We start from the raw sequence: 41608 nt of genomic DNA, 5'->3' as shown, positions 1-41608 counted from the left end.
CAATTACCCCCTCAAAAAAACAGAAAATCGCCAGCTAATACCAATTTTAAAAAAGAATGCAACAGTGTTCTTGTCCCCCCCCTTTACAAGGGGGGGCTAGGGGGGGTCGAAGAGTGTTGCACGATTTTAGAAAAATGGTATAACAATCATTTTTTCGGCCGTTAGATGGGTTCCCAGACTCTTCGACAGTAACCGGTTACAACCTTTCAAATAAAACAATGGTAAGGTGCAGGTTGCACACCCTACAGATCGAGTTTGCGTGTCTGGGAGTATCCTTTTTATTTTCAAGCAGCAAACGACACGAATAGAGATGCAATACCGATCGCGATCGCACCAATCCCCATCACAAAAGACCAGAAACGGTGATAACTGCTAACCGTCGTACCGCTATCGCTTTCAACCCGAATCAAATCCATCCAAGGTGCGACACCCCGGCGGAACCAACCCAAAGCGCTAACATCCATACCAATCAAACTTTTAACCCGTTTCATCCCAAACAAAAAATTACCAATCGGCCCAAAACGAGAAGCATAGCGCAGATAAATCATTCCCGTTTTGTCTTGCAATTTTAGATCGGAACCAAACGCATAACCCGCGTCGCCGCGACCAATTAATTCGCCTTGCAGTTTCGCAGGTTGACCGCGCAAAGGACTTGCATAGGGGTCAGACATTAAGGTTAAAACATCTAATTGTTCTGCTTGTGCGTAATTGGGGAACATTACCAAAGCTTTAAGCAAAATTCCCGCACCCAAACCGATCAAAGGACAAGCAACTATCATCATCGGATTCGCAGCAGACAGCGAAATGCCGATCGCAAAACCCACCGCCAATCCCAGAGTTTCCGCACTGTACAGCAGCAAATCGAACACAAAATTGCCGTACAATTTCCGCTTGCTCAAATTGCGGCCTTCCCCAACAATTTTGCCCATATCAAACTCAATATTCAAGCCCAATTGTTCTGCGTAGGTACTCAAAGCGCGAACTCGCTTACCAGTTAGCGGGTGAGTTGAATTCAACTCCATCCACCAACCCCACGGATTGAACATATCCCACAGAAACACTCGCCCAATTTTTTCGGGTTCCGAAGAAATCCGGTAAGCAGTGCCGGTAGAAGTAGCAGCTTTCGCATCGTAAATGCCTAAAGCGCGAGTTCCTTCTAACAAGCGGCTGGGTTCCGTTCCTCTTTGTCCTTCTTCCAAAATACCGTAAGCAATTTTTACCAAAGCGCGGGATAAAGCGTTGGGATTTCCAGTAGTTTCGGCGGCAAAATGGTCGGCAAAATATTCTCGCGTCCGCGACAAATACAGCAACAAATAAGTGCCGGCGATGTAAAATAAATAAGCAACTGCAGCTACAGTACCCGCCGCATCTTTAGCTTTGTCGCCACCCTTACGACCTAGCCTTTGAGCTGTTGTGTAAATTAAGTAAGTAATTTGTACCAAAGTCGAAGCTAAAGTCATTACTGCAAAGTCCCAGTGGACGATGTGACCGAGTTCGTGGGCGTAAACAGTGGCAATTTCTTCGTCGTCTAAATAAGTAAAAAGACCTTGACTGACGACTAAGCGAGCGCTGTTAGGAAAGGAACCGTAGGTAAAAGCAGTGGGGTTTTGGTCGTCGATAATTCCTAACCGCGGCTGAGTCAGTTTTTTCTGTTTGCAAACCTTCTTAATAACTTTTGCTGTTTCGGGACTGAGGTTTTCAATTTCTGCTAGGGAAACCCAGCGAGTATTGTACAGCCAATTTTGGGTTAAGTCCATCAAGTAAGGCGATAGAAAAAAAGCTGCTATGTTAAAAATTAGGGTAATCGGAAGTGCGATCGCCAATCCGGCGACTGGAGCTGGGCTGTTGATAATGAAAACCGTGGCTAAGGATAGCGCCAACACCATACCAAACAGCATGGTGATGGTAACGCCGGAAGCTAAAAAGAGGTTGCCGCCAGTTTTCTGTATTAATTTAACGCCGGCTTTGGGCGATCGCCCTGCCTTGCGTAAAGGAGCTTGAGATGGCATAATAATCTCCAAAGGTTATTGACAAATGGTAATCGCCGTGGGATTTTATCTATACTTCACTGTTTTAACCTGTCAGTACGGATCGCGGTAAGGAGTCTCAACAAAAATATATAATTTCGTCTGTTTTTTTAAGATTGAAAACCGCCCGCTAAATTTATTTGTGGGGATTCAATTCTCAACTCAAAACCGAAAACTATTTAAAACTTACTGCTATGTCGATTATTGAAATTGCCCAAAAAACGCGCGCATCTGCTAGAAAATTGGCAGTTTTGTCCGCCGGTGCTAAAAATCAAGCGATTGAGGCTATTGCTAAAGCTTTAGAAGCTGCTGCTGCGGATATTCTAGCGGCGAATGCTGCTGACTGCAAGGCGGCCCAGGCGGATGGAATTGCGAAACCGCTGTACGATCGCCTGAAGTTGGATGAGAGCAAGTTGCAAAGTGCGATCGCGGGCGTGCGAGATGTTGCCAAACTCCCAGATCCGATCGGTGCCGTCCAAATCCACCGCGAATTGGACACAGGATTAATCCTAAAGCGCGTCACCTGTCCTTTGGGCGTTTTAGGCATTATTTTTGAAGCGCGTCCAGAAGCCTTAATTCAGATAGTATCCTTGGCAATCAAATCCGGCAACGGCGTTATTCTCAAAGGCGGCAAAGAAGCAGTCCGTTCCTGCGAAATCTTGACAGAAGTCATCCATCAAGCATTATCAGAAACAGCGGTTAATCCCGCAGCCGTGCAGTTGCTCACCACGCGGGAAGAAACAATCGAACTGCTGAAAATGGATGAATACGTAGATTTAATTATTCCCAGAGGTTCTAATTCCTTCGTGCGGTTCGTGCAGGAAAATACCCGGATTCCCGTCTTGGGACACGCCGACGGAATTTGTCATTTGTACGCAGACAAAGCAGCGGATATTCAGAAAGCTGTAGAGATTTCTGTAGATGCCAAAACTCAATATCCCGCCGCCTGCAATGCCATTGAAACTATGTTAGTTCACAGGGAAATCGCCCCCATTTTCCTGCCCGCTGTCGCCCAAGCTTTGCAGCAGAAAAAAGTCGAATTGCGGGGAGACGAACCAACTCGCCGCATCTTAGCAAATATTGCAGAAGCGACAGAAATAGATTGGTCTACAGAATACAGCGATTTGATTTTATCAATCAAAATAGTAGATTCTGTAGAAGAGGCAATTAATCACATCAATACTTACGGATCGAGACATACAGATGTGATTGTTACCGAAGACAGCGAAGCGGCCGAAACTTTTTTAAATGCAGTCGATGCAGCCGGAGTTTATCACAATTGTTCGACTCGATTTGCTGACGGTTTCCGCTACGGTTTCGGTGCAGAAGTGGGGATTAGCACGCAGCAAATGCCGCCTCGCGGGCCTGTTGGTTTAGAGGGTTTGATTACCTATAAGTATCGAGTTGTTGGAGACGGCCATATTGCTGCGAGTTATGTGGGGAAAGATGCGAAGGAATTTACTCATCGGGACTTGTAAGATACAATAGTGCGATCGGGGCGATCGCACTATTGCCCATTCACAAATTATCGATCGCACTGCTATACTTAATCTATACCCTTCGCAATCGTGCCCGGAGGCAAAAAATGTCTGCTGCAATTACCATTAACCCCTATGAAATTAGGCAAATATCCCAACCGGATACAGTAAGTCAGTCCAGGTTGCGATCGATCGCCCAAAACACAGAGGCTCTAGCAACCAGGGCGAACGCATATAAATTTTATGTTAACAGAATGTGGTATATTGGAGCAGAATTATTGAGTATCCACAAAAGATTTAATTAGAGTTTACCATTCTGTAACTCAAACCTCAAATTACCATTTCCGACCATTTTTTATACTTAAAATATGCCAGAATTGAGCCGAGGAAACATCATCAATTAATTGATATTATCACCCTCTCAATTTGTGCCGTGATTTGCGGTGCTGATACATGGGTGGATATCGAAAGTTACGGGTTCTTCTAAATACGAACGGTTAAAGACAATTTGAGAATTGCCGAATGGCATCCCGACCCATGACACAATGGCGCTCCTTCTTTTCTCGCCTCAAACCTGAGCAATTTCAGCAATATTTTTTGAGTTGGATTCAATCTATTAGCTGCTTCAAAGAGAGGAGAAGTAATCGCAATTGATGGCAAAGCTCTTCGCCATTCTTACTCTTGGGAGGAGACAAAAAAGCGATTCATATGCTCCGTGCTTGGGGAACCAGTCAAAGATTAGTTTTAGGACAAGTTAAAGTCGATCAAACATTAATAAAATCACAGCAATTCCGGCTTTACTAAAAGTATTAGAATTAAGTGGAAGCATTGTCACCAAGCTATGCGATGGGCTGTCAAAGGTCAATTGTGAAGTCAATTCTCGAACAAGGAGGAGATTAGATAATCACCTTAAAAAAAATCAACCCTCCCTGTATGCCAGAATAGAAGCGTTGTTTAAACAAACAATTAGACAAGGGTTTTCAGGCTTGACACCTGCAGCTTATTCGACAAAAAAAGAGAACAATCACTGTCGCTCATAAATCTGACATCACAACCATGTTAAGTGACATCAAAGAGCAGATATAGCCCGACAATTAATGGGAGAAGCTTTATAGTATAGGTCTGATAGAATCCGTAAGAATAGTCAAGAGAAAAACAACTATTAAAACTCGTTATTATCTTAGTAGTTTACCCAAGGATGCTCAAAAATTTGGTGAATCAGTCCGCAGCCATTGGGGAATTAAAAATTTTTTACCTTGGGTATTAGAGGTGGGTTTTCGTGAAGATGATTGTCGGGTTATAAAAGATAATGCTCCGCAAAAATTTGCCATCCTTAGACACATCTCACTCAATCTTTTGAGTCAAGAAAAAACCTCAAAAACTGGAACAAAGAATAAGCGACTTCGAGCCTGGTGGGATGATGACTATTTGACTAAGATTCTCGCTGTTGCAGTTAACTAAATTATCACGAATAACAACTCATTAATAACTATTATACAACTTGTAAAAAGTGGTTGTAATATTTTATTCTCTCAAAATTTACCTTAGGTAAAAACCACCATTAATCAGTTCCTATTTTATCTAAAAAGTGATTACAAAACCTGTCTGTAGCTTCTTTGAATGGTGAATTTATTCACCACTGATGAACAGTGTTCAATAAGATGCGTTCCCCCTGTGCCATAAGGGAGGACGCATAGGGTTTTTTCTTTCTTCCTGATGGTGAGAATTTAACAGGCTCTTCAATTGACACATCATATCTGCCCGGTTTTGTCAATGTCTAATACTGTACCGACGCCCTAGGAAGAAAATAAAATCAAAAACCCGGTTTTTTTTGCCTCAAAGCGACTTACTTTGTCGCCAAACAAACCTTACCTGTGAAGTCACCTAAAAAACGCGAATAAAGTTCAAAAATCAAGCAAAAACAACAGTACGATTGCCATAAACCAAAACACGATTTTGTAAATGATATCGCACCGCCCTTGCCAAAACAACTCTTTCTAAATCTTTACCTTTGCGAACTAAATCCGACACTGCATCGCGATGACTCACGCGCACAACATCTTGCTCAATAATTGGGCCAGCATCTAGATCCGGCGTAACATAATGAGCTGTTGCACCAATGATTTTTACCCCTCTTTCATAAGCCCTTTCATAGGGATTTGCCCCTATAAATGCTGGTAAAAATGAATGGTGAATATTGATCACGTTGGGAAATTTTATCATAAAATCTTGACTTAGAATTTGCATATACTTCGCCAAAACCACTAAATCTATGTTATAAGTTTTAAGAACTTCCAACTGTCGTGCTTCTTGAATAGCTTTATTGTCTTTAGTGATGGGAATATACTCAAAATCTATACCGTATTGTGCAGCAATAGGTTTTAATTTTTCATGATTACTGACGATCAGCGGAATTTCACCCCAGATTTCTTGAGAGCGCTGCCGCCAAATCAAGTCTAACAAACAATGATCTTGACGACTTACCCAGATCGCAATCCGTCTAACTTTTGAGGAGAAATGTAATTGCCAACTTGCTTGTAAATCCTTGGCAAGTTCACTAAAAGCTGGTGTAATTTCTTCGGTTTTTAAATCGAAATCGTCTAATTGCCATTCCAGACGACTTAAAAACAATCCTGCGGTAAAATCAGTATGGTGATCTGCATGAATAATATTGCCATTATGGGAAGCGATAAAATTAGCAAGTAAGGCGACAAGTCCTTTGCGATCGGGACAGGAAATTAAAAGGGTTGCAGTAGCGTTAGTCATGGTAGAATTACAAAAAGTTTAAGTTTTTAATCTCACTTGATTGTATCAGGATCAGCGTGATATGGCGATCGCCTATCATTAGTTATCTCATGTTACCTCGTTCCCAGGCAGAGCCTAGGAACGCTGATGCTTTGGCTCCGCCTCGTCTTAACTATCTCAAAAACCCTTGATTGCCACAATCGGAAGAAGTAGATACCAAGTAATATATTCCGAGAACCAACCGCACTTTGTCACTGTACAGTTATCAACTAGATTCTTGTATTCATTCAGCCAGACATAGTACAAATAGTCTTAAACTTCTTAAGTTTTATGTAACGGGAGAAGCGCTTGGCTTTACAGGGTTACGTGCTGATGGAAAAACATTTGCATTTAATCGTAACTTCTTCAGAACTGTCAACGCAAATAAGGAATTTTAAATCATTTACTGCTCCCTCCATAATTGACTTGCTTGAAAAAAATAAAACTACCAACATCCTAGAGAAACTCGAATTCTATAAAAAACTACACAAAAAAGACCAAAAATATCAGCTATGGCAAGAAGGGTTTCACCCACAAGCTATTTTGAACGAGGAAATGCTGTTGCAAAAATTGGAGTATTTACAATAATCCTGTAAGGCGCAGCTATGTGGAAGCTCCAGCTTATTTGAGATATTCTAGTTATCGCAATTATCTCGATCGCGATGGATTGTTGGTAGTTGATTTGATTGATTTTTGAGTCGGATAATTTATTTGAACGAGCGATGCAGAGCCAAAGCATCTGCGTTACCAGGCAGAGCCTGGAAACGAGGAATATCTAAAAACCCAGGATTTAATTACCAGCTAAAATCTCTTCGAGTGCTAATTTTAGCGTCGGATACTGATATTGAAAACCGCTAGCTAAAGTTTGTTTTGGCAAAACTTTCTGCCCTTCCAAAACAACTTTAGCACCGTCTCCCAACAGCAATTCTAAAGCAAAACTTGGCACGGGCAACCAAGAAGGCCGATTTAAAACTTCCCCTAAAGTTTGACACAATTCATTCATCCGCACCGGATTCGGTGCTGTGGCATTCAAAACGCCTTGAACTTGCGGATTTTCCAAAACGTACAAAATTAAATCAACCACATCCTCGCGGTGAACCCAAGAAAACCACTGTTTTCCTGTGCCAATTGGGCCGCCAGCAAATAGTTTAAAAGGTGGCAGCATTTTAGCCAGCGCGCCTCCCATTCCCAAAACTATTCCCAGCCGCAAAATTGCTAGCCTCGTACCGGCATTTTTTGCAGGTTGGGCCGCTGTTTCCCACTCTTTGCAGACTGTTGCTAAAAAATCGTTTCCCGCAGGGCTGTTTTCGTCAAACTCGGCGGTTTCGCTGGTGCCGTAATAGCCGATCGCCGATGCGCTAACAAACACCGATGGTTTAGGATTAGCATTGACGATCGCCTCTACCAATTTTTCCGTCGTCAGTTTGCGGCTGTCCAAAATCGCCTGCTGGCGCGCCGGAGTCCACTTTTCCTCCGCAATCGGCACCCCAGCTAAATTGACAACAGCGTCGCAGCCCGCGATCGAGTTTTGCCAATCACCAGACTCCGCCGGAGTGTAGGCGACAACTTCCAAATTCGGATAAGCTGAAGCCGGAAAAACTCGCCCAGCCTTCGCCGCATCCCTGCTCAAAACCACCGCTCGATGTCCGGCGGCTTGCAGTTTCTCCACCAGCCGGCTACCTACAAATCCCGTTGCTCCCGCGATCGCTACTTTCATCTTTCTTCCCGCACTTGATATCAACAGCAGTTTACACGATCGTCCAAACTTGTTTTGGATTATACAAAATTGACAGCCCCCTCGATCGCCTCCACACCAGCCAACTAGATTTTCATTAAACTGATAAAGGATGCGAGAATCAAAAACAATGCCTGCAAAAAAACCAAAGCTTCTAATTGCTGCCGCCGCCGTCGCAGCAGGTAGCGCCGCGGTCTACTTTTACTTCCAGGGTTTGAGCCAACAAATATCAAACCCTCAAGAAAGCGCCAAAGTTGTACCCGACGAAGCAACGATGGCCGCCTTCATCTCCCCCAATCCCCAAGCGCTGGCTCAGTTGCAGCAATTTGGTACTCCGGGCGCTCAAAAATTGGTCGATCAGGGTTTGAAGGCCTTTCAAGAACAAAGCTTGGCAGGCACTCAAATCGACTTTGACAGGGACTTAAAGCCGTGGTTGGGGGGGGTGATGGTCGCTTTGCTGCCGCCTGATGCGGAGGCCAAAACCGACCCTCCTGAACTGCTGGTTGTAGTCAGCGTGAAAAATAAAATTAGCGCTTGGAATTTTGCGAATAAATTAAAATCTCAGCAAGGTGCAACAATTCAAGAAACTGAGTATAAAGGAGTGAAAATTTCGGAAATTGCAGAGCCAACCGGCAAGCGCTACAGTGTGGCTTTGCTGAACGACCAATTAGTTATGGCTCCTTTGAGAAAGCCTGTGGAATTGGCGATCGACACTTTTAAAGGAGCACCCTCCCTCGCTACCCAGCAGAGTACAACTAAGTTTTTTTCCGAGAGTGCTGGGGTAAAGAATCCGATCGCAACTATTTACATTGCTGATTATCCAGCCTCCATGCAGCAGTTGAAAGCTAATTTGCCCGATGATTTGCAACCGCTTTTGACAGTGATGCAGCAGTTCAAACAAGTCAAGTCTTTGGTTGCGGGAATAGGGGCGGACAGTTCGGGATTGAGGGTAAAAACCATCGCTCAGCTAGCTCCTCAATTACCTGAGAAAAATTCGCCAACCCCGTCGAAATTGTTGTCGAGATTTCCCGGCGAAACTATTGCTTTAGTCGGCGGTAAGGGACTGGATAAAATTTGGTCGCAGGCGACGGCAGAGGCAAAAGATAGCCCGGAAGTCGATCGGGGTATTCAGCAGGTTCGCAATAGTTTTAAGCGGTTGGATTTGGATGCGGATCGCGATGTTTTTGGGTGGATGAATGGGGAATTTGCGATCGGGGCGATCGGTTCGGATCGAGGTATTTTGTCTCAGTTGGGGATGGGGGTGGCGATGATTTTTGAAACTAGCGATCGCCCAGCAGCAGAAGCCACCCTCGAAAAACTCGATGCGATCGCCAAAAGCAATCCCACAGTCAGCGTCGCCTCCAGACAAGTGCAGGGAAAACAAGTCACAGAGTGGCAAATACCCCAGCAAGGCAGTTTATTCGGGCACGGTTGGTTGAATGAAAATTCTGTGTTTGTCGCTTTCGGCGGCCCTTTAGTCGATGTCATCACGACAGCGCCACCGCAACCGCTAAGCAGCAGTCCGAGTTTTCAGGCGATCGCCGCTTCTTTACCGCCAGCCAACCAAGGTTACTTTTACATAGATATGGAAAAAACTATGTCTTGGGCCAACCGTTATTTGCTCGCAGTACAGCCCAATTTAGTTTCGCCACCAGTGGCTGATTTGCTCAATTCTCTCCGAGGAGTTAGCGTAGCGACAACTTCGACAGAACCGACAACTGCTAAGCTTGAAATGCTGTTTGCCTTAAAATCTGACAATTAGGCGATCGGGAATCGGGAATCGGGAATCGGGAATCGGGAATTGGTAATTGGCGATCGGTAATTGGTAATTTTTCTATCCATTAAATCCGTGGAGCGAATCCGTTGCCCAACTTCTTTTGATCCGTTACATCCCGTACACTGCTTCTTCCCTCGGACTTCTTCCCTCTTCCCTCGGACTTCTTCCTTCTTCCTTCTTCCCTCTTTCTTCTTCCTTCTCAAAAAAAAGTTGCTGCCTCTCCAGGGAGGGCAGCTACTCAAATAAAGCATTTTAATGTCTCTCAAAACTTTTAGATTAACCTTCAGACATTCCCGACTTATTCGGCAATTGCAAGTCATCGGGATCTACATAATGACAAACTGCTTTGTCCATACAAATCAAGGCCCAGCCGGATTTATCGATGCTCATCAACTTGTAAGAAGCTGGCTGAATAAAGAAACCTTTGTGGTTGCGGGTGGCAGGTTTGATGTTAACGTGGCTGTCATTGCTCATGTCGTTACAACTCCTAGTATTTATTGTAGTCAATTCTCAAAACCGCTGAGCCGGTTTGTCGATCGTCTAAGTTTTAAAATACTAACACTGCCTTTCTGAACTTTCCATAAAGTTATTTATTGATTTATTGCGAAATCGTAATAAATTACCAACCCTATTTCCTTGATCCCCGCTAAATAATCGGCTGTTATAGGTTTTTACGGCTCTAAAAGCCACTGCTTGACACGGGCGAGACTCTTCCAGTCGGGTTTTCTGCTTAATCCTTCTTCAAAATTTTTTTTCACTTCGTCCAGCAACTCTTCCGAAGCCATCAGAAGTTGCTGAGCGACTTCTACGTGGGGACGCACTCCTTTTTCTTTGAGGTCGAGGATCGCGACTGCCAGGTTGATGCGAGCTTGGGGGTCGTGAGGGTTCAGTTTAACGGCTGTTTTGGCGGCCTTTTGAGCAGATGTGGGTTTATTTTCCAAGAGGTACAGCCACGAGAGGCTAGCCCAGGCGTTGCCATTTTTGGGAGCTTTTTCGCACACTTCTTTGAACACGGGGATCAGATTGGCAGGGGCTTCGCCAGCTTGGTAGCGATCGAAACCTTCTTTAAACAATTCTTCTGGAGTCATGCGATTTGAGATTGAGAATATGAGATTGGGAATGTTGGATCGATCGAACAGGGCATGGCACAATTAATAACTTTCGGTGCCACGCCCTATTTTAAGTTTAGGTAGAAAAAGAACTACCGCAGCCGCAAGTCTGAGTAGCGTTGGGGTTGGTAAACTTAAACCCGCCCCCGATCATGGCATCGCTGAAGTCTAGCACCAAGCCGTAGAGATAAAGAATGCTTTTGCGATCGCACACTACCTGAAAACCATCGTAGTCAAACACCTCATCGTCGGATTTCACAGTGCTCGGGTCTGCGAAGTCCATCACGTAAGACATACCAGAACAGCCGCCCTGGCGCACCCCTACCCGCAAGCAGAGGTCTGTACCTTGTTTTTCTCGAAGAGCTAAAACTTGACGGACAGCAGAGTCCGTCATTTGAATCCCTCGCTTTTGTGAAATGGCTTGAGTCATAATTTGCCGAACTCCTGAGACTGTCTAATGCTAAGAGTTTAATCTTATCCCTCTATTGTACAGGGAATTAGTCAGTAGTCGGTTGGCAGGAAAGCAGTTGGCAGGAAAGCAGTTGGCAGGAAAGCAGTTGGCAGGAAAGCAGTTGGCAGGAAAGCAGTTGGCAGGAAAGCAGTTGGCTGTTGGCAGGAAAGCAGTTGGCAGGAAAGCTGTTGGCAGGAAAGCTGTTGGCTAATAACCAGTAACCAGTAACCAGTAACCAGTAACCACTAACCAGTAACCAGTAACCAGTAACCAGTAACCAGTAACCACTAACCACTAACCACTAACCACTAACCAGTAACCACTAACAACTAACCAGTAACCACTAACCACTAACCACTAACCACTGCCAACAGCCAACTAACCACTGCCAACTAACCACTGCCAACTACCAACAGCTTGATGTCCTCTCCCCCCATAGGGTTTATGATTGAGAAGCAGCGGTTGACCGGCTATCGGCACCGCAACAATGCTTCACCCAACGGGCTTACTCTATGGCAGCGCTGAATCGCTCTACTCTTCGTCGGTTACAAAACTTACCTCAAATTCCCAGCGTGTGGGAGGGCGACCGCCGACCCTTATCTAATGCTGACTCGCACATGATGCTAGAGGACGACAACGATCCCGAAGCTGGTGGCGAGTGCATTCTCTGGGTGGACGGCTCTGAAGGCGTCGTGAGGGCTATGGACGTGGTAGGGCCAGATGCCGGCCCGGAGGCGATCGTCCGGGCTCTGCTGCGAGCAATGGAACATCCCCAAAGTCCGGCTCCCGCAGTCCGCCCCCAAAAAATAGTAGTCAAAAACCGAGAAATTCAATTTTACCTGCGCGGCGTACTTCAAGATTTGGCAATTTCCATTGACTACGTACCGGAATTGCCCCTAATCGACGAAATCTTTCGGGGAATGGAAGAGGTCGCTGTGAATCGACCTCCCGAATTACCCCCTCAGTACGCCGAAGTTCTCATGGAAAAAGCCGCTCAAATTTGGCATGATGCTCCGTGGCGGACTTTGAGAGAGCACCAAATTATATCTATTGAAATCAATCAGTGGGATGTTGCCAGCCTCTACGTGTCTGTATTGGGACAAGGCAGAATGGACTACGGAGTTTTGCTGTACCGTTCTCTAGAATCCTTGAAGCGGTTTCGAGAGCGAGTCGTCAACGATGAATCTTTTGAAGATTTAGAACAGGCTTTTTTAGGACAGGACTGTTTGTTTCTCACCTTTGAAAGTGCAGCCGATTTTGATGAAGATGATGAAGACGAGGAAATTGATTTAGCCGATTTGCCTCCATCGGAAATTGAACCGAACTTTGGTAATTTGCATCCTTTAGAAGGATTGCGATCGATTCTTTACGAAGAAGAAGCTCTGACGATGTTAGTTGCTCTCGAAGCATTTCACCGCTTTTTCCGCAACAGTCGCCGGAAATTGGGAGCAGATACATTTCCCACTCTCAGCAGCCGCTACCGCATCCCCGTTCCGCAGCCTGATGGAGAAATTCAGCAGATATCCGTTAAAGTTTCGACAATGCCCGAGGTATCTGTCGAATTATTAGAGATGCTCGACGATGACGATGATGATGAGGATGATGAATTTGAAATGCCACTGTTGCGGGACGATTTGGTGCCGCCAAATTCATTCTTGAGTCTCGGTGTCGTACCTTGGCAAACGGTAGAGTTTCTGCGAGGAAATGCCCAGTTTCACCAAAGTGCAGAAGTTGATATTAATGCCGACGGAGACGGTTTGCCTGTGGTGATGATCCAAACTTCCAATCCGAAGGCAAAAACTATGATTCAGGATTTGAAAGAAGCTGGAGGGGTCAAGGCAATTTGTTTTAATCCGGGCGAAGATCCTTTTCAAGACGAGCAGTACGATTTGGGTATTTTGCAAGCTCAAAATGGAGAACTCTATTTATTTGGGGAGTTTAATGAAAACGACCCGGTGCATCAGGAAGCTCGCAAAAAATGGGAGCGCCGCTGTCAGTTAACGAACGGTTGGTGCGGTTTGGTGATTGCTAAAGGCTTGATGGGTGCTTCTCGCGGTCAGCCTCAATTTAAGGATATGATCGCTTTGTTTGAGGTGCGCTGGGTATCTGCTAAAGACCTGGGAATTGGCCCGCTTGAGTTGATGCCGATGTTTTGAAGGAAGAGGTGATATTTGATGGTTGATGGTTGATAGGAAAAGTTGATATAGCCTTTCGAGCGAAAGATGAGGTACTGTCGGCAATAGGGCATAGGCCATACCTCACTTTTTTGAGAAAGGCTATATCAGGAATAAGGAAGAAGAAAATGTAAAAATAGTTATGTATGGTGCAGCGCACCATAGTTGTTTAATTCTTAGATTTCTCAAAACTAGAAAATTGTTGTGGTCAAATACTATAAATTATAGGAATGAGAGTTTAATAATTTAAGTGATTGCTCGTTACTAAACCCTTCCTGGTAATTGTTCTGGGGCGATGAAGAGCCTCCTTCGATGTTGCAATTTACGGGAGAGAGGACTGTAGGATTTGCTGAAGTTATTAAGTTTTCGATTCTTAGTTGTTTTGACCGCGAGGAGATGAGAGGTCTATTAAATGATATTAAAAAAAATAACCAAGAAACGCAGCGATTAGTAGGTGTAAATTATGAGTATAGAGCATAATTAATAGAACTCTGTACCCAACTATATCAAACAATCTTCCCCGCAGATCCAGACATCCCCGCAATCCGCAACGCCCCGGAATTCAAGGGATTAATTCCGCAGCTCAAAAACCGGCTGCAAAAACCGCACATTGCCTTAATTACCGATATACCGCTGGAATTGCGGCTAACAAATTTGGCGGTGGATGGAGAGGATTTGTTGCAGGCGGTGCAGGATGGGATTGGGGGGATTGGTGCGTGATTTTGGGGGTTTCGGCACTCCGAAAGTCCGGTAGGGGTGGAAATCTGTGGCGGATTTTCGGGTTGTGCAATGCCTAAGTGCGATCGAGCAAAAACAGATACGAACAAATCCTTTAACCTACAATATTAATTCACCAAAGCCATCACGCTCGCCTCCCCCAAGACTCCCAAACCATGTCCAAGCCCAAAAAGACCACCACCAAAACCTACACCGAAATCAACCTCAGCGACCCGCAATACTACTTCAACCGAGAACAAAGCTGGCTGGAATTCAACAACCGCGTGCTCCACGAAGCCCTAGACCCCCGCACGCCCCTCCTAGAAAGACTCAAATTTCTCGCTATTTTTAGCTCAAATCTAGACGAATATTTTATGGTGCGCGTGGCGGCACTCAAGCAGCAAGTAGAAGCAAAAGTCAGCAAATTGACCTCCGACGGCAGCAAGCCCCAAGAACAGCTAGATGGCATCCACAAGCGCTTGTTGCCGATGGTTACTCAACAACACGCCTATTTTGACCAAACCCTGCGGCCGAAATTAGTAGCAAACGGCATCCACATTCTCGACTACATCGACCTCAATCAAGAACAGCGCAATTACTTGCACCGCTACTTCCAAGAACAAGTATTTCCCGTACTCACACCCTTAGCGGTTGACCCCAGCCACCCATTCCCTTTCCTTTCCAATCTCAGCCTCAATTTAGCAGTTGTTGTCAGAGACCCGAACACCCAGGAGGAATTGTTTGCCCGCGTCAAAGTACCGCAGGTTTTGCCTCGATTTTTGCAGCTACCGGGGGATTTGCAATGGCAGCAAAAAGGCAAGTCTCCTGTGTGGACGGGGGTACCTCTAGAACAGGTAATCGCGCACAATTTAGAGGCTTTGTTTCCGGGGATGGACATTCAGGAATATCACCCGTTCCGCATTACTCGCAATGCTGATTTGACTGTGGAGGAAGATGAGGCGGAGGATTTGCTGCTGGCTATAGAACAGGAACTCCGCAAGCGTCGGTTTACAGGTTCTGCGGTGCGCCTGGAAATTCAAGCGGTTATGCCGCCTGCTGTGCGAGATATGTTGAAGGATGAGTTGGATCTGGGGGAGCAGGATGTTTACGTCGTAGAGGGGCTGCTAGGCCTCAAGGATTTGATGTCTTTTGTCGGGCTGCCGGTGCCGGAACTAAAAGACCCCCCGTGGACTCCGGTGGTGCCGCCGCGCTTGCGGAATTCGCAATCGCCAGTTTTAGGCAAATCGATGTTGGATGTTGAGGATGGTGAGGATATTTTCACGACTATCCGCCAGGGAGATGTGATGCTGCACCATCCCTATCACTCGTTTGCGGCGACGGTGCAGCGGTTTATTACTGAGGCGGCGCACGATCGCTCCGTGTTAGCCATTAAGATGACTTTATACCGCACTTCTGGTGATTCGCCGATCGTCAGTGCCTTAATTGAAGCAGCGGAAAACGGTAAGCAGGTAGCCGTTTTAGTCGAGCTTAAAGCCCGGTTTGACGAAGAAAATAATATTAATTGGGCTCGCAAGTTAGAACAAGCGGGAGTCCACGTTGTTTACGGTTTGGTGGGACTCAAAACCCACACCAAGATTGTGATGGTAGTGCGCCGCGAGGACGGATTTATTCGTCGCTACGTCCACATCGGCACGGGAAATTACAACCCGAAAACGGCTGGACTGTATACTGATGTGGGTTTGTTGAGTTGTCGCGAAGATTTGGGTGCGGATTTGACGGACTTGTTTAATTATTTAACCGGTTATTCGCGGCAGATATCTTATCGAAAATTGTTGGTTGCGCCGGTCAATATGCGCGATCGATTTTTAGCATTAATCCGCCGCGAGGCAGAATTCTGTCGGTCGAATAGTGATAGCGGCATGGGTAGCTGCGGCCGGATTGTGGCTAAAATGAATGCTTTAGTTGACCCTCAAATCATTGTTGCTTTGTACGAAGCTTCGCAAGCGGGAGTTAAAATTGATTTGATTGTGCGGGGGATTTGCTGTTTGCGTCCGGGCGTTGAGGGTGTTAGCGAAAATATCAAGGTTATCAGTATTATCGGCCGCTTTTTAGAGCATTCGCGGATGTTTTATTTTTTCAACGGTGGCGACGAAGAGGTGTATATTGGTTCTGCTGACTGGATGCAGCGCAATCTTACAAGACGGGTTGAGGCGATCGTCCAAGTGGAAGATCCGATTATAGTGATGGAGTTACAAGAAATTTTGGGTGTGATGTTGGCGGACAACCGCCAAGCCTGGGATTTGCAGCCTGGGGGACACTATTCTCAGCGACGGCCGCCCGCTAATAACCCGGAGGTTAGTTCGCAACAGATTTTGATGGATATGGCGATGAATTAGTCAATAGTGGTTAGTTGTTAGTGGTTAGTTGTTAGTGGTTATTTGTTAGTGGTTAGTTGTTAGTGGTTAGTTGTTAGTTGTTGATTGTTAGTTGTTAGTGGTTAGTGGTTAGTTGTTAGTTGTTAGTAAAATTTGCAGTTAGCAGTTGTCTGTTCTTGTTACCTATTAAGCTATTGTGCATTTAATTTTCAATGTCATGGCGGGTTCTGGGGGCCACAAAATTTTTACTAACATAACTATAAAAATTAAATGCGCTGCCGTTTAGCTAACAACTGATGACTGTTGACTGTTGACTGTTGACTGTTGACTGTTGACTAACCACTAACCACTAACAACCAACCACTAACCACTAACCACTAACCACTAACCACTAATGACTAATGACTAATGACTAATGACTAATGACTAATGACTGTTAAAAGTACGCTTAAATTCTTCTAACAAATCGTCAATTTCCTCGATCGCCTGACTGACATCGATTCTCAGAGCTCCCAAGTCCGATCGGTCTAACAGCCGCACGAGAGATTCCCGCTTGATTTCGATTTCTGCTACGCGCTCTTTAATTGTCTGTGCATCCATTGTTTTTCGCCTTTGCTACTATTAACAAAAATATTTGACATTCCCCCTGCGAACAGGCGAGAATTTTTAATTCGCCGACATGGATTTCTGAGTTCGTCCTCCACTGTTCTTTATATTGTAAGTGACGAACGCGATCGGGGTTTTTGAATCTGTGTTATATTTTGATTGTACCTCAAAAAATTAGCTAAACTTCAACGCAGAAAAGGCGGACGCTTAGAATCTGCGGGTTTGTTTTTCATCACTTCAGTTAAAAATCGCTTCAGAGCTTTCTCGCGATTTTTCATAAAAGCCGACCAAAATCCCGGTTGATATTCGTCCATCGTCTTGGCTAGGGCCCAGACATCGATCGCTAAGATATTATAAAGCCTTTCATCTTCGCGTTTGAGCGAGTTAATCTGCTCTAGAACCGACTTGTTTGTTACCGCAGTTTTTCTGTCTTCGTCTTTGATCATGTCCGAAAATTGGTTGAAAGGGCAAGATGGTCGATCGCGAGTTCAAATCTCTATACTTTAATCATACTGCCGATCTCGATTGCCTTCTGGAACCCGCGCCGCACAATTTACACGGATATTTACCAGTCGCAAGGCCGCTGGGGAAAGCGGGATAAGTTTTGGCGGCGAGAGACAAGATTGTGCGCGCACAGCCCTCCCGCCCTTATTGACGCTAGCAGTTTTCGCAGGTCTTTTGGCAAAAAAACTAAATTTTTTCCATACTTTTTGCCCGATAATAATTAAAGTATCTTGTTTCTGTCGGACTACTTACCTCACGAATATGTTACGTAAAACTTCTTTAGCAAGCCTAGCCTTAGTTGTGGGCGGTATCCTAGCAGTAGTCGGTTTCTATGCCTACTTCACCGACAAACCTACCTTAAATCTAGCCGGCTTTTTTTATGGAATTCCGCTGTTGTTGGGAGGGTTGGCGCTGAAAGCAGCCGAACTAGAACCTGCGGAGTTCACCCAACCCACCTCTCCCGAAGTTCTCCTCCTGCGAGAAAGTCAAGCCACGGAGACTCAAAACCAAGTCCGCAAAGATATCACCCGATTTCGCTACGGCCAACCCGCGCACTTAGATGATTCTCTGGAGCGCTTGGGGCTAGCCCCGACAGACGAGGAACGACCCATCCTCCAAGGGTTGCGGGAAGTAGATGTGGATGGTGCTTACGGGTTAATTCTAGAGTTTTATTCGCCGCTGATACCGATCGAAGTTTGGGAAGAAAAGCAAGAAAAAATAGCTAAATTCTTTGGCCCTAGCTTGCACGCACAAGTGACTCAAAAGCCTGATGAAAAAATTGAATTGGCTTTAATTAAAAATACTGAAGCTTAAAGTATGCTTAAGTTTTGAAGGCGAAAATTTTGAAGTCAGCAAATAATAATTAATCCTGCATCCGCCCAGATACTCAATTTAGCGGCAGCTTGAAACCTGTCGCTATCAGCAAAAGCTCGATCGGCAATGGGGCGATCGGCCAAATTTGATTTTCCTTAACTACAATAATAATTGAGGAGCGATCGGCAATCTTAAATCAGGAGAAGCACAAATGGTTTCGTCCCAGAGTAGGATAGGTATTATCGGCGCCGGATCATCAGGAGTTTATCTGGCAATTTTGCTCATTCAACAAGGATTTCAAGTTACCTTGTTTGAAAAAGCACCCCATCCGCGCACCGATGGCTGTGGTATCCCGATCGTGCAAGCAGGTATGGAAGCGCTGCATCAAGGAAACCCGAAAATCACCCAAAAAATTATCGACTCAGGCGATGCTGTCAAAGTATTCGAGTTTCGCAACCTCCGGGGCGGTGTCATAAGTTCCGAACCCGTCACCTACGAAGAAAACGAACTCCCCGGAATGCTGATACACCGCAAAGCTATATTACAAGCAATCCTCGACGAATTACCCCCCAGAATGCCTTCATTTTAATACAGAATTAGCATCGATCGCCCAAACCGAGCACAGCGCGATCGCCCACTTTAAAGACGGCACTAAATGGGAAGGCCATCTGTTAATTGATGCCGATGGAATAGTTTCTAAGGTTCGTCAATTTGTGGTTCCGGGTGTAGAACTATTCTATTTAGGCGATATCGTTTGGCGAGGAATAGTCGAAGATAATAGCTTCTGTCCCGAAGGAAACTTTTTTGTGTATGTACGCGGTAGAGGAATTTATGCCAACGTCTTTCACATAGGTGGAGGGCGCACTCATTGGGGTTTCTTTATCGAAAAAGAACGCACCGACTCCGAAATCGGGAAACTGCAACCTACTAATACTACCATTCCTCCCCAAGAACTAGCAAAACTCCCAGACGATGCCAGAAAAGTGATTGAGTCAACCCCTTTAGAAAACATTGTCTGTCGTTTTTCCTACGACATTGACCCCCTACCAAAAATTTATGACGGTCGTGTTATCTTAATAGGAGATGCAGCCCACGCCAAAAGTTCCACACGCGCTAGAGGAATGACATCAGGTTGGGAAGATGGTTTGTATTTAACCAAACATCTAGCAGAGAGTGCGAATATTCCCGAAGCGCTAGAAAAATTCCAAACTGAAAGACTTCCAATAGTCCACGAATATCAACGCACTAGCCGTGAAATGAGCCTAAAAATAGGTCGCCGCTAGAAATAGCAAATAGGAGTATCCCCATGTCAGAAAATATATCTTACCCTCCTGATTTAGAAAAAGTACCGGAAATTTTCACACGTCACATTGGCACTTGGCAAGGCGAGTACATTAAAACCGATACTCGCGGACAGTTTTCTCGCAGCTTCTTCGGTAATTTTACCGTAACGATTGAAGGAAGTCACTACCGACAAGTTATACCAATTTTAAAAAAGAATGCAACAGTGTTCTTGTCCCCCCCCTTTACAAGGGGGGGCTAGGGGGGGGTCGAAGAGTGTTGCACGATTTGAGAAAAATGGTATTAATAATTACCAATACTCAGACGGTTCTCGCCTCCAGCTAAATTTTCAAGGAGAGTTTGAAAATCAGATTTTGAAACTGTCTTCTAGCAGTTATTCTGATTTTGCGGCAATTGCGTGGGATGCAGGCCAAGAAACCGTTTGCTTTCGGGCAACTAAAACCCAAGATAGCGCGCTTATTACCTTTGTTGAAACAATGACATTACTCAGCGAAAATCAGCGAGTTCGCAGCACTCAAGCCTTTAAAAACAGCATTTTTGATGGGATCTCATTTATTGAGGAAATGCGTTTGCCCTAAACAAAGTAAACACCGCAAAAAACGCCCAACTTCTCAATAGAAATATTATTTCTCTCTTTCCTCTTTCTCTGCGCTCTCTGCGCCCTCTGCGGTTCATTGCAAATAAAATTAAACTAAACAAAGTCAATCAGCATTAACAAATAAGCTGGAACGAGTAATAAAACGCTCTCCATCCGGCCCTTCCAGGGAAAAATCGCTGCCTCCGGGCCCGGATGCTACATCAATAATTAACTGCGTTTTCTTCCAATGTTCGTATTGCTGCGCTGCAATATAAAAAGGACAACCGCCGATTTTTCCTAGCAATACATCGCCATCACCGATTATCAATTCCCCGTCAGGAAAGCACATGGGAGAACTACCGTCGCAGCATCCCCCGGATTGGTGAAACATCAATTCTCCGTGCTGTGTTTTTAGGTAGTCTATTAGCTTTAAGGCGGCTTCTGTGGCTGTGACTTTGGGGATGGTTTCCATTTTAGAAGTCGGAAGAAGGAAGAAGGAAGTTCGGCAACGGATTCGCTCCACGGATGTAACGGATGTAACGGATGTAAAGGATAGAAGGAAGAAGGAAGAAGGAAGAAGGAAGTTCGGCAACGGATTCGCTCCACGGATGTAACGGATGTAACGGATGTAAAGGATAGAAGGAAGAAGGAAGAAGGAAGAAGGAAGAAGGAAGAAGGAAGAAGGAAGAAGGAAGAAGGAATTATTTATCTTAGGATTTGTACGCTGCGGCAAAGAAACCGGGTTTTTTACTTTATCTGCAGACTGCGGCGAAGGATTTTCGCAAAAACCCGGTTTCTGGATACTCGTGCGTCCAAGACTATCCTGCTTAGAAGAAGCCTAAAGCTTTGGGGCTGTAGCTGACTAGCAGGTTCTTGGTTTGTTGGTAGTGATCCAACATCATTTTGTGATTTTCTCGGCCGATTCCAGATGATTTGTAGCCGCCGAAGGCTGCGTGGGCGGGATACAAATGATAGCAGTTTGTCCACACGCGGCCTGCTTGAACGGCGCGGCCCATGCGGTAGGCGGTGTTGATGTCGCGAGTCCAAACTCCTGCACCTAAACCGTAGAGGGTATCGTTGGCAATTTCTAATGCTTCGGTTTCGTCTTTGAATGTGGTGACAGCTAATACTGGGCCGAAGATTTCTTCTTGGAAAATTCGCATTTTGTTGTTTCCTTTGAAGACTGTTGGCTGGAAGTAATAGCCTTCTTGCAAGTCGCCGGATAGGATGTTTCTTTCGCCTCCAATTAGACATTCTGCGCCTTCGGCGTGTCCGATTTTGACGTATTCGGCAATTTTTTCCATCTGGTTGATGGAGACTTGCGCGCCTAGGGCGGTTGTCGGATCTAGGGGGTTGTTTTGTTTGATTTGGCGGATGCGATCGATCGCCCTTTCCATAAATCGATCGTAGATTGACTCCTGAATTAACGCCCGCGATGGACAGGTACAAACTTCGCCTTGGTTGAAGGCAAACATCACAAATCCTTCGACTGCTTTGTCGAGAAATTCGTCGTCTTGGGCGCAGACATCTTCAAAGAAAATGTTGGGGGATTTGCCGCCTAATTCTAGTGTTACCGGGATGACGTTTTGGGAGGCGTACTGCATAATCAGGCGGCCCGTAGTTGTTTCGCCGGTGAAGGCTACTTTGGCAATCCGGGGGCTAGTGGCGAGGGTTTTGCCGATTTCGGCACCGGGCCCGTTGACGACGTTGATTGCGCCATCCGGTACTAAGTCGGCGATGATTTCCATCAGTACCAAGATTGAGGCGGGGGTGGGCCCGGCTGGTTTGAGGACTACGCAGTTACCGGCGGCGAGGGCTGGGGCGAGTTTCCAGGCGGCCATTAGGATGGGGAAGTTCCAGGGGATGATTTGTCCGATGACGCCTAGGGGTTCGTGGAAGTGGTAGGCGACTGTTGTGCCGTCGAGTTCGCCGATCGACCCTTCTTGGGCTCTGATGCAGCTTGCGAAGTAGCGGAAATGGTCGATCGCCAGCGGGATATCTGCGAGGCGGGTTTCGCGAATTGGTTTACCGTTGTCCCAGGTTTCGGCGGTGGCGAGGCGATCGAGGTTTTCTTCCATGCGATCGGCTATTTTGTGCAACACCCGCGCCCTGTCTGCTGGACTCGTCTTACCCCACTTGTCTTTCGCGCTGTGGGCGGCATCCAGTGCCAATTCTACATCCTCGGCGCTCGATCGGGGGATTTGACAAATTGATTTTCCTGTAATTGGAGACAGGTTTTCCGAATATTTCCCTTTTACGGGCGCTACCCACTTACCGCCGATAAAGTTGTCGTAACGAGCTTGAAAAATCGACTGATTGCCGGATTGAACAGGTGCTGCTACTACCATTTTATTACCTGATTTAAACTTATTTTTGCGAAGGTTTGAAATCTCTTAAATATCAACTATCGTCTATTCTTTGGGATTTCTGTCATTTTCTATACAAAATTTTACATTGTTGGTTGATTTGAGATTAAAGTATTTTCGCGGTTTCTGGGTATGGCGGATGCTCGATCGGGCTTTTTTTTTATTAACGGCAGAGAACGCAGAGAACGCAGAGCAAGAGAATAGAAAGAGAGTTTTAAAATTTATTTAAATCTGCTATTATATAAGTATAAACCTGGCAACTTATTAAAAATACCAATCAAATGCCTGCATTAAATGCCGCTGTTTTGGATTCTGATGTCGAACTTGGATCGAAGCATTTGAACGCACCGAAAATCAAGTGGTTCCGCCGCCGGCTAAAAGTTTGGGCCCGGCAGAATTTCCGGGATTTTCCTTGGCGGCATACCTGCGATCCCTACGCGATTTTAGTGGCTGAGTTCCTGCTGCAAAAAACTACTGCTGCTACTGTGGCTCCAATTTATCAGGCATTTGTCGGTCGGTATCCGACTATCTCCGATCTGGCGGCCGCGCCTGCTGCGGAAGTGGCTAGTTTGTTGCAGCCTTTGGGTCTGTTTTTTCGGGCGCAAAAGCTTCAGGAATCGGCGCGGGTGATCCGGGAAAAATATCGGGAAAATGTTCCCCGCACCGAAGCTGAGTTGCTGGAACTTCCGGGAGTTGGGAAGTACATTGCGCGATCGGTGTGTGCTAATGCTTTCGGACAGCCAAAAGCCGTGCTCGATACGAATGTTGCTCGGATTTTGCAGCGTTTTTTTGGGATTGACGGCGGCAAGGTAAAATCGCGATCGCCCGAACTTTGGCAAGCAGCAGAACGAGTCGCTCCCAAACAGCAAGTCGGGTATTGGAATTTAGGACTGCTGGACTTTGGGGCGGCAGTTTGTACTGCCAAAAACCCCCGCTGCAGCGAGTGTCCGCTGCAACAGCAATGCGAGTACAAAATTAGCAGCGAAATCAACGCTCGGCTAATTTCTTAAATTAATTAACAAATATTGTACGGCATTTGTAGGGGCTATTTTCCCAATAATTTCTGACTCACACCAACAAAAAATAAAAATAAACCCACCTTAAAACAGGCTGGTTCATGATAATTATTCGCCCTGATATAGCGGTTCTATCGCGTGGTAAGGATAGCCCTATGCCCACGGCGGCCTATGCCCTGTTCCCTAGGCCGCATAGTACCTCATACGAGAGCTAGAAAGGCTATATAGCAATCCTAAATCATTTGTGAATTTCTTACTCCCTCCCCTTAACAAAGGGAAGGTTGGGGTGGGGTCAAAAGTTTACGACTCCTGCAAGGATTGCTATATCATGTCCGCTCGATTAACTGCACCCGCGATGGGTTCGCAGTGCGGACTTCAGTCCGCACTACAAACATTTAGTTAAGTGTGCCTGAGCGGAATCTCTATCGTAAATTTAGTACCTTTTTCAGGTTCAAAAACATACTTCAACTCTCCTTTGTGCTGCTCTACAATTATCCGATAGCTGGCAGCAATTCCCAATATACTGCTGTCTTTTATAGGTTTTGTTGTCAAAAATGAATCCGAAATTTGCGCTGCAATATTTGGGCTAGTTGTCATGCCGTTATCAGCGATTTCAATAGCAATCCGCTGAGTATCTATCACCTTAGTGCCAATCACAATCATCGGCTTAAAGTTGACCGCTTCCGACTCGCCCAGCTCTTGACTCGACTCTTCTAAAGTATCGATCGCGTAATTGATAATATTCAAAAAAGCTTGATTGAGCTGACCTGCGTAACACTCAATTTGCGGCAGATTTCCGTATTGCTTTATCACCTTGATATCCCGCCTCCCCTCGCGGGCCGGTAAGCGGTGCTGCAACAATAACAAAGTGTTTTCTAAACCGTCGGAAATATCGAATAACTGCCAGCCAGAGCGATCGCTGCGGGAAAAATCCTGTACCGATAAGATAATTTGCCGGATGCGATCGCTCCCGGTTCGCATGGAACTCACAATTTTTAATAAATCGTCGAGCACGAATTCCACATCCATATCTTGCTGTTTTTGCAGAATCTCCGAGTCAGGATTTACTAGCTGTTTTTGATACAATCGCAGCAGTTCTATTAAGTCAGTAGCGTAAGTTTGGACGTGAGTGAGATTGCTGTAAATAAAAGTAATCGGATTGTTAATATCGTGGGCGATACCAGATACCAATTCCCCCAAACTAGACATTTTTTCAGTTTGCAGGATTCGATCGCCCGACAGTTGCAATTTTTGCTGAGTGCGATCCAACTCCAGCCTCAAATCTCGCGCTCGCTTCCCCGCGCGCACCCGCCCCAACAATTCCTGCTTAACTATCGGTTTAAACAGGAAATCGTCAATCAGCCCCTCCAATTCTTGAACTTCTGCAAATTGCTGTGGTGTTGTCAGCAGCACAAAATAAGTAGCCGCCAATTCTCGCTCGGCTTTCACCAACCGGCACATCTCCAACCAGTTGATTTGAGGCGAATTTCCGTCGCAAAAGATCGCATCCGGGGAGAATTCCCTCGCCAAATCTAAACCATCCTTACCGTCGAGGGCGACTCTCACTTGATGTCCCTCCCTCTCCAGTAACTCTTGCACGACTTCAAAAGTCGCAGCATCCGCGATCGTCAAAATCTTTGCCATAACACCATCTCCACAACTTATTCTTTAGGATACAGCCACTAGAATTGCCCAGAGTTTCATCACATTGGATTGTTAGCTTACGCTTCTTTTGTTAAATTCACTTATACTAGGTTTTTAGCATCTCCTAATTTTTGATTAACATAATACTGTCACCACAGTTACCAAACTCCAGCCGAGAGTCACAATCACCGCTAGCCCACTTTTATATTATAATAACAGCGGAATTTTGCTGCCAAATTTCAAACCAAAAAATAAACTTTAAACCAAGCATTTGAGACTCGCAAGACGGGAGCATCTCCTGCATTGCAATCAGCGATTACAATACGCGAGCGAGGGCGCTTGCACTATTATAGATCAATACAAAACACCGGATGCTCTCGGCTAAACTTTCTCTAGGCAGGGCTAATTAATTCTTACTAAACCCGCCAGGGAATAAATTTCCTGTCTGCAAGCGAAAGTCGTCAGTCGCCGACTAAAATACTGATTTATAGTCAGCCGCCGACGACTTGGGAGCATCTCATATTTGTAAAAAGCATTTTTTTATTGAGCGTGCTGTCCCCGCTCGCAAGTAGATCATCGCGAGGGGGGACAGCACTATAATTAAACGCAAAATACCAGATGCTCCCGACGACTTTCACTATAAGATTTGGATTCAGTAAAACCAGTGCTGGCTATAGCTTTAAGGAGAATGATCGACCCGGTTTTTCTGCCTGCGATGCAGCGCACATTACACCAGTATGACACCGAAAAATATCTTTCTGGAATCATTTAAAATTGCAGCAACAATTAGCAGTCGGCAATTAGATATTACTTCGACAATTCGACGTTGAGTTCGTTCACTACACGGCGTTTCAGCGGGAGGGATTTTTCTCGGGGCAGCAAGTCGAATACTTTCCGAAAGGCATCGTCTACTTGTTCAAACGGTATTTGTCCTTTCTCGTTAAAAACTACTTTTCCAGATTGGTCTAAAATGACGGTTTGAGGTACAAAACCTTCGTAATAATGACCGGGTTCGGTGAGTTCTGGTGACGGTTCTGGAGGCAAAGAGTCAATGATTACCGGGATAAAATCGGCTTCGCGGCCGTAAAATTCCTGGAGTTGAGAAACGACGATCGCGTATTGCTTGCTGTCGCTGCTGTCGTCTGTGTAAAACACTAACAGTGCGGGTTTCTTGCGTTTGAAAGAATCTGTAAGCTTGACTTTAGGAGGAACTAGGGAACCGTTGCCGGCGTAGAGAGCAAAAATTGTACCGTCGAAGCGATCGTCCGTGAGACTTGCTCCCGCTGGCGGTGTGCCGGCGAACAGTATCAAGTTAAAGGCGATCGCCACTGTTAAAATACTGGCTGACAAGATTCGCCGCAGCAAGCGGATGCCAGAATCAGCATTAACAGTTAATTTTTTGGATGCAGAAAATATCATAGGTTGTTGGCAGTTGCTGTAAGCTGGCTTCATCAAAAACAAAAACTTTTTTAAGTTTATCAGCAAATGTATGCAAATGTTCCTGAGTAGGTTAAAGTAGTTTGGAATAGACTATGATAATTTGCTTGTTGTTGCGATCGACCGCCAGGATCTCAATTAATGCAAAAAGTATGTTGTTATAGTACCATCCCCCCGATCGAGTATCGTATATTCTCCCTAGGGGGCGACAAAACAACAAATTCAAAACTGAGATGCTACCCTACAGACAAGGCGATTCAACTGAGAAAATATCGCTATTTGGGCTTTTCAGCGGAGGGCTGGAAGTTTCCGCACCACAAGAAAAATTATTTGTTGTGGGCTTGAATTGTAGCTTCTGAAAATAGTACAAAATGTCCAATTCAACTGATAACTAGAAACAGACAACTAATGATAGCTTTGCTTGACGCATTCCTCGCCCAAACGCCCGCTGCTGATGTTGGCGGGCCCGCTCCACTCAATTTGGTGCAGACGATTGTTTTAGGAATTGTACAGGGATTAACGGAGTTTTTACCAATTAGTAGCAGCGCTCATTTGAAGGTAGTGCCGATCGCCCTGGGATGGGGCGATCCGGGGGTTGTTTATACTGCTGTGATTCAGTTAGGCAGCATTGTCGCCGTACTTTGGTATTTCTGGAAAGACTTGACAAATATAACTTTTGGTGCATTCAACGCTGCGGTGCGGCGCGACTACAAAGCGCAAGAGTTTAAAATGGCATTGGGGATTGCTTTGGGAACAATACCCATAGTCTTTTTTGGGCTGCTAATCAAGATATTGGTTCCAGATTTTGACAAGTCGCCGCTGAGGAGTTTGGCTAGCATCGCCATTGCTTCGATTTTCATGTCGCTGCTGTTAGCAATAGCCGAAAAAATTGGCAAGCGCGATCGCACTTATGAAAAATTAACCGTCCAAGACGGGATTTTCATGGGATTAGGTCAAGCAATGGCATTGATTCCGGGGTGTTCGCGATCGGGTTCCACCCTAACAGCAGGATTGTTTATGGGATTGGAAAGGGCCGCCGCCGCGCGGTTTTCTTTTTTATTAGGAATTCCCGCAATTACCCTGGCTGGATTAGTGGAATTGAAGGGTGCTTTGAGTTCAGGAATCGACAGTGCTGGACTTGTCGCTTTGATAGTGGGAACGATTTCGGCCTTTGTGTTTTCCTATTTGTCTATCGCGTGGTTGATGAAGTTCCTACAAACCCAGAATACGTGGGTGTTTGTGTGGTATCGGCTGGCCTTTGGCGTGGCTATCTTGACCGCGATCGCAGGTGGAGCATTGAGAAATAGTTAATAGATGAAATAAGCTTAGCAGGAGCGAATTTAGCCGCTCCTGCCCTACAATATAGCAGCAAACAAGGACAGAATTAAACTATGAGCGCACATCAAAAATCCATCATCGACCAATTCACCCGTCAGGCTGTGCCATTCTCCAACTTGTACGGCCATACAAATCAAGAATCTCTAGATTTATTGATGAAAATGGCCAACGTATCTGACAAGGATACAGTTCTAGATGTTGCTTGCGGCCCCGGTATTGTTGCTTGTGCTTTTGCGGCAGTTTCCCATCACGTTACTGGCATCGATTTAACACCAGCAATGCTAGAACAAGCCCAGATTTTGACCGAGCAAAAAAACTTGACTAATCTCTCGTGGTTGCAAGGCGACATTGAGACGCTACCGTTTCCCGATGATAGTTTTTCCATTGTGCTGAGTCGCTACGCTTTCCATCATTTTTTGCGGCCGGATGTTGTAATGTCGGAGATGGTTCGGGTGTGTCGCCCTGGCGATCGCATTTTGATTGCTGACGTAGTAATGCCGCCGGAAAAAGTTGATGCTTACAACTATATTGAAAAACTGCGCGATCCATCTCACACTCGCGCTTTGACTCTGGAAGAGTTGCCGAAATTAGTCGCTGATGCCAACCTTCACAATGTGAAATTGGCATTTTACAAAGTAGAATTAGAACTAGAACAGCAGTTAGCGGCTTCTTTTCCAAACCCAGGCGATGGCGATAAGCTGCGACAAATTTTTAGAGATGATATTGGTGTTGACAGTCTGGGAATTGGCGCACATTTGCGAGGGGATGCAATTCATTATGCAATTCCCATCGCTGTGATTGTGGGGGAAAAAGCAAAGTGATAGTTAACAAGTAAAGGGAGCATCTCAGTTTGGCAAAAAGATTTTTATTGTAGTGAGAGCGTCCCCGCTCGCGAGTGGTACAATATGCGAGCGGGGACGATCGCACTATAAATGCCAAACTGAGATGCTCCTACTGGTGGCAAAAATCAATTAAAATTAAATAATTTCTCCTACACCAAGCAGCACAATTCTATTTTCGCCGAGGCTAAGCGATGTCTACCGAAAAATTAGTTAACTGGCTCGAATCGAACACCGAATTAGGCATATTATCCCGCGAGATTTTACAGGCGATCGCGCTGGAAATGGAAATGGCAACTTTTCCCACGGGATTTCGAGTGGTAATCGAAGATACGCCCGTCACCAATCTCTACATCCTAGAAAGCGGACAAGCCGATCGCTACCGGCGCAAACAGCCCGGTTTAATGTGGGGGAGTAGTTTGTTACCGGGGGCGATCGTCAATTTATCCGCCCTCCAGCGATCGCAACCGGCAGATAGTCGAATTATTGCCCGTACAGAATGTCAATTTTGGGTAATTAGTGCCTCGCGCTGGCGCAGTTTGCTAGAAAGATATCCACGCATCACCGAAGCCTACGCTCAACGCTTGGCCGCGAAATTAGAGCAGCTAGAATCAGAAATCGCCTACGAAAGAGAGCGTCAAAACGCCCTCCGCAGCTATCTAGTACCAAGGGCGAAACGCGGAGTAATTGGAAATAGCCGTTATGCAGTGAAATTGCGCCAACAAATTCGCACAGCATCGAGTGACAATCGATCGGTATTAATCTCAGGCGAACCTGGTTTAGAAAAAGATAATTTAGCAGCTTTAATTCATTTCGGTTCCCACCGCCGCAACGAGCCAGTTATTCAGATAAAAAGTGCCTTGCTGCAGGCTAATGGAGCAGAATTATTCGGGCGTTTGGGCGGCAAACCTGGATTGTTGGAATGGTTGGGCGAAGGAACGTTAATTTTCAATGACGTGCAAGAATTACCAGATCAATTATGCCCCCAAATTCAGCAACTATTAACCGAAGGAACCTATACATTAGTAGTCAAAGAAGGACAAATACCACCGCCACCGCGTTCTACTAATGTCCGCATAATTTTAATCTCAGAAAGTGTGCAGCCCAAGCTAGACAAGCTGACACAACACAAGATTAAAGTCCCATCCTTGCGGGTGCGAAAAACAGATTTAGAAGCACAAGTCAACTATTATCTCAATATCATTGGTCGCAAAAAGAAATTAGTCAAGCCCCAAGTCACACCAGAAGCAATTCGCCGCTTGCAAGCCTACGATTTTCCCGGTAATTTGCAGGAATTGCAGGGCATGGTCGATCGCGCTTTAGTTCAAGCCCAAGGAAGTCAGGTACTAACCGAAGAAGTATTTTGGGCCCAGGCGGCGAAAAAACAAAAATTTCGCCTGAATTTATTAAATATCTATCCTAAATTTAGGCAATTTTTGCGGAGCGACTGGTATCCCGATCGCGTGAATTATTGGTTTACCAGTTGGGTATTTGCATTAGTAGTAATTATCCTATTTGTTGCTCCCCAAGATAGAGAGCATAATTTTGCTCTCAACATTTTCTGGGCCTGGTGGTGGCCGTTAATCTTATTATTATTCCCCATCGTCGGGCGATTGTGGTGTGCCTTTTGCCCCTTTATGATTTATGGAGAAATTGTCCAAAAACTATCGCTGAAAATTTTCCCGCGAACTCTCAATAAATGGCCGCGCCAATTAGCTGAAAAATGGGGTGGTTGGTTTCTATTCGGACTATTTACCCTAATCTTTCTCTGGGAAGAGTTGTGGAATTTAGAAAATACCGCCTATTTATCCAGTTGTTTGTTATTGCTAATTACGGCGGGCGCGGTAATTTTCTCGCTAATTTTTGAAAGGCGGCTTTGGTGTCGGTATTTATGCCCGATCGGAGGGATGAATGGATTATTTGCTAAACTTTCAATCATCGAACTGCGCGCCCAACAAGGAACCTGCGCGGCGGAATGCACCACCTACCAATGCTATAAAGGCGGCCCGGGCTTGGGGGAAGGATTAACCACTAATGGATGTCCAATTTATTCCCATCCCGCCCAATTAACTGATAATAAAGATTGCGTTTTGTGCATGACTTGCTTAAAAGCTTGTCCCCACCGATCGGTAGAATTAAATGTGCGCCCTCCGGGAATCGAATTATGGACAACCCATGTTCCTCACAGTTATGAAGTTGCCTTGTTATTTCTATTATTAGGCGGTATCTATCTCCATCGCTTACCGGAAATCGATAGTTTATTGGGGTTGGGTATCAATTTAGAGCAATTTTTACCTCACTTAGGAATGTCGCTCGCGGTATTAATTATTCCGCCGCTGATTCCGTTAGTAGCTTATGCCGTCATGCAGGCAATTTACAGATTGGGACAAGCAAAAACTATTCCATTTACAACCTATAAACCTCTCTCATTTGTCTTTCTTGCCTACGGATATCTACCCCTAGTCTGGGGCGGTAGTTTGGCTCACTATTGGCGATTGGGTTTGCAGGAAGGCGGGCGATTGATTCCGGTAACTTTTGCCACTTTCGGACAAATTAGAGATGATTTGCCTAGTTTTGTAGGAGATCCAGCGGTGATTAGCTTTTTGCAAGGTTTTACTTTGATTGTCTCATTGTTGGTGACGATATTTGTGACTCAAAAAATTGCTAAGCGATCGATTAAATCTTTGATTCCTCAGCATTTAGCGAGTTTGTGCCTGATGGTGAGTTTGTGGTATGCGATCGTTGGTAACTAATGTAAAATAAAACCACGAGGATTTACTATGACTTCACAACTTCAACAAGCGATCGATCTTACTCAGTCACTGTCATTGACTGAACAGCTTGAACTACTTAAAACACTATCCGCTATTATTCAACGCACCCATTCTCTGGAAACTCAAGCTACGACAACAGAGGAAGATACAGATTTTTTACGCCTCAGCTTTCGCCAATCTTGGCAGCAAGCCATGACTGGACAAACATTACCCCTTTCTCAACTGTGGGAGGGAATCGACGTTGACTAATTGGCTTCTCGTTGAAATTCGTTTCACACCTTAATTTCAGCGAAAACTGAAAAGCCTCGCAAAGAAATACCGCCAATTTCCAACAGATATTCAACCTGTGCTTGAACAATTACAACAGCGACTATCAACCAATTATTCGCATATCAATAGAGTGACTATCAAAAAAATATAAAGTCTGACAAATCACTGCCCCGGATGCTGCGATAAAAAATTGACAAACAACGGCAAATGTGATAATGATATTGAGATATTCAAATATATAGTTATGGACGCACTCAAAATAAAGAAACCGGGTTTTTAACCGAGATAGAGGCTCTCAAGCAAATATTTGGGTAAAAACCCGGTTGCGACGCACCCGTGCGTAAGTCCTAACAAAAATATGTCAAAAATAATTTATTAAATCTAAAAAATCATCGCGAACTTATGAGCGAATCCTCAACCAAACCAGCCCGAATTACCAAAGTTATCCCCGACAGCATCGCAGCAGAAATGGGATTTGATGCCGGAGATTCCATCGTCGCCGTCAACGGCCAAAAACCCCGCGACTTGATTGACTATCAATTTCTGTGCGCCGACGAATTTCTGGAACTAGAAGTTTTAGATGCCAAAGGCAAAACTCACAAATTAGAAATAGAAAAAGAGTATGACGAAGACTTGGGCGTGGAATTTGAAACAGCCTTATTCGACGGACTAATTCAGTGTAACAATCGCTGCCCTTTTTGCTTTATCGACCAGCAGCCCCCGGGAAAGCGCGAAACTCTTTATTTCAAAGATGATGACTACCGCCTCAGTTTTCTTTACGGCAGCTATCTGACTCTCACCAATCTGACTGAAAAAGAGTGGAACCGAATCGAACAAATGCGGCTTTCTCCTCTCTATGTTTCGGTGCACGCTACTGAACCGGACGTGCGAATTCGGTTGCTGAAAAATTTCAGGGCGGGGAAAATTTTAGAGCAAATTAAATGGTTTCAAGAGCGCCGCTTGCAAATTCACGCTCAAGTTGTGGTTTGTCCGGGAATTAATGATGGCGAACATTTGGAACGCACTTTGTTGGATTTGGCAAAGTTTCATACCGGAAATATTCCCGCTGTGGCATCGGTGGCGGTGGTGCCGGTGGGTTTAACTCGGTTTCGCCCTGCGGAAGATGAATTAATTGCAGTAACTGCGGAAAAAGCGCGGGAAGTTATCGCGCAAGTGCATCAAATTCAAGGGGTTTTGAGTCAGGGTAAAGCCGATAAGAAAAGGAAAAAAAATCATCGGAAATTCACCCCCCCCAGCCCCCCCTTGGTAAGGGGGGGAGAAGATGGGAATTCTCCCGATGTTCGGGGGGGAAATTCAAAATCGCGGTGTATTTGGCTGGCTGATGAATGGTTTTTAATCGCGGGTTTGGATTTGCCGTCGGCTGCTGATTATGAAGATTATCCCCAAATTGGTAACGGTGTGGGTTCTATCCGCCAGTTTATTGGGCAGTTTGAAGCGGCTTTTGCTAAGCTGCAACCGCTGCCGGTTATTCCGCGGCGGGAGTTGGTTTGGGTGGTGGGGAATGCTGTTGAAAAGGCTTTTGGGCCGATCGTACAACAACTAAACCAAATTCCCGGCTTGTCGGTCAAGATGGCCGCACTCTCCAGCCGCTACTGGGGACAAACTATCACCGTCACGGGTTTGCTCACCGGGCAAGATTTGCTGGAGGCTTTGCAGGGGCGAGACTTGGGAGATGGCATCCTGCTGCCTTCGGTTATGCTAAAACAGGGTGAACCTCGTTTTCTCGACGACATGACCGTAGAACAGCTAGCTAGCTCGCTGAAAACCCGGATTTTGCCGGTGAGCGGAGTAGAGGAACTAATCTCAGGGGCGATCGGTCTGGCAACTGCTGAAGTTCAATTCTAAATTTTGAATCAAGCATTCAAAAGTTTAAGATGAGTAGGTAATTGTGACTTGTAAATGTTTAGTCCAGGCTACAGACTGGAAAATTGAGAACTCAATCTTGCTCTAAAATTGTCTCTAGAATTGCAGTAATTAAAAAATTATGCGTGTTTTTCGTCAAATCGTCGTGGTCGGAGTGGGCGCTGCAATTACTTTCAGCAACGCCGCACAAACTGCTTCGGCCCAGCCCCCGGCTCAATCTCTCGACAGCTCTGCCAGCTTAAATCAGCTCGAATTAGGCCAGAATATTCGATCGACCTCAAACACAGCGTCAGAACCAGCATCAGAACCCGAAGAGTCGATCGCCCTTAACCCCCCAACATCCGAGGCGGCTCCGCAAGGGGAAGCAAATATCGCAGCAACTGAGCCAACCAAGCCCGAGCAAGCATCAAAGCCCCAACAGGCGGCTCCGGCTTCCCCTGCAACTCAGCCTGCACAGAAGGCCCAGTCTGGAACGCCCGCAAATACAGTCTCTCAGCAGCCAATTCCGAGCGGCCCAAACAGTGTTCCGGCGCCCAATTTGCCAGCACTAACTCCCCGCGGCACTCCCATCGAAAGTTTCCCCCCAGTCACCCCGAAGGGCATTTTAGAAACCAACCCTCCGGCTTCCCTAGAGCCCAACCCGAATCCGCTGCTGTTTCCGACAAAGCCCGAGGATGTCAGGATCGAGCAAACAGAGTCAATTACCTTGCAGCAGGCTATAGACATCGCCCGCCGCAACAGTCAAACTTTGCAAATCGCCGAGAAACAACTCGAACAAAGTCGATCGGCCGTGCGCGAACAACAAGCTGCTTTATTTCCAGACTTGACTTTTCAAATGAACGCGAGCCGCCAAGTCAGCGCCAGCGGACAGATTGGGGTGCAGTCCCGGCTGCGCCGCAATGAGACTTTGCCGGCCAACCGACAACTGCCGGCAAATTCTTCCGAGTTCCAAAATTTCGGCAGCACCAGTCTCAACAACAGTTTGCAGTTGAGCTACGACCTCGACATTTTCGGCCGCCGCAATGCTAACATCCGCGCGGCTAGGGAACAGTTGCGCTTTCGGGAACTGGATTTGGAGCGCCAAGCCGAGCAACTCCGCTTCGACACTGCTGAGGCTTACTACAATTTGCAAAACTCCGACGGACAAGTTGCTATCCGCCAAGCTTCTGTGAGAAATGCCCAGCAAAGTTTGCGGGATGCTGAAGCTTTGGAACGGGCCGGGGTGGGAACGAGGTTTGCGGTGTTGCAAGCTCAGGCAAATTTGGCTAACGAACAGCAGCAACTCTCAGTGGCCCGCCGCGACCAGCGAGTGGCCCAGCGCCGGCTGGCTGAGCTTTTGAATATCAGCCAGTCGGCAAACTTGACGGCGGCTGACCCGGTGGAGCAAGCTGGCTCTTGGCGGCTGTCTTTGGAAGAGAGTATCGTGCAGGCTATTAAGAATCGCCCCGAGTTGGAACAGCAGTTGGTACAGAGAGATATCAGCAAGCAGCAAAGGCGATCGATTCGGGCGGGGGGACTGCCTCAAGTCAGTGTCAGCGGTTCCTACAACTTCCAGGGAGTAACTTCTGACAATCCAGACCCGTTTTCAACTCGCGGCTGGGCGAGCGGCTATGCGCTGCAAGCGAATTTGACTTGGAATATCTTTGATGGGGGTGCGGTGAGGTCGAGGATCAAACAGCGGGATGCTGATATTGCGATCGCCGAAAGTCGATTTGACCAACTCCGCAACCAAGTGCGCCGGGAAGTGGAACAAGCCTATTTTGGCTTGGAGTCGAGTTTTGAGAACATCGAAACTTCTGAGGCGGGGGTTTTGCAGGCGAGAGAAGCCCTGCGTTTGGCCAGACTGCGGTTTCAAGCTGGCGTGGGTACTCAGACGGATGTGATTCAGGCGGAAACTGATTTGACTAGGGCTGAGAGAAACCGATTGTCGGCAATTGTCACCTACAACCTGGGGCTTTCGTCTCTCCAGCGGGCTGTGAGCAATCTTCCCAGTAATAACCTCTCGGATGCTCCTTGATAGGAGTTTGCCCCAAAAAATGCCACTGTAGGTTAACTCCAAACCCATATCCGATCGGTCATTCCCAGTTTTCAAATCTCAAATCTCAAATGCTATGAGATTGGGTTGGGTTGGCTTGGCTTGGGTTGGGGCGATCGACTTTTAATCCCAAAGGATGAGACATCGGGTATGAAACGTTCGACACATTAGTTAATATTTGGTTAGAGAGCTCCATGTCAACTGCGTTAAGGAATCGGTAATGGCCAATATCAAGTTTGTGAAGGAAAATCAGGAAGTCATCGCAGCAGATGGAGCCAATTTGAGGCTCAAAGCTCTAGAAAACCGCATCGACTTGTACACGTTTTCGGGCAAGATGATGAATTGCGGGGGCTACGGTCAATGCGGCACCTGCATTGTGGAAATTGTCGAGGGAAGTGAAAACCTCTCGCCCCGCACTGATTTTGAGAACCGCAAGCTCAAGAAAAAGCCCGAAAACTATCGGTTGGCTTGTCAAACTACGGTCAACGGCGCGGTGAGCGTGAAGACTAAGCCGTAGCTAGGGTTTGCGAAGTTCTAGGGAAGAGGGAAGAAGGAAGGAGGAAGAAGGAAGAGGGAAGAGGGAAGAGAGAAGAAGGTGTAGACTTCTGGGGTTCTGGGGTTCTGGGGTTCTCCGAGGCTCCCAGGCTCCTTCTGTCTTCGAGTTTTCCTTTGGCCTTTGAGTGGTATCCTAGTAGTGTGTGTTTTCCTATTTTTTGATAGAGGCGGGGATCTTCATGGAAGTTAATGATTTAGGTTTTGTGGCAACCATTCTGTTTGTATTGGTTCCCAGCGTTTTTCTCATCATTCTGTACATTCAAACGGCTAGCCGTCAAGGTAGAAAAGAATAGCAATTGCTGCTATTTTTGTCTGAAAAAGCTAGTTGTAAAAAAAGCGCCAACAGTTTTTTTCTGGGGCGCTTTTTTTGTGAACTTTTTGGGAACGAAAATTTAATTATATCAATTCCGGTTGCACTCCTCATGATGTTATACCAATTTTAAAAAAGAATGCAACAGTGTTCTTGTCCCCCCCTTTACAAGGGGGGGCTAGGGGGGGTCGAAGAGTGTTGCACGATTTTAGAAAAATGGTATTAACTGTTGACTGTTGACTGTTGACTGTTGACTGTTGACTGTTGACTGTGAATCGAACAACTGAAAATTGCACCGAGATAGGTGGTGACTTGTAAAAATCATTCATGAATTTCTCTCTAAGTTATCACCTGACGATGCAGCCGGAAACGATATTACTTAGGAATGCAATTTAATAATTGCTCGTTACCAGACTTTTGTCGGTGACAAGCAAAACAAGCAAATCACTTAAGCGATTTGCTTGCCATTCCTAGGAAGATTTTAGCTACTTTCTTCACAATCTCAAAACTGACGCACGCCGGGAATAAATGGTGCTGAGGTTTTGAGATTGCTCGCGGACGATCGACAATTACTCGCACTCGCCGCACCCCACCGCTGGCGATGAGAGTCTAGCCGACGACTGTGCGGGCTAGCAAGACGGGACAGTTGGCGTAGACTCGCACGTAGTCCGAGAGAGAATTTCCTAGGAGTCGATCGAGATCCAAAAAGTTTTTGGCAACGTTGGGCCGCCGATCCGGGGAACCGATTACTAATAAATCGGCATTCACTTCGTCTGCAATCCGACAAATTTCTTCCCCGGGCTTACCTGTGGCACTCACGCAGCGGTAGCTAACTCCCAGTTGTTTCGCGAGGGCTACTGCAGAAGCTAATACTGGGTCTTTTTCAGCATTTGCTGTTACATCTTCGGTGGATTTTCCAGTCAAATCTTTGGTGACGTGTACTAAAATTATCTGTCCGCCGTTGACTTCTTTGACAAAAGATAGGGCTAGTTCTAAGGATTGTTTGGCGGATTCAGATGGGTCTAGAGCCACCATGACGCGCCGGATTTTTTTGACGTAGATGTCGTCTTTGACTAACAGCATCGGTCTGGATGTTAGCTGGAAAACGTACTGGCTGACTGAGTTTTCCAAAATCGATTGCAGCCGTCCCAATCCCCGAGAACCCATAATCACTAAGTCGGATTGTTCTTCTTCTGCGACTTGGCAAACTGTGGTTTTTGGGTCTCCCTGTTTCAGCCGGGGATTGACTTTGTTGGGATCGATTTTTAAGGACTGGACTGCTTGTGCTAAAATCTTGCCTCCTTCTTCCAACTTTTGGGCCATGCCGTCGGATGTCACTTGGGGCGGCACGACGTGCAATACGGTGACAGAGCTTTGTTGCAAGGAAGGGATGTCCATCAACATATTAAACATCTCTTCGCACAAGCCACGACCGGCTACGGCTACTAAAATTTTTTCTATCATGGTTGTTTTTTGCAGTAAAAACAGTTGAGTTTTCTTGTGCGACTCTCTCACTAGGGTGTTGGTACTCTAGGGGGTCAATGTCAAGCATAGGCCTGAAGTTTGCTTTATGATTTGTAGAAATGTAGCGTTTTGGAACAATTTGTAACGTGTTAGAGAACGATCGAACTCAACCAGAACTCGCACCGACTGGTGCTATTCAAAATCGACCCGGTATGGACTCTGAGGGCTGGTTTGAATATTTGGTGCGAGTCTACCCTCACCATACTGACTATTCGGGTATGGTTTGGCACGGGACTTATCTGGCTTGGATGGAGGAAGCGCGGGTGGAAAGTTTGCGCTCTCTCGGTATTGAGTATGCGGAGTGGGTGGCGCAGGGTTTGGAATTGCCCGTGGTGGAGCTTTCGCTGCGCTACCACCGCTCTGTGCAAATGGGTCAATTGGTGGCTGTCAGAACGCGGGTGGCGGCGAGTGAGGGTGTGCGGCTGCTTTGGGATTACGAAATTCGATCGCCCGATACGCAGGAGTTATACGTGACGGCGCAGGTAACTTTGGTTGGTGTCGATCGGGACAAGGGTAAGATTATCCGCCAATTGCCGCCGGCGCTCAAGGAAGCTTTAACAAAACTTTCTGTTAAACCTTCAACCTAAGCTGCTGTTAACTACCAAAAATATAGTCCTGCACGGGTCGCCAGAAACTGGGTTTTTTGCCAAAAATTTGGTTGTAGCCCTTGATGCCAACAAAAAACCCGGTTTCTTAAGTAAGGAGTGCGTAATTCCTGACCGGGTTTTGGCAGTCTTCTAATTTATACTTTCAGCCTTGGTGGGACTTTTCAATAATGTCAAAAAACTTGGAATTAGCCGAAGAAAATATTGACATACAGCACAATATTTTGGCAAATAATCAGTTAATACCTGCGTCAATAGCAGAAGAAACAACGATTGTTTCTGGAAACCCGGACAATTTAAACAACGGTGAATTAGCTGACGACAGTCAAAGTAAAATTTGGGCGATCGTCTCGCTGTCTGCGGCGCTGCTGGCGGTGTCTCTGGCGGCCATTTTTATTCGGTTGAGCGAACGGGAAATCAGTCCGAATGCTACGGTTTTTAACCGCTTGTGGATAGCAACTGCGGTATTTGGAATTTGGAACGGGGCGGGAGAAGCGCGCCGCCGAATGTCTGGGAATGTAGTTGAAGCGCGATCGAACTACACTCTGAAGGATGTGATGTTATTAACAGCCGTCGGCGTGGTTTCTTCTGCTTCTCTCGGTTTCTGGGCCTGGTCGCTAACTCAAACTAATGTCGCTAATTCTACCGTACTTCGCAACTTAACTCCTTTATTTACTACTTTGGGGGGATGGCTGCTGTTGGGACGGCATTTTGACCGCAGGTTTTTGCTGGGATTAGTAGTGGCTTTGTCAGGCGCAATTGCGATCGGCACTACCGACTTGCAAATCGCGGGAGACAATTTTACCGGGGACATTGCTGCTTTGTTATCCGCAATGTTTTATGCAGCAAATCTGCTGATTGCGGAAGATTTGCGAACCAAGTTCCCGGCGACAACTATATTGATGTGGCGCTGTTTGATTGGTAGCCTCTTGATTTTGCCCTTGGTTTTGCTGGAGGGCGATCGAATTTTCCCTTATTCTTGGGAGGGATGGCTGACTGTAATTGCCTTAGCCGTGATTTGTCAAGCTTTTGGCCAAGGACTTCTCATCCACAGTCTCGGCACTTTGTCATCGGGATTTGTCGCCCTTTTTCTGCTGCTAGAACCAGTAATTACGGCGATTATTGCCTGGATGCTATTTTCCGAAAATTTGAGCTTGTTTAATTGGTTCGCTTTCTCTGTAGTTTTGGCTGGAATATATTTAGCCAAATCGAGCAAATATGCCGATCGCAAATAAAACAAAAAAGGAAAAAAATTAAATGGTAGCAACATCAACCGGTATAAATTCCTGGCATTACGAATTGAGTTTGCTCCCTCAATACTTAGAAAAGCTGTTTGCCAAACTGCGGATTGCTGTGGTGTTCGGCGGCAACTGCGATCGCCAGGGAGCCGTAATTTACAAAACGCACAATCCCCGTTCTTGGAAAAGCTACGAAATCGTCGCCCGCGAGATTGCCAGAGCCTTAACCGAAATTGGCTTTCAACACGTCTTTGTCATCCCTGATGACATGAACTTACCCGCACAACTAAAAGAACAAAAAATCCATTTAGTCTGGCTAAATACGGGCGGAGTGCAGGGCTACAATCCTGTTTGTCACACTCCCGCCTTGTTAGAAATGTTGGGAATGCCCTATGTCGGCCACAATCCTTTAAACAGTTCTACTTTAGACAACAAACACGCTTTTAAACGGGAACTGCAATCAGTCGGAATAAAAACTGCTCCGTTTATGACTTGGCATCCTTCCCAAGGAATTTTTCGGCCTAATTTGCACGAGCGTTTTGCCATAATTTTCGGTGATTATCGTGGGCCTTTTATTGTCAAACCAGTATCCGGCCGGGCTTCGCTGCAGGTTCATTTTATTGACAAAATTGATGGTTTATCTCAGGCTGTTTCAGAAGTTCACCGAGAAACTCACAATACGGCTTTAATTGAAAAATATTTGCCAGGAAGAGAATTTTGTGTAGCGGTTTGTGGTTATGTAACTCATGCTAAAGGCTGTTTTACAAAAAATCCAAAACCCTTTGCCTTTTCCACGGTAGAACGAGTTTTTGAACCGGAGGAACGCATCTTTACTTCTATGGATCAAAAGGCGATTACGGCCGAGCGCGGGCGGTTGATGGGGGACGAAGAACCAGAACTCAAACAAAGGTTAATTGAGTTAGCTTGCAAAATATATTGGGAGTTTAGTTTGAACAGTTTGGTGCGGATTGATGTCAGGAGTGATGCTGAGGGTTCACTTTATGTTTTGGAAGCAAATCCGAAACCTGATTTAAAACATCCAGACGAAAATGTGACAAGTTTGGTTACTTTGGGCTTGGCGGAATACGGGATGAGTTATAACGATTTAATTTTTAGTTTGCTGGCGGATCGGTTGGATTATTTGTTGACTCAACATATCGCGATTATTCCTCATATTGTGGATTTACTTCGCTAATTGAACTTTGACAAAACATCTTGGATGGCGTGCATTGTACGCCATTGCATTCAATTTTATTGCCAATCTACTGTTTGAGGATTATGCCTTCGCTCCCCCGGTGCCCCCGCATCGAAAAGGGGAGCGGAAAATATCAAAGTCAACCCCTACTCCCAGAATATCCGGGGGAGTAGGGGGGTATGGGAGGG

Annotated in this window: 39 protein-coding genes and 2 pseudogenes; 25 read left to right on the top strand and 16 right to left on the bottom strand. The window is 45.9% G+C overall.

Features of this window, described 5'->3' with window-relative positions; translation table 11 throughout:
* Window positions 1-284: 284 nt before the first annotated feature.
* Window positions 285-2009 carry a zinc metalloprotease HtpX gene (locus AACV78_RS23740; RefSeq protein ID WP_194013076.1) on the bottom strand — a complete coding sequence of 575 codons (1725 nt, stop codon included), beginning with the start codon at window positions 2007-2009 and terminating at the stop codon, window positions 285-287.
* Between the two features lie 212 nt (window positions 2010-2221).
* Here AACV78_RS23740 and AACV78_RS23735 point away from each other — a divergent pair, with 212 nt between their 5' ends.
* The 3 genes and pseudogenes from AACV78_RS23735 to AACV78_RS23725 all read left to right on the top strand — a co-directional run bounded on the left by AACV78_RS23735 (window position 2222) and on the right by AACV78_RS23725 (window position 4966).
* Window positions 2222-3505 (top strand): glutamate-5-semialdehyde dehydrogenase, encoded by a 1284-nt coding sequence (locus tag AACV78_RS23735; RefSeq protein ID WP_194013077.1) that lies wholly within the window; start codon window positions 2222-2224, stop codon window positions 3503-3505.
* Between the two features lie 107 nt (window positions 3506-3612).
* On the top strand, window positions 3613-3810 hold the full coding sequence (locus AACV78_RS23730; RefSeq protein ID WP_194013078.1) for a hypothetical protein: 198 nt from the start codon (window positions 3613-3615) through the stop codon (window positions 3808-3810).
* A 29-nt stretch (window positions 3811-3839) separates the two neighbouring features.
* Window positions 3840-4966 (top strand): annotated as a pseudogene (locus AACV78_RS23725) (ISAs1 family transposase).
* Window positions 4967-5416: 450 nt separating this feature from the next.
* On the opposite strand, the gene purU reads toward AACV78_RS23725, so the two are convergent.
* Window positions 5417-6271 carry a formyltetrahydrofolate deformylase gene (purU, locus tag AACV78_RS23720; protein WP_194011024.1) on the bottom strand — a complete coding sequence of 285 codons (855 nt, stop codon included), beginning with the start codon at window positions 6269-6271 and terminating at the stop codon, window positions 5417-5419.
* Window positions 6272-6598: 327 nt separating this feature from the next.
* On the opposite strand from purU, the gene AACV78_RS23715 reads away from it, so the two are divergent.
* Window positions 6599-6877, top strand: coding sequence for a hypothetical protein (locus AACV78_RS23715; protein ID WP_228042430.1), 279 nt, complete (start codon window positions 6599-6601; stop codon window positions 6875-6877).
* A 202-nt stretch (window positions 6878-7079) separates the two neighbouring features.
* Here AACV78_RS23715 and thyD read toward each other — a convergent pair whose 3' ends face one another.
* Complete coding sequence (thyD, locus tag AACV78_RS23710) at window positions 7080-8006, bottom strand: thylakoid membrane protein ThyD (RefSeq protein ID WP_194011025.1); 927 nt, start codon at window positions 8004-8006, stop codon at window positions 7080-7082.
* A gap of 148 nt (window positions 8007-8154) precedes the next feature.
* Between thyD and AACV78_RS23705 the strand changes: the two genes are divergently transcribed.
* The gene (locus AACV78_RS23705; RefSeq protein WP_194011026.1) at window positions 8155-9786 is read left to right on the top strand and encodes a DUF3352 domain-containing protein; all 1632 of its coding nucleotides are present in this window, start codon (window positions 8155-8157) and stop codon (window positions 9784-9786) included.
* Here the strand turns inward: AACV78_RS23705 and AACV78_RS23700 are convergent.
* From AACV78_RS23700 to AACV78_RS28800, 5 genes and pseudogenes are all read right to left on the bottom strand, one after another.
* Window positions 9783-10052 (bottom strand): hypothetical protein, encoded by a 270-nt coding sequence (locus tag AACV78_RS23700; RefSeq protein ID WP_194011027.1) that lies wholly within the window; start codon window positions 10050-10052, stop codon window positions 9783-9785. The genes AACV78_RS23705 and AACV78_RS23700 overlap by 4 nt on opposite strands.
* A 25-nt stretch (window positions 10053-10077) precedes the next feature.
* Window positions 10078-10275, bottom strand: coding sequence for a hypothetical protein (locus AACV78_RS23695; protein ID WP_172187588.1), 198 nt, complete (start codon window positions 10273-10275; stop codon window positions 10078-10080).
* 197 nt (window positions 10276-10472) lie between these two features.
* On the bottom strand, window positions 10473-10889 hold the full coding sequence (locus tag AACV78_RS23690) for a tetratricopeptide repeat protein (RefSeq protein ID WP_194011028.1): 417 nt from the start codon (window positions 10887-10889) through the stop codon (window positions 10473-10475).
* Window positions 10890-10986: 97 nt separating this feature from the next.
* Window positions 10987-11340: a HesB/IscA family protein gene (locus AACV78_RS23685; protein ID WP_194011029.1), complete on the bottom strand. Its 354-nt coding sequence runs from the start codon at window positions 11338-11340 to the stop codon at window positions 10987-10989.
* Window positions 11341-11407: 67 nt separating this feature from the next.
* A pseudogene (locus AACV78_RS28800) lies at window positions 11408-11712 on the bottom strand (hypothetical protein).
* A gap of 161 nt (window positions 11713-11873) precedes the next feature.
* On the opposite strand from AACV78_RS28800, the gene AACV78_RS23675 reads away from it, so the two are divergent.
* Window positions 11874-13517 (top strand): DUF6930 domain-containing protein, encoded by a 1644-nt coding sequence (locus tag AACV78_RS23675; protein ID WP_194011031.1) that lies wholly within the window; start codon window positions 11874-11876, stop codon window positions 13515-13517.
* Window positions 13518-14041: 524 nt separating this feature from the next.
* On the opposite strand, the gene AACV78_RS23670 is transcribed toward AACV78_RS23675, so the two are convergent.
* A complete protein-coding gene (locus AACV78_RS23670) occupies window positions 14042-14362 on the bottom strand; it encodes a hypothetical protein (protein ID WP_194011032.1) in 321 nt (106 codons plus the stop codon).
* Between the two features lie 66 nt (window positions 14363-14428).
* Here AACV78_RS23670 and ppk1 point away from each other — a divergent pair, with 66 nt between their 5' ends.
* Entirely contained in the window at window positions 14429-16609 is a 2181-nt protein-coding gene (gene ppk1 / locus AACV78_RS23665; RefSeq protein WP_194011033.1) for a polyphosphate kinase 1, read from the top strand.
* 405 nt (window positions 16610-17014) lie between these two features.
* On the opposite strand, the gene AACV78_RS23660 is transcribed toward ppk1, so the two are convergent.
* Together AACV78_RS23660 and AACV78_RS23655 are read right to left on the bottom strand one after the other, a co-directional pair.
* Window positions 17015-17188 carry a hypothetical protein gene (locus AACV78_RS23660; protein WP_194011034.1) on the bottom strand — a complete coding sequence of 58 codons (174 nt, stop codon included), beginning with the start codon at window positions 17186-17188 and terminating at the stop codon, window positions 17015-17017.
* A 191-nt stretch (window positions 17189-17379) separates the two neighbouring features.
* Window positions 17380-17640, bottom strand: coding sequence for a hypothetical protein (locus tag AACV78_RS23655; protein WP_194011035.1), 261 nt, complete (start codon window positions 17638-17640; stop codon window positions 17380-17382).
* Window positions 17641-17959: 319 nt separating this feature from the next.
* On the opposite strand from AACV78_RS23655, the gene AACV78_RS23650 reads away from it, so the two are divergent.
* The 5 genes from AACV78_RS23650 (at window position 17960) to AACV78_RS23630 (ending at window position 20391) form a co-directional block, all read left to right on the top strand.
* Window positions 17960-18511 (top strand): DUF2854 domain-containing protein, encoded by a 552-nt coding sequence (locus AACV78_RS23650; protein ID WP_194011036.1) that lies wholly within the window; start codon window positions 17960-17962, stop codon window positions 18509-18511.
* A gap of 211 nt (window positions 18512-18722) precedes the next feature.
* On the top strand, window positions 18723-19100 hold the full coding sequence (locus AACV78_RS23645) for an NAD(P)-binding protein (RefSeq protein ID WP_228042429.1): 378 nt from the start codon (window positions 18723-18725) through the stop codon (window positions 19098-19100).
* A 124-nt stretch (window positions 19101-19224) separates the two neighbouring features.
* Window positions 19225-19794 (top strand): FAD-dependent oxidoreductase, encoded by a 570-nt coding sequence (locus AACV78_RS23640; protein ID WP_339383786.1) that lies wholly within the window; start codon window positions 19225-19227, stop codon window positions 19792-19794.
* 23 nt (window positions 19795-19817) lie between these two features.
* Window positions 19818-20054: a hypothetical protein gene (locus AACV78_RS23635; RefSeq protein ID WP_194011049.1), complete on the top strand. Its 237-nt coding sequence runs from the start codon at window positions 19818-19820 to the stop codon at window positions 20052-20054.
* 112 nt (window positions 20055-20166) lie between these two features.
* Window positions 20167-20391 carry a hypothetical protein gene (locus tag AACV78_RS23630; protein WP_194011037.1) on the top strand — a complete coding sequence of 75 codons (225 nt, stop codon included), beginning with the start codon at window positions 20167-20169 and terminating at the stop codon, window positions 20389-20391.
* 123 nt (window positions 20392-20514) lie between these two features.
* Here AACV78_RS23630 and AACV78_RS23625 read toward each other — a convergent pair whose 3' ends face one another.
* Window positions 20515-20862 carry a DUF779 domain-containing protein gene (locus AACV78_RS23625; RefSeq protein WP_194011038.1) on the bottom strand — a complete coding sequence of 116 codons (348 nt, stop codon included), beginning with the start codon at window positions 20860-20862 and terminating at the stop codon, window positions 20515-20517.
* Here AACV78_RS23625 and AACV78_RS23620 point away from each other — a divergent pair.
* The gene (locus tag AACV78_RS23620; protein WP_194011039.1) at window positions 20852-21004 is read left to right on the top strand and encodes a hypothetical protein; all 153 of its coding nucleotides are present in this window, start codon (window positions 20852-20854) and stop codon (window positions 21002-21004) included. The two genes, AACV78_RS23625 and AACV78_RS23620, sit on opposite strands and share 11 nt — an antisense overlap.
* 213 nt (window positions 21005-21217) lie before the next feature.
* Here AACV78_RS23620 and exaC read toward each other — a convergent pair whose 3' ends face one another.
* Complete coding sequence (exaC, locus tag AACV78_RS23615; RefSeq protein ID WP_194011040.1) at window positions 21218-22738, bottom strand: acetaldehyde dehydrogenase ExaC; 1521 nt, start codon at window positions 22736-22738, stop codon at window positions 21218-21220.
* A 299-nt stretch (window positions 22739-23037) separates the two neighbouring features.
* Here exaC and AACV78_RS23610 point away from each other — a divergent pair, with 299 nt between their 5' ends.
* Window positions 23038-23766: an A/G-specific adenine glycosylase gene (locus tag AACV78_RS23610; RefSeq protein WP_194011041.1), complete on the top strand. Its 729-nt coding sequence runs from the start codon at window positions 23038-23040 to the stop codon at window positions 23764-23766.
* Window positions 23767-24171: 405 nt separating this feature from the next.
* On the opposite strand, the gene AACV78_RS23605 is transcribed toward AACV78_RS23610, so the two are convergent.
* Entirely contained in the window at window positions 24172-25416 is a 1245-nt protein-coding gene (locus AACV78_RS23605) for a sensor histidine kinase (protein WP_194011042.1), read from the bottom strand.
* Between the two features lie 807 nt (window positions 25417-26223).
* Window positions 26224-26835 (bottom strand): thylakoid membrane photosystem I accumulation factor, encoded by a 612-nt coding sequence (locus AACV78_RS23600; protein WP_194011043.1) that lies wholly within the window; start codon window positions 26833-26835, stop codon window positions 26224-26226.
* 426 nt (window positions 26836-27261) lie between these two features.
* On the opposite strand from AACV78_RS23600, the gene AACV78_RS23595 reads away from it, so the two are divergent.
* From AACV78_RS23595 to psbM, 8 genes are all read left to right on the top strand, one after another.
* A complete protein-coding gene (locus AACV78_RS23595; protein ID WP_194011044.1) occupies window positions 27262-28164 on the top strand; it encodes an undecaprenyl-diphosphate phosphatase in 903 nt (300 codons plus the stop codon).
* Between the two features lie 80 nt (window positions 28165-28244).
* Entirely contained in the window at window positions 28245-29012 is a 768-nt protein-coding gene (locus AACV78_RS23590) for a class I SAM-dependent methyltransferase (protein WP_194011045.1), read from the top strand.
* 212 nt (window positions 29013-29224) lie between these two features.
* Window positions 29225-31783, top strand: a complete 2559-nt coding sequence (locus tag AACV78_RS23585) for an AAA-type ATPase lid domain-containing protein (protein WP_194011046.1) — start codon at window positions 29225-29227, stop codon at window positions 31781-31783.
* A 27-nt stretch (window positions 31784-31810) separates the two neighbouring features.
* Window positions 31811-32053, top strand: a complete 243-nt coding sequence (locus AACV78_RS23580; RefSeq protein WP_194011047.1) for a hypothetical protein — start codon at window positions 31811-31813, stop codon at window positions 32051-32053.
* Window positions 32054-32476: 423 nt separating this feature from the next.
* The gene (locus tag AACV78_RS23575; RefSeq protein ID WP_194074340.1) at window positions 32477-33940 is read left to right on the top strand and encodes a DUF512 domain-containing protein; all 1464 of its coding nucleotides are present in this window, start codon (window positions 32477-32479) and stop codon (window positions 33938-33940) included.
* A 139-nt stretch (window positions 33941-34079) separates the two neighbouring features.
* Window positions 34080-35975 (top strand): TolC family protein, encoded by a 1896-nt coding sequence (locus AACV78_RS23570; RefSeq protein ID WP_194012818.1) that lies wholly within the window; start codon window positions 34080-34082, stop codon window positions 35973-35975.
* Window positions 35976-36213: 238 nt separating this feature from the next.
* Window positions 36214-36510 (top strand): 2Fe-2S iron-sulfur cluster-binding protein, encoded by a 297-nt coding sequence (locus tag AACV78_RS23565; RefSeq protein ID WP_194012817.1) that lies wholly within the window; start codon window positions 36214-36216, stop codon window positions 36508-36510.
* Window positions 36511-36727: 217 nt separating this feature from the next.
* Window positions 36728-36841 carry a photosystem II reaction center protein PsbM gene (gene psbM / locus AACV78_RS23560; protein WP_194012816.1) on the top strand — a complete coding sequence of 38 codons (114 nt, stop codon included), beginning with the start codon at window positions 36728-36730 and terminating at the stop codon, window positions 36839-36841.
* A gap of 626 nt (window positions 36842-37467) precedes the next feature.
* On the opposite strand, the gene AACV78_RS23555 is transcribed toward psbM, so the two are convergent.
* Window positions 37468-38322: a universal stress protein gene (locus tag AACV78_RS23555; protein ID WP_194012815.1), complete on the bottom strand. Its 855-nt coding sequence runs from the start codon at window positions 38320-38322 to the stop codon at window positions 37468-37470.
* A 146-nt stretch (window positions 38323-38468) separates the two neighbouring features.
* Between AACV78_RS23555 and AACV78_RS23550 the strand changes: the two genes are divergently transcribed.
* From AACV78_RS23550 to AACV78_RS23540, 3 genes are all read left to right on the top strand, one after another.
* Window positions 38469-38969 (top strand): acyl-CoA thioesterase, encoded by a 501-nt coding sequence (locus AACV78_RS23550; RefSeq protein ID WP_194012814.1) that lies wholly within the window; start codon window positions 38469-38471, stop codon window positions 38967-38969.
* Between the two features lie 188 nt (window positions 38970-39157).
* Complete coding sequence (locus AACV78_RS23545; protein WP_194012813.1) at window positions 39158-40222, top strand: DMT family transporter; 1065 nt, start codon at window positions 39158-39160, stop codon at window positions 40220-40222.
* Window positions 40223-40244: 22 nt separating this feature from the next.
* The gene (locus AACV78_RS23540) at window positions 40245-41420 is read left to right on the top strand and encodes a D-alanine--D-alanine ligase family protein (RefSeq protein ID WP_194012812.1); all 1176 of its coding nucleotides are present in this window, start codon (window positions 40245-40247) and stop codon (window positions 41418-41420) included.
* Window positions 41421-41608: the final 188 nt, after the last annotated feature.

Source organism: Tychonema sp. LEGE 07196, from assembly GCF_963890365.1.
In the GTDB taxonomy this organism is placed as follows: domain Bacteria; phylum Cyanobacteriota; class Cyanobacteriia; order Cyanobacteriales; family Microcoleaceae; genus Microcoleus.
The sequence above is the reverse complement of the archived record's forward strand: the minus strand, read 5'-3'. Positions and strand labels throughout refer to the sequence as shown.

What these genes read in the sequence shown, in the direction of transcription:
- AACV78_RS23740 (WP_194013076.1), bottom strand. Translation starts at nt 2,009, where the DNA reads ATGCCATCTCAAGCTCCTTTACGCAAGGCAGGGCGATCGCCCAAAGCC.
- AACV78_RS23735 (WP_194013077.1), top strand. Translation starts at nt 2,222, where the DNA reads ATGTCGATTATTGAAATTGCCCAAAAAACGCGCGCATCTGCTAGAAAA.
- AACV78_RS23730 (WP_194013078.1), top strand. Translation starts at nt 3,613, where the DNA reads ATGTCTGCTGCAATTACCATTAACCCCTATGAAATTAGGCAAATATCC.
- purU (WP_194011024.1), bottom strand. Translation starts at nt 6,271, where the DNA reads ATGACTAACGCTACTGCAACCCTTTTAATTTCCTGTCCCGATCGCAAA.
- thyD (WP_194011025.1), bottom strand. Translation starts at nt 8,006, where the DNA reads ATGAAAGTAGCGATCGCGGGAGCAACGGGATTTGTAGGTAGCCGGCTG.
- AACV78_RS23705 (WP_194011026.1), top strand. Translation starts at nt 8,155, where the DNA reads ATGCCTGCAAAAAAACCAAAGCTTCTAATTGCTGCCGCCGCCGTCGCA.
- AACV78_RS23700 (WP_194011027.1), bottom strand. Translation starts at nt 10,052, where the DNA reads ATGCTTTATTTGAGTAGCTGCCCTCCCTGGAGAGGCAGCAACTTTTTT.
- AACV78_RS23695 (WP_172187588.1), bottom strand. Translation starts at nt 10,275, where the DNA reads ATGAGCAATGACAGCCACGTTAACATCAAACCTGCCACCCGCAACCAC.
- AACV78_RS23690 (WP_194011028.1), bottom strand. Translation starts at nt 10,889, where the DNA reads ATGACTCCAGAAGAATTGTTTAAAGAAGGTTTCGATCGCTACCAAGCT.
- AACV78_RS23685 (WP_194011029.1), bottom strand. Translation starts at nt 11,340, where the DNA reads ATGACTCAAGCCATTTCACAAAAGCGAGGGATTCAAATGACGGACTCT.
- AACV78_RS23675 (WP_194011031.1), top strand. Translation starts at nt 11,874, where the DNA reads ATGGCAGCGCTGAATCGCTCTACTCTTCGTCGGTTACAAAACTTACCT.
- ppk1 (WP_194011033.1), top strand. Translation starts at nt 14,429, where the DNA reads ATGTCCAAGCCCAAAAAGACCACCACCAAAACCTACACCGAAATCAAC.
- AACV78_RS23660 (WP_194011034.1), bottom strand. Translation starts at nt 17,188, where the DNA reads ATGGATGCACAGACAATTAAAGAGCGCGTAGCAGAAATCGAAATCAAG.
- AACV78_RS23655 (WP_194011035.1), bottom strand. Translation starts at nt 17,640, where the DNA reads ATGATCAAAGACGAAGACAGAAAAACTGCGGTAACAAACAAGTCGGTT.
- AACV78_RS23650 (WP_194011036.1), top strand. Translation starts at nt 17,960, where the DNA reads ATGTTACGTAAAACTTCTTTAGCAAGCCTAGCCTTAGTTGTGGGCGGT.
- AACV78_RS23645 (WP_228042429.1), top strand. Translation starts at nt 18,723, where the DNA reads ATGGTTTCGTCCCAGAGTAGGATAGGTATTATCGGCGCCGGATCATCA.
- AACV78_RS23635 (WP_194011049.1), top strand. Translation starts at nt 19,818, where the DNA reads ATGTCAGAAAATATATCTTACCCTCCTGATTTAGAAAAAGTACCGGAA.
- AACV78_RS23620 (WP_194011039.1), top strand. Translation starts at nt 20,852, where the DNA reads ATGGTTTCCATTTTAGAAGTCGGAAGAAGGAAGAAGGAAGTTCGGCAA.
- AACV78_RS23625 (WP_194011038.1), bottom strand. Translation starts at nt 20,862, where the DNA reads ATGGAAACCATCCCCAAAGTCACAGCCACAGAAGCCGCCTTAAAGCTA.
- exaC (WP_194011040.1), bottom strand. Translation starts at nt 22,738, where the DNA reads ATGGTAGTAGCAGCACCTGTTCAATCCGGCAATCAGTCGATTTTTCAA.
- AACV78_RS23610 (WP_194011041.1), top strand. Translation starts at nt 23,038, where the DNA reads ATGCCTGCATTAAATGCCGCTGTTTTGGATTCTGATGTCGAACTTGGA.
- AACV78_RS23605 (WP_194011042.1), bottom strand. Translation starts at nt 25,416, where the DNA reads ATGGCAAAGATTTTGACGATCGCGGATGCTGCGACTTTTGAAGTCGTG.
- AACV78_RS23600 (WP_194011043.1), bottom strand. Translation starts at nt 26,835, where the DNA reads ATGATATTTTCTGCATCCAAAAAATTAACTGTTAATGCTGATTCTGGC.
- AACV78_RS23595 (WP_194011044.1), top strand. Translation starts at nt 27,262, where the DNA reads ATGATAGCTTTGCTTGACGCATTCCTCGCCCAAACGCCCGCTGCTGAT.
- AACV78_RS23590 (WP_194011045.1), top strand. Translation starts at nt 28,245, where the DNA reads ATGAGCGCACATCAAAAATCCATCATCGACCAATTCACCCGTCAGGCT.
- AACV78_RS23585 (WP_194011046.1), top strand. Translation starts at nt 29,225, where the DNA reads ATGTCTACCGAAAAATTAGTTAACTGGCTCGAATCGAACACCGAATTA.
- AACV78_RS23580 (WP_194011047.1), top strand. Translation starts at nt 31,811, where the DNA reads ATGACTTCACAACTTCAACAAGCGATCGATCTTACTCAGTCACTGTCA.
- AACV78_RS23575 (WP_194074340.1), top strand. Translation starts at nt 32,477, where the DNA reads ATGAGCGAATCCTCAACCAAACCAGCCCGAATTACCAAAGTTATCCCC.
- AACV78_RS23570 (WP_194012818.1), top strand. Translation starts at nt 34,080, where the DNA reads ATGCGTGTTTTTCGTCAAATCGTCGTGGTCGGAGTGGGCGCTGCAATT.
- AACV78_RS23565 (WP_194012817.1), top strand. Translation starts at nt 36,214, where the DNA reads ATGGCCAATATCAAGTTTGTGAAGGAAAATCAGGAAGTCATCGCAGCA.
- psbM (WP_194012816.1), top strand. Translation starts at nt 36,728, where the DNA reads ATGGAAGTTAATGATTTAGGTTTTGTGGCAACCATTCTGTTTGTATTG.
- AACV78_RS23555 (WP_194012815.1), bottom strand. Translation starts at nt 38,322, where the DNA reads ATGATAGAAAAAATTTTAGTAGCCGTAGCCGGTCGTGGCTTGTGCGAA.
- AACV78_RS23545 (WP_194012813.1), top strand. Translation starts at nt 39,158, where the DNA reads ATGTCAAAAAACTTGGAATTAGCCGAAGAAAATATTGACATACAGCAC.
- AACV78_RS23540 (WP_194012812.1), top strand. Translation starts at nt 40,245, where the DNA reads ATGGTAGCAACATCAACCGGTATAAATTCCTGGCATTACGAATTGAGT.